This is a genomic window from Caulobacter sp. AP07 (assembly GCF_000281955.1).
Taxonomy (GTDB): domain Bacteria; phylum Pseudomonadota; class Alphaproteobacteria; order Caulobacterales; family Caulobacteraceae; genus Caulobacter.
On the sequence record NZ_AKKF01000239.1, the window covers coordinates 1 to 55,220 of the forward strand.

General features: G+C 68.6%; 50 protein-coding genes, 1 tRNA gene and 1 pseudogene (1 of these 52 running past the window's edge). 24 read left to right on the forward strand and 28 right to left on the reverse strand.

Annotated features, from left to right (window positions below):
- Nucleotides 1-204: 204 nt before the first annotated feature.
- The 3 genes from PMI01_RS21105 to folK form a co-directional block, all read right to left on the reverse strand.
- On the reverse strand, nt 205-804 hold the full coding sequence (locus PMI01_RS21105) for a YdeI/OmpD-associated family protein (RefSeq protein WP_007673934.1): 600 nt from the start codon (nt 802-804) through the stop codon (nt 205-207).
- A gap of 73 nt (nt 805-877) precedes the next feature.
- Nucleotides 878-2,926 (reverse strand): M13 family metallopeptidase, encoded by a 2,049-nt coding sequence (locus PMI01_RS21110; RefSeq protein ID WP_007673936.1) that lies wholly within the window; start codon nt 2,924-2,926, stop codon nt 878-880.
- A 171-nt stretch (nt 2,927-3,097) separates the two neighbouring features.
- Nucleotides 3,098-3,637 (reverse strand): 2-amino-4-hydroxy-6-hydroxymethyldihydropteridine diphosphokinase, encoded by a 540-nt coding sequence (gene folK, locus PMI01_RS21115; RefSeq protein ID WP_051990007.1) that lies wholly within the window; start codon nt 3,635-3,637, stop codon nt 3,098-3,100.
- Nucleotides 3,638-3,651: 14 nt separating this feature from the next.
- On the opposite strand from folK, the gene PMI01_RS21120 reads away from it, so the two are divergent.
- Nucleotides 3,652-4,269, forward strand: coding sequence for a LabA-like NYN domain-containing protein (locus tag PMI01_RS21120; protein ID WP_007673938.1), 618 nt, complete (start codon nt 3,652-3,654; stop codon nt 4,267-4,269).
- Between the two features lies 1 nt (nt 4,270).
- Nucleotides 4,271-4,948, forward strand: coding sequence for a uracil-DNA glycosylase (locus PMI01_RS21125; RefSeq protein WP_007673939.1), 678 nt, complete (start codon nt 4,271-4,273; stop codon nt 4,946-4,948).
- Between the two features lie 32 nt (nt 4,949-4,980).
- Here PMI01_RS21125 and PMI01_RS21130 read toward each other — a convergent pair whose 3' ends face one another.
- Nucleotides 4,981-5,472, reverse strand: coding sequence for a MarR family winged helix-turn-helix transcriptional regulator (locus tag PMI01_RS21130; protein ID WP_007673940.1), 492 nt, complete (start codon nt 5,470-5,472; stop codon nt 4,981-4,983).
- A gap of 59 nt (nt 5,473-5,531) precedes the next feature.
- Here PMI01_RS21130 and PMI01_RS21135 point away from each other — a divergent pair, with 59 nt between their 5' ends.
- Nucleotides 5,532-5,996, forward strand: a complete 465-nt coding sequence (locus PMI01_RS21135) for a hypothetical protein (RefSeq protein ID WP_007673942.1) — start codon at nt 5,532-5,534, stop codon at nt 5,994-5,996.
- An 8-nt stretch (nt 5,997-6,004) separates the two neighbouring features.
- Here PMI01_RS21135 and PMI01_RS21140 read toward each other — a convergent pair whose 3' ends face one another.
- Both PMI01_RS21140 and PMI01_RS21145 read right to left on the reverse strand, forming a co-directional pair.
- On the reverse strand, nt 6,005-6,958 hold the full coding sequence (locus PMI01_RS21140; protein ID WP_007673943.1) for an SMP-30/gluconolactonase/LRE family protein: 954 nt from the start codon (nt 6,956-6,958) through the stop codon (nt 6,005-6,007).
- Nucleotides 6,959-6,972: 14 nt separating this feature from the next.
- Nucleotides 6,973-7,827, reverse strand: coding sequence for an NAD(P)-dependent oxidoreductase (locus tag PMI01_RS21145; RefSeq protein ID WP_007673945.1), 855 nt, complete (start codon nt 7,825-7,827; stop codon nt 6,973-6,975).
- Nucleotides 7,828-7,952: 125 nt separating this feature from the next.
- On the opposite strand from PMI01_RS21145, the gene PMI01_RS21150 reads away from it, so the two are divergent.
- From PMI01_RS21150 to PMI01_RS27970, 3 genes and pseudogenes are all read left to right on the forward strand, one after another.
- Entirely contained in the window at nt 7,953-8,852 is a 900-nt protein-coding gene (locus PMI01_RS21150) for a flagellar motor protein MotB (protein ID WP_007673951.1), read from the forward strand.
- Between the two features lie 138 nt (nt 8,853-8,990).
- Complete coding sequence (locus tag PMI01_RS21155) at nt 8,991-9,845, forward strand: arginyltransferase (RefSeq protein ID WP_007673953.1); 855 nt, start codon at nt 8,991-8,993, stop codon at nt 9,843-9,845.
- Between the two features lie 13 nt (nt 9,846-9,858).
- Nucleotides 9,859-10,016: pseudogene (locus PMI01_RS27970) on the forward strand (hypothetical protein).
- On the opposite strand, the gene PMI01_RS21160 reads toward PMI01_RS27970, so the two are convergent.
- The 4 genes from PMI01_RS21160 to PMI01_RS21175 are packed head-to-tail and all read right to left on the reverse strand — an operon-like array spanning nt 10,000 to nt 14,054.
- Nucleotides 10,000-10,767 carry an SDR family oxidoreductase gene (locus tag PMI01_RS21160; RefSeq protein ID WP_007673957.1) on the reverse strand — a complete coding sequence of 256 codons (768 nt, stop codon included), beginning with the start codon at nt 10,765-10,767 and terminating at the stop codon, nt 10,000-10,002. The pseudogene PMI01_RS27970 and the gene PMI01_RS21160 overlap by 17 nt on opposite strands.
- 27 nt (nt 10,768-10,794) lie before the next feature.
- Nucleotides 10,795-11,730 (reverse strand): NAD(P)H-dependent flavin oxidoreductase, encoded by a 936-nt coding sequence (locus tag PMI01_RS21165; RefSeq protein WP_007673960.1) that lies wholly within the window; start codon nt 11,728-11,730, stop codon nt 10,795-10,797.
- Complete coding sequence (locus PMI01_RS21170; RefSeq protein WP_007673962.1) at nt 11,727-12,689, reverse strand: quinone oxidoreductase family protein; 963 nt, start codon at nt 12,687-12,689, stop codon at nt 11,727-11,729. Before PMI01_RS21170 ends, PMI01_RS21165 begins: the two co-directional genes overlap by 4 nt.
- A 45-nt stretch (nt 12,690-12,734) precedes the next feature.
- On the reverse strand, nt 12,735-14,054 hold the full coding sequence (locus PMI01_RS21175; RefSeq protein ID WP_007673964.1) for a serine hydrolase domain-containing protein: 1,320 nt from the start codon (nt 14,052-14,054) through the stop codon (nt 12,735-12,737).
- A 160-nt stretch (nt 14,055-14,214) separates the two neighbouring features.
- On the opposite strand from PMI01_RS21175, the gene PMI01_RS21180 reads away from it, so the two are divergent.
- Nucleotides 14,215-14,290 (forward strand) — tRNA-Thr (locus tag PMI01_RS21180).
- Between the two features lie 256 nt (nt 14,291-14,546).
- On the opposite strand, the gene PMI01_RS21185 is transcribed toward PMI01_RS21180, so the two are convergent.
- Together PMI01_RS21185 and PMI01_RS21190 are read right to left on the reverse strand one after the other, a co-directional pair.
- A complete protein-coding gene (locus tag PMI01_RS21185) occupies nt 14,547-15,221 on the reverse strand; it encodes an NADPH-dependent F420 reductase (RefSeq protein ID WP_369744208.1) in 675 nt (224 codons plus the stop codon).
- A gap of 108 nt (nt 15,222-15,329) precedes the next feature.
- Nucleotides 15,330-16,064 carry an SDR family NAD(P)-dependent oxidoreductase gene (locus PMI01_RS21190; protein ID WP_007673966.1) on the reverse strand — a complete coding sequence of 245 codons (735 nt, stop codon included), beginning with the start codon at nt 16,062-16,064 and terminating at the stop codon, nt 15,330-15,332.
- A 277-nt stretch (nt 16,065-16,341) separates the two neighbouring features.
- Here PMI01_RS21190 and PMI01_RS21195 point away from each other — a divergent pair, with 277 nt between their 5' ends.
- The 4 genes from PMI01_RS21195 to PMI01_RS21210 all read left to right on the forward strand — a co-directional run bounded on the left by PMI01_RS21195 (nt 16,342) and on the right by PMI01_RS21210 (nt 20,687).
- Entirely contained in the window at nt 16,342-17,238 is an 897-nt protein-coding gene (locus PMI01_RS21195; protein WP_007673969.1) for a LysR family transcriptional regulator, read from the forward strand.
- Nucleotides 17,239-17,412: 174 nt separating this feature from the next.
- Nucleotides 17,413-18,321, forward strand: coding sequence for a LysR family transcriptional regulator (locus tag PMI01_RS21200; RefSeq protein WP_007673976.1), 909 nt, complete (start codon nt 17,413-17,415; stop codon nt 18,319-18,321).
- A gap of 82 nt (nt 18,322-18,403) precedes the next feature.
- Nucleotides 18,404-19,618, forward strand: coding sequence for an MFS transporter (locus tag PMI01_RS21205; RefSeq protein ID WP_007673978.1), 1,215 nt, complete (start codon nt 18,404-18,406; stop codon nt 19,616-19,618).
- Nucleotides 19,608-20,687 (forward strand): alpha/beta hydrolase, encoded by a 1,080-nt coding sequence (locus tag PMI01_RS21210; protein ID WP_007673980.1) that lies wholly within the window; start codon nt 19,608-19,610, stop codon nt 20,685-20,687. The genes PMI01_RS21205 and PMI01_RS21210 overlap by 11 nt, the downstream gene beginning before the upstream one ends.
- Nucleotides 20,688-20,820: 133 nt before the next feature.
- Here PMI01_RS21210 and PMI01_RS21215 read toward each other — a convergent pair whose 3' ends face one another.
- Both PMI01_RS21215 and PMI01_RS21220 read right to left on the reverse strand, forming a co-directional pair.
- The gene (locus PMI01_RS21215) at nt 20,821-21,033 is read right to left on the reverse strand and encodes an antirestriction protein ArdA (protein ID WP_007673983.1); all 213 of its coding nucleotides are present in this window, start codon (nt 21,031-21,033) and stop codon (nt 20,821-20,823) included.
- 491 nt (nt 21,034-21,524) lie between these two features.
- A complete protein-coding gene (locus PMI01_RS21220; protein WP_007673984.1) occupies nt 21,525-22,973 on the reverse strand; it encodes an efflux transporter outer membrane subunit in 1,449 nt (482 codons plus the stop codon).
- A 97-nt stretch (nt 22,974-23,070) separates the two neighbouring features.
- Here PMI01_RS21220 and PMI01_RS21225 point away from each other — a divergent pair, with 97 nt between their 5' ends.
- From PMI01_RS21225 to PMI01_RS21245, 6 genes are all read left to right on the forward strand, one after another.
- Nucleotides 23,071-23,697 carry a TetR/AcrR family transcriptional regulator gene (locus PMI01_RS21225; protein ID WP_007673986.1) on the forward strand — a complete coding sequence of 209 codons (627 nt, stop codon included), beginning with the start codon at nt 23,071-23,073 and terminating at the stop codon, nt 23,695-23,697.
- 87 nt (nt 23,698-23,784) lie between these two features.
- Entirely contained in the window at nt 23,785-24,867 is a 1,083-nt protein-coding gene (locus tag PMI01_RS21230) for an efflux RND transporter periplasmic adaptor subunit (protein ID WP_007673989.1), read from the forward strand.
- Nucleotides 24,864-27,959: an efflux RND transporter permease subunit gene (locus PMI01_RS21235; protein WP_007673993.1), complete on the forward strand. Its 3,096-nt coding sequence runs from the start codon at nt 24,864-24,866 to the stop codon at nt 27,957-27,959. Before PMI01_RS21230 ends, PMI01_RS21235 begins: the two co-directional genes overlap by 4 nt.
- Nucleotides 27,960-28,058: 99 nt before the next feature.
- Nucleotides 28,059-28,679 (forward strand): TetR/AcrR family transcriptional regulator, encoded by a 621-nt coding sequence (locus PMI01_RS21240; RefSeq protein ID WP_007673994.1) that lies wholly within the window; start codon nt 28,059-28,061, stop codon nt 28,677-28,679.
- Nucleotides 28,680-28,922: 243 nt separating this feature from the next.
- The gene (locus tag PMI01_RS27265; RefSeq protein ID WP_145688053.1) at nt 28,923-29,006 is read left to right on the forward strand and encodes a hypothetical protein; all 84 of its coding nucleotides are present in this window, start codon (nt 28,923-28,925) and stop codon (nt 29,004-29,006) included.
- Between the two features lie 95 nt (nt 29,007-29,101).
- On the forward strand, nt 29,102-30,199 hold the full coding sequence (locus tag PMI01_RS21245; RefSeq protein WP_007673996.1) for a 3-deoxy-7-phosphoheptulonate synthase: 1,098 nt from the start codon (nt 29,102-29,104) through the stop codon (nt 30,197-30,199).
- Nucleotides 30,200-30,315: 116 nt separating this feature from the next.
- Here the strand turns inward: PMI01_RS21245 and PMI01_RS21250 are convergent, their stop codons facing one another.
- The gene (locus tag PMI01_RS21250; RefSeq protein WP_007674000.1) at nt 30,316-31,449 is read right to left on the reverse strand and encodes a hypothetical protein; all 1,134 of its coding nucleotides are present in this window, start codon (nt 31,447-31,449) and stop codon (nt 30,316-30,318) included.
- A gap of 114 nt (nt 31,450-31,563) precedes the next feature.
- Entirely contained in the window at nt 31,564-32,451 is an 888-nt protein-coding gene (locus tag PMI01_RS21255) for a LysR family transcriptional regulator (RefSeq protein ID WP_007674004.1), read from the reverse strand.
- 124 nt (nt 32,452-32,575) lie between these two features.
- Between PMI01_RS21255 and PMI01_RS21260 the strand changes: the two genes are divergently transcribed.
- Nucleotides 32,576-33,574 (forward strand): aldo/keto reductase, encoded by a 999-nt coding sequence (locus PMI01_RS21260; RefSeq protein WP_007674006.1) that lies wholly within the window; start codon nt 32,576-32,578, stop codon nt 33,572-33,574.
- A gap of 130 nt (nt 33,575-33,704) precedes the next feature.
- Here PMI01_RS21260 and PMI01_RS21265 read toward each other — a convergent pair whose 3' ends face one another.
- Nucleotides 33,705-34,820, reverse strand: coding sequence for a glycoside hydrolase family 130 protein (locus PMI01_RS21265; protein ID WP_007674012.1), 1,116 nt, complete (start codon nt 34,818-34,820; stop codon nt 33,705-33,707).
- 57 nt (nt 34,821-34,877) lie between these two features.
- Nucleotides 34,878-36,389 (reverse strand): MFS transporter, encoded by a 1,512-nt coding sequence (locus PMI01_RS21270; RefSeq protein WP_007674014.1) that lies wholly within the window; start codon nt 36,387-36,389, stop codon nt 34,878-34,880.
- Between the two features lie 148 nt (nt 36,390-36,537).
- On the opposite strand from PMI01_RS21270, the gene PMI01_RS21275 reads away from it, so the two are divergent.
- From PMI01_RS21275 to PMI01_RS21295, 5 genes are read left to right on the forward strand one after another with little or no spacing between them, the layout of a single operon-like run.
- Nucleotides 36,538-38,796, forward strand: coding sequence for a TonB-dependent receptor (locus PMI01_RS21275; RefSeq protein WP_007674018.1), 2,259 nt, complete (start codon nt 36,538-36,540; stop codon nt 38,794-38,796).
- 39 nt (nt 38,797-38,835) lie between these two features.
- Nucleotides 38,836-39,798 carry an alpha/beta hydrolase fold domain-containing protein gene (locus tag PMI01_RS21280; protein WP_007674019.1) on the forward strand — a complete coding sequence of 321 codons (963 nt, stop codon included), beginning with the start codon at nt 38,836-38,838 and terminating at the stop codon, nt 39,796-39,798.
- 47 nt (nt 39,799-39,845) lie between these two features.
- Nucleotides 39,846-40,481: a TetR/AcrR family transcriptional regulator gene (locus PMI01_RS21285; RefSeq protein ID WP_035037604.1), complete on the forward strand. Its 636-nt coding sequence runs from the start codon at nt 39,846-39,848 to the stop codon at nt 40,479-40,481.
- Between the two features lie 11 nt (nt 40,482-40,492).
- Nucleotides 40,493-41,728, forward strand: coding sequence for a glycoside hydrolase family 1 protein (locus tag PMI01_RS21290; protein WP_007674026.1), 1,236 nt, complete (start codon nt 40,493-40,495; stop codon nt 41,726-41,728).
- A complete protein-coding gene (locus tag PMI01_RS21295) occupies nt 41,728-42,954 on the forward strand; it encodes a serine hydrolase domain-containing protein (RefSeq protein ID WP_007674032.1) in 1,227 nt (408 codons plus the stop codon). The genes PMI01_RS21290 and PMI01_RS21295 overlap by 1 nt, the downstream gene beginning before the upstream one ends.
- A gap of 148 nt (nt 42,955-43,102) precedes the next feature.
- On the opposite strand, the gene PMI01_RS21300 is transcribed toward PMI01_RS21295, so the two are convergent.
- The 4 genes from PMI01_RS21300 to PMI01_RS21315 all read right to left on the reverse strand — a co-directional run bounded on the left by PMI01_RS21300 (nt 43,103) and on the right by PMI01_RS21315 (nt 49,291).
- Nucleotides 43,103-44,563 (reverse strand): serine hydrolase domain-containing protein, encoded by a 1,461-nt coding sequence (locus PMI01_RS21300; RefSeq protein WP_007674037.1) that lies wholly within the window; start codon nt 44,561-44,563, stop codon nt 43,103-43,105.
- 197 nt (nt 44,564-44,760) lie between these two features.
- Nucleotides 44,761-46,881 carry a TonB-dependent receptor gene (locus tag PMI01_RS21305; protein ID WP_007674040.1) on the reverse strand — a complete coding sequence of 707 codons (2,121 nt, stop codon included), beginning with the start codon at nt 46,879-46,881 and terminating at the stop codon, nt 44,761-44,763.
- A gap of 234 nt (nt 46,882-47,115) precedes the next feature.
- Nucleotides 47,116-47,706, reverse strand: a complete 591-nt coding sequence (locus tag PMI01_RS21310; protein WP_007674044.1) for a helix-turn-helix domain-containing protein — start codon at nt 47,704-47,706, stop codon at nt 47,116-47,118.
- Between the two features lie 121 nt (nt 47,707-47,827).
- Complete coding sequence (locus tag PMI01_RS21315; RefSeq protein WP_007674047.1) at nt 47,828-49,291, reverse strand: M81 family metallopeptidase; 1,464 nt, start codon at nt 49,289-49,291, stop codon at nt 47,828-47,830.
- Nucleotides 49,292-49,393: 102 nt separating this feature from the next.
- Between PMI01_RS21315 and PMI01_RS26200 the strand changes: the two genes are divergently transcribed.
- Nucleotides 49,394-50,689, forward strand: coding sequence for an MFS transporter (locus PMI01_RS26200; RefSeq protein ID WP_007674049.1), 1,296 nt, complete (start codon nt 49,394-49,396; stop codon nt 50,687-50,689).
- 1 nt (nt 50,690) lies between these two features.
- On the opposite strand, the gene PMI01_RS21325 is transcribed toward PMI01_RS26200, so the two are convergent.
- The 6 genes from PMI01_RS21325 to PMI01_RS21350 all read right to left on the reverse strand — a co-directional run.
- The gene (locus tag PMI01_RS21325) at nt 50,691-51,668 is read right to left on the reverse strand and encodes an asparaginase (protein WP_035037608.1); all 978 of its coding nucleotides are present in this window, start codon (nt 51,666-51,668) and stop codon (nt 50,691-50,693) included.
- 54 nt (nt 51,669-51,722) lie between these two features.
- A complete protein-coding gene (locus PMI01_RS21330; RefSeq protein ID WP_007674053.1) occupies nt 51,723-52,502 on the reverse strand; it encodes an aspartate/glutamate racemase family protein in 780 nt (259 codons plus the stop codon).
- Nucleotides 52,503-52,738: 236 nt separating this feature from the next.
- Nucleotides 52,739-53,350, reverse strand: coding sequence for a helix-turn-helix transcriptional regulator (locus PMI01_RS21335; protein ID WP_238537097.1), 612 nt, complete (start codon nt 53,348-53,350; stop codon nt 52,739-52,741).
- Nucleotides 53,351-53,669: 319 nt separating this feature from the next.
- Complete coding sequence (locus tag PMI01_RS26205; protein WP_007674066.1) at nt 53,670-54,188, reverse strand: A24 family peptidase; 519 nt, start codon at nt 54,186-54,188, stop codon at nt 53,670-53,672.
- The gene (locus tag PMI01_RS26210; protein ID WP_007674069.1) at nt 54,178-55,101 is read right to left on the reverse strand and encodes a tetratricopeptide repeat protein; all 924 of its coding nucleotides are present in this window, start codon (nt 55,099-55,101) and stop codon (nt 54,178-54,180) included. Before PMI01_RS26210 ends, PMI01_RS26205 begins: the two co-directional genes overlap by 11 nt.
- Nucleotides 55,098-55,220, reverse strand: partial view of a tetratricopeptide repeat protein gene (locus PMI01_RS21350; RefSeq protein ID WP_007674071.1) — the 3' end only. Its footprint extends 453 nt past the window's final position; only the last 123 of its 576 coding nucleotides appear in the window; its start codon lies beyond the right edge, outside the window; its stop codon occupies nt 55,098-55,100. The genes PMI01_RS26210 and PMI01_RS21350 overlap by 4 nt, the downstream gene beginning before the upstream one ends.

Genomic DNA, 55,220 nt, shown 5'->3' on the forward strand with positions numbered 1-55,220 from the left:
GGCCGGGCGGCTTGGGCCGATCAACGAAAGGAATCGAGATTTTCCGGAAGCGGTGAAACCTCTCACCCTCCCACCGCCTGCGGCGGCGGGCCCCTCCCTCTCTCAAAGAGAGAGGGACTTCGCGGGCGCACGTCCCTGATCGCGGACACTTCAAAGGTCCACAAACCACCCATTCGAGACCCTGGCGAAGTTCGCTGACCGCCCCTACCGCTTGCCCTGCGGATAGATCGTCTCGCCGCGCTCCAGCATGGCGACGAAGGTCTCGATCTTCTTCCGGCGCCCGGCCTGCGTCTTCATGTTGTGGGTGCGGAAGGCCAGGGCGAAGCGGTTCTGCGCCGACAGCCGCGCCAGCATCGCCTTGGCCTTCGGGCTGGCGTCGATCGCCGCCTGGAGGTCGTCGGGGACCTTCATGTCCTTGCCGCTGCCGTAGGCGCGGTCCCAGCGCCCATCGGCCTTGGCCGCCTCGACCTCGCGCAGGCCGTGCTCGGTCATCCGGCCCTCGGCGATCAGCCGGGCGACGTTGTCGACATTGATCTGGCTCCAGAGGCTCTTCTTGCCGCGCGGCGTGAAGCGCTGCAGGTAGCTCTTGTCGTCGAAGCTCTTCTTGACGCCATCGATCCATCCCCAGCACAGCACCACCTGCACTGCCTGAGCCCAGGTGATCGAAGGCAGGCCCGAACCGACCTTGTGCATCTTGATCCAGACCTCGCTTGCCTGGTCGTGATGCCGCGCGAGCCAGTCATGGAAGGCGTCGGCGTCCACGAATTCATGGACCCGCGCCGGATCGACCTCGATTGCAGCCATCAACGATCCCGATGCGAGGAGCGGAAAGGAGTTCCGGGCGCGAGGCCCGGGACGACAGGCCAGGCGGCGCGGACTACCAGACCTTCACGCGCTGCTCGGGCGCCAGGTACAGCGGATCGCCCGGCTTGATCTGGAAGGCGGCGTACCAGGCGTCGAGGTTGCGCACGGTCAGGGCCCGGTACTGGGCCGGGGCGTGGCCGTCGGTGACCAGGGCCTGGCGCAGGGCCGCCGGGCGCGCATAGCTCAGCCAGCTCTGGGCGTAGGCCAGGAAGAACCGCTGGTCGCCGGTCAGGCCGTCGATCACCGGGGCCGGCTTGCCGCCCAGCGAGGCGTGGTAGGCGTCCAGCGCCGCCGCCAGGCCGGCGACGTCGGCGATGTTCTCGCTGAGGGTCTGCTTGCCGTTCACGGCCAGGTCGGGGAACGGCTTGTAGCCGTCGAACTGCAACGCCAGGGCCGTGCCCGCCTTCTGGAAGTGCTCGAAGTCGGACGGGGTCCACCAGTTGCGCAGGCGGCCCTGCGAGTCGAACTGCGCGCCCTGGTCGTCGAAGCTGTGGCTGATCTCGTGGCCGATGGTGGCGCCGGTCGCCCCGTAATTGGCGGCGGCGTCATAGCTGGCGTCGAAATTGGGGGCCTGGAGAATGGCGGCCGGGAAGTTCAGGCCGTTCAGCATCGGCAGGTTCACGGCGTTGACGGTCTGGGGCGTCATCACCCACTCGCCGCGGTCGACCGCCTTGCCCAGCTTGGCCAGGGTAGTCTGGTAGTCAAAGACCTCCGAGCGCTGGAAATTGCCCAGGGCGTCGCCGCGCACGACCTTCAGCCCCGAATAGTCGCGCCACTTGTCGGGATAGCCGACGCCGACCTTCAGCACATCGACCTTGCGATGGGCCTCGGCCTTGGTCTCGGGCGCCATCCAGTCCAGGCTGTCGATGCGCTTTTCGAAGGCGACCTTCATGGTGTCGACCATGGCCGCGACCTCGGCCTTCGACTGGGCCGTGAAGTACTTGTCGACATAGAGCTTGCCGACCGCGTCGCCGAGCACGGCGTTGGTCGAATTGACCCCGCGCTTCCAGCGGGCGGCCAGTTGCGGCGTGCCTTGCAGGGCCGTGCCGTAGAAGGCGAACCGCTCGTCGACGAAGGCCTTGGGCAGCAGGTTGCTGTAGTGGTCCAGCAGGTGGAAGGTCAGGTAGTCCTTCCAGGTGTCGAGGCTCTCGTCGGCGGCGACCTGGCCCAGCCCCGTGACCATGGTCGGGTGCCAGACGATGAAGCGCGGCTGGTCGGACAGGCCGGCGGCGGCGAAGAAGGCCTTCCAGTCCAGCCCTGGAGCTTTGGCGACGAAGTCGGCCGGGGTCCAGCTGTTGTTGGCCTTCTGGACGTCGGCGCTGTCGGCGCGGCTGCCCGAGGCCTGGGCGAGCCTGGTCTCCAGGGCCATGATCCGCGCGGCCTTGGCCTCGGCGTCGGCGAACCCGCCCAGGGTCAGGATCCTGGCGATGTGGGCCTGGTACTTGGTCCGGGCCTCCTGCATCGAGGCGCTGTCGCCCACGTAATACTGGCGGTCCGGCATGCCCAGCCCGCCCTGCAGCAGGAACGGCGCGTACTTGGTCGTGTCGTCGAAGGCCGGCGAGGCCCACAGGCCCAGGACGTTGTCGGTGTAGAAGTCGGTGGAATTGAGGGCGTCGACGTCGGCCCGCAGGTTGCCGCCCAGCACGCCGGCCAGGGCCCTCTTGTCCTTGATCGCGGCGATGCGGGCCAGGCCGGCCTTCAGCGGCGCGATCCCCTTGGCCTCGATGCCCGCCTCGTCCATGTAGCTGGCGTAGTAGTCGCCGACCTTCTGGCCGTCGCCCGCGCCGCCGGCTTTCGCGGCGGTCTGGATCAGGTCGACCGTCCGCTTGGCGGCCTCCTCGACCATCACGGCGCTCTTGCCGTAGCTGTTGCGGTCGGCCGGGATCGGATGAGCCTTGACCCATTCGCCGTTGGCGTAGGTCCAGAAGTCGGCGCCCGGGGCGACGGTCTTGTCGAAGCTGGTCTGGTCGACGCCGCTCCTGTCTCCGGCCAAGGCCAGAGGAGCGGCGGAAAGCAGGGCGCAGACGGCGGCGCAGGCGAGCAGCGAACGTGTGAAGGACATGAGAGAAATTCCCCAAGGCGCGCGCGCCGGGCGGCGCGACGACGCTCAACGCGAAGTTTGGGGCGGACTATTGGGCCGGGGCCGGCGGGCCGCGAATTAAAGTTTGGCAATGTTGGGGAACGACCGGGGACACACACTCACCCTTGAGCGTCGTGCGATCCTGCCGTCGTGCTAGCGGTGAGTGTGTGTCCCCAACCCCGGCGCGGCGTCCGTCCCGACCGTCGCTTCCGCCGCCAGGTCGCCAGCCGTCCGTCCGCTGACCGGATGCCGCCAGCCCGGCGCGATCTCCGCCAGCGGCCCCATCACGAACAATCGCTCGTGGGCCCGGGGATGGGGCACGACCAAACCCGCCTCCGTGACCGTGCGGCCGTGGGCGACGAGGTCGAGGTCGAGGGTGCGGGGCGCGTTGGGCTGGCCGCGCCGGCGGTCGAACCGGGCCTCGATGCGGTGCAGCGCCACCAGCACCGCGTCCGCCGGCAGCGCCGTCTCGACCAGGGCGACGCCGTTGAGATAGGCTGGCGCGGTCGGATCCGGCCAGGCGGCCGAGGTCCACCACGAGGAGCACGCCGCCACCTTCAGCCCCTCGAACGCCAGGGCCTCGACCGCGGCGCCCAACAGAGCCTCGCGACTCGGATAAGCTCCCGCCAGGCTGCAGCCCAGCGCCACCACCGTCACGTCATCCAGCCATTTTTGATCGAACTGATTTTTCAAGGAATTCTGACCCAGTGACCTTCTACCCGACCGAGCGCCTCGCGCTGTTCATCGACGGGGCCAACTTCTTCTCCGCCGCCAAGGCCCTGAACCTCGACATCGACTACCGCAAGCTGCTGGACGAGTTCCGCAAGCGCGGCGTGCTGGTGCGGGCCTATTACTACACCGCCATCGCCGAGAACGAGGAGTATTCCCCGATCCGGCCGCTGGTCGACTGGCTGGACTACAACGGCTTCACCCTGGTGACCAAGCCGGCCCGCGAATTCACCGACAGCCAGGGCCGCAAGCGCTGGCGCGGCGACATGGACGTCGAGATCGCCGTCGACATGCTGGAGATGGCCGCCACGGTCGATCACCTGGTGCTGTTCTCCGGCGACGGCGACTTCCGCGCCCTGGTCGAGGCCGTGCAGCGCAAGGGCCGCCGCGTCACCGTGGTCTCCACGATGAAGAGCCAGCCGCCGATGACCAGCGACGACCTGCGCCGCCAGGCCGACAACTTCGTCGACCTGGCCGACCTGGGGAACATCATCGGCCGCCCGCAGCGCGGCAATCCCCTGCCCCGCTTCGTCACCGAGCCGGCGCGATCGCCGGAACGCGACATGCCAGACCACGACCGGGACGACGAGGACTAGGATGGCCCAGCACTCCAACATCGTCGGCGAGGTCGTGCCCTCGCGCGCCGAGCCGCCCCGCGACTGTCCGCTGTGCCCGCGGCTGGTGGCCTATCGCCGCGAGAACCAGGACCTCTATCCCGACTGGTTCAACGGCCCCGCCCCGTCGTTCGGCGACAGGGACGCCCGGCTGCTGGTCGTCGGCCTGGCCCCCGGCCGCAAGGGCGCCAACCGCACCGGCCGGCCGTTCACCGGCGACTATGCCGGGACCCTGCTCTACGACACCCTGATCAAGTACGGCTTCGCCACCGGCCGGTTCGAGGCCCGGCCCGACGACAGCCTGAAGCTGATCGGCAGCGCGGTGACCAACGCCGTGCGCTGCGCCCCGCCCGGCAACAAGCCCGAGACCAGCGAAGAGAACAACTGCCGCCCGTTCCTGACCGCGCGGCTGGAGATGTTCCCCAAGCTGAAGGCCATCGTCACCCTGGGCGACGTCTCGCGCCGCAACCTGCTCAAGGCCCTGGGCCTGAAGGCCTCGGCGGGGATTCCCGGCCACGGCTCGGAGTTCCAGGCCGGGCCGTACCGGGTGTTCAACAGCTATCACTGCTCGCGGCTCAACACGAACACCGGGCGGCTGACGACGCCGATGTTCGAGGACCTGTTCGGCCGGGTGAAGGCGTATCTTGATGGGGTGGAGTAGCGGGCCCGGAAGGACGCGGACCGCTCGAGCGCCTATCCCTCCCGCGCCTTCAGCCCCGCGATGAAGACCTGGGCCATCTCGACGTTCCTGTCCATGAACCCGACGATCAGCGCCAGCTCGGCGTCGGAATAGCCCGCATAGAGCTGCTCGCTAGCCGCCTGCAGAGGGTCGTAGAGGGCCATCAGCCAGGCCATGTTTTCCGGAATCGCCCGCACGACCACCCTGCGGCGATCGTTGGGATCGCTTTCGCGCGCCACATAGCCGGCCCGCTCCAGGCGGTCGATCAGGCCGGTGACCGCGCCGCTGGTCAACCCGGTGGCCCGCGTCAGGTCGCCCGCCGTGCGCGGTCCGTGCAGCAGGATCAAGTCCAGGCATTCGAGGTCTGTCGTGCTGACGCCCATGATGTCGGCCACGGCCTGGCTGATCAGCACGCCCTGGGCGCTGGCCTCCCGCACCGCCGTGTTCAGCCGCGCCAGCAAGGTTTCCCGCGACGCGTCCTGCGGCGGCGTTGACGCCTTCGTCATATTATCTTACTCACTAAGATAGTTATTCACTAAACTAACATCTTGAGGGGACGTGGCCAATGCCCGCCGTCATCGCACCATTCGCCGCCTTCGCCGCCCTGATCCTCGCCGCCGCCAGCCTGGGCGGCGGCTTCTACGAGACCGTCCTGATCGACCGCGTCTGGCCCGGCAACCCCGCCCTGATCCAGCCCAGCCGCGGCGGCATCGACCGCAAGCGCTTCTGGATGCCCGCCCATTTCGCCTTCGAGGTCGCCCTGATCTGCGCCCTGTGGGCGGCGTGGCGGCACGCGGCGGCGCGGGATTGGCTGCTGATCGCCCTGGGCTGCCACCTGGCGATGCGGGTCTGGTCCTTCGCCTATTTCATTCCCCGGGCCACGGCCTTCGAGAAGGCCGGCGACCTCGACGCCGCGACCTGGGCCCGCGCCATCACCTGGACCCGGGCCAGCGTCTGGCGCACGCCGCTCGACCTGGGCGCCGTCGTCGCCCTGTGCCTGGCGGTCAGCGCCCTGGCGCGCCCGGCCTAGGCCAGCGCCTATCGGATCAGCCCCGTCGTCTTCAGCCGCACCCGCGCCAGGGTGTGGTTCGAGGCCAGGAACAGCGTGCTCCCGTCCTCGCCGAAGGCGCAGTTGGCGATCGCCGTGCCGGTCTCGATGACGCCGATCATCTCGCCCTCCGGCGTGATCACCAACACCCCGCCCGGACCGGTGGCGTAGAGCCGGCCTTCGCTGTCCAGGCACATGCCGTCGGGCAGGCCCAGGCCGCCGGCCGCGCGCAGGGGCGTGGCGTCGAAGAACACCGCCTTGGCGGCAGGCCGGCCGTCGGCGTCCAGGTCATAGACCATCAGCCTGGGCCCCTCGGGGTCGGAGATCGACACGTAGAGCCGGCGCTCGTCCGGCGACAGGGCGATCCCGTTGGGAAAGCTCAGGCCGTCGTCCAGCCGTTCGACCGCGCCGTCCGGCAGGCGCCGATAGACGCCGTTGAAGCTCAGCTCGCGCAGCGGCGAGGCGTTGCGTCCCTTCAGGCCGTAGGTCGGGTCGGTGAAATAGATCGCGCCCGATCTCGCCACCGCCAGGTCGTTGGGGCTGTTGAAGCGCCGGCCCTGATAGCGGTCGAGCAGGATCGTCTTGGCGCGGGTCGCCAGGTCGACCCTGGCCAGGGCCCGGTTGCCGTGGTCGCAGACCAGCAGGTCGCCGGCCGCGTCCAGCGCCATGCCGTTCGAGCCCGGCTCGGCGAAGGCGTCGGTGGGCGGGCCGGCGTAGCCCGACGGGTTCATGAACTCGCTGACCCCGTCCGCCTCGCTCCAGCGATACATGACGTTGCCGGGCACGTCGGAGAACAGCAGGTAGCCGCCGTCGCGGACCCACACCGGCCCTTCGGCCCAGATGAAGCCCTCGGCCAGTTGCTGGATCGCGGCGTCGGGCGCGACCACGGCGTCGAGGGCCGGCGACAGGCGATGGATCCGGCCGACCGTGGGGTAGGACGTCATGGCTGCCTCTCGCCCTACTTCTCTAGCCGCGCCACCAGGCTGGAGGTGTCCCACCGCTGGCCGCCCATCGCCTGGACCTCCTGGTAGAAGCCGTCGATCAGCGCCGTGGCCTCCAGCCGGGCGCCGTTGGCGGCCGCCTCGTCCAGGGCGATGCCGAGGTCCTTGCGCATCCAGTCGACCGCGAAGCCGAAATCGAACCGGCCCTCCGACATGGTCTTCCAGCGGTTCTCCATCTGCCAGGACTGGGCCGCGCCCTTGGAGATCGCCGCCAGCACGTCGTCGGTCGGCAGGCCGGCGCGCTTGGCGAAGTGCAGGGCCTCGGCGACGCCCTGCACGACCCCGGCGATGGCGATCTGGTTGCACATCTTGGTCAGCTGGCCCGCGCCCGACGGTCCCATGTGGCGGATGGCCTTGGCGTAGGCGTCCAGCACCGGCTCGACCCGGGCGTAGGCCGCTTCGTCGCCGCCAGCCATGATCGTCAGCTGGCCGTTCTCGGCCCCGGCCTGGCCGCCCGACACCGGGGCGTCGACGAACCACCGGCCGGTGGCGTGGGCGGCGGCGTCCATCTCGCGGGCCACGGTGGCCGAGGTGGTGGTGTGGTCGACGACGACCCCGCCCTCCGCCATGGCCGGCAGCGCCTGCGCCACGACGTCGCGGACATCGTCGTCATTGCCGACGCACAGCACCACCAGTTCCGCGCCCGCCACCGCCTCGGCGATGGTCGGCCTGGCGGCGCCGCCGTGCTTTTCGACCCAGCGCGCGGCCTTTTCCGGACTGCGGTTGAAGACCGTGACGTCGTGGCCGGCGGCCTTCAGGTGGCCCGCCATCGGAAAGCCCATCACGCCCAGGCCGATAAACGCCGTCTTCATGGTCGAACTCCTTACGTGGCCTGCGCCCTTCCCCGCGACATCGCCGTTCGCGGCCGCGATCGCAACGGCATTTTAACGTCCAGGCCCCAGGTTCCGGAGAACAGGGTTAAGCAGGCTTAAGCACAATGGCCGTCAGCGGCGAACAGCCGATCGTCATCAAGAAGGTCAAGAAGGTCGTCGGCGGGGGTCACCACGGCGGCGCCTGGAAGGTGGCCTATGCCGACTTCGTGACCGCGATGATGGCCTTCTTCCTGCTGATGTGGCTGCTGAACGTCACCAGCCCCGAGCAGAAACAGGGCATCGCCGACTATTTCGCCCCGGCCTCGATCTCCACCAGCACCAGCGGCTCGGGCGGCATTCTCGGCGGCACGGCGTTGGGCGATGACGGCGCCAAGGCCGACGGCAAGATGTCGGTCATCCAGCAGATGGCCCCCGAAGCCCCGACCGAAACCAGCAAGGACGGCCAGAGCTCGACCACCGCCAGTCTCGACTCGGCCAGCGAGCAGGCCCTGCGCGACGCGTTGGCCAAGAAGGAGCAGGACAGCTTCGCCTCGGCCGCCCAGTCGCTGCGCCAGTCGCTGCAGGAAATGCCGGAGCTGGCCGAGCTGTCCAAGCAGATCATGATCGACCAGACCCCCGAGGGCCTGCGCATCCAGCTGATCGACCAGGACGGCCGCTCGATGTTCAAGGAGAACTCGCGCGAGCCGAACGACCGGGCCCGCATCCTGCTGCGCGCCATCTCCAAGATCATCAACCAGCTGCCCAACCGCATCACCATCTCGGGCCACACCAGCGCCAGCGCCGCCGGCAAGCGGGCCGACTCGGACTGGGCCCTGTCGGCCGGGCGCGCCGACGCCTCGCGCCAGATCCTGCGCGGGGCCGGCGTCGACGAGGACCGCATCTACCAGGTGTCGGGCAAGGCCAATTCCGAGCCGCTGTACGCGGACGACCCCACCCTGGCCGGCAACCGGCGCATCTCGATCGTGCTGCTGCGCGAAAAACCGGTGCTGCCCGACGGCCTCTGATGGCGGCCTTTGACCGGGGCCTGTGACGCGATGCCGCTGCCTTCGCTCCCATGGCTTGCACAAGCGGCGCGGATGCCCCCTAATCGGCTATCGGCCGGGATCCGCCGGCCGGACCACTAGAGGGAACAGGCGCTTTCCGTGACGCAGCATTTTCCGACGCGACAGCTGCGGTTCTTCCTGACGGCGCCCACGCCTTGCCCCTACCTGCCCGGCCGCGAGGAGCGGAAGGTCTTCGCCCACCTGCCGCTGTCCGACGGCCCCACGGTCAATGACAGCCTGACCCAGGTCGGCTTCCGCCGCTCGCAGAACATCGCCTACCGCCCGGCCTGCGAGACCTGCCGCGCCTGCCAGTCGGCCCGCGCCCCGGCCGGCGACTACGTGTTTTCGCGTTCCGAGCGCCGGGCCCTGGTCCGCAACACCGACCTGGAGCGCCACCTCGTCGAGGCCGAGGCCACGCTGGAGCAGTTCGAACTGCTGCGCCGCTACCTGCTGACCCGCCACGCCGACGGCGGCATGGCCGAGATGACCTGGCCCGACTACGTGGCCATGGTCGAGGACACGGCGGTCCGCACCCATCTGATCGAGTACCGCCTGCGCTCGCAGGACCGCGGCCCCGGCGACCTGATCGCCTGCGTGCTGGTCGACGTCCTCGCCGACGGCCTGTCGCTGGTCTACAGCTTCTATGACCCCACCCTGGTCAAGCGCAGCCTGGGCTCGTTCATCATCCTGGATCACATCCTCCAGGCCCAGATCAACAACCTGCCCTATGTCTATCTGGGCTACTGGGTGCCGGGCAGCGAGAAGATGGCCTACAAGGCCCGCTTCTCGCCGCTGGAAATCCTCAAGCCGGGCGGCTGGGCCCTGATGTCGGCCCGCGAACGCGGCGCCCGCCCGCCCAAGCCGGTCGGCTGCGCCAGCCCGGGCGACGGCGTCGAACTCAGCGACGCCCAGCCGGCCGAACTGGCGGGCTTCCCGTCACCGGGCAAGCCCTGAATTCCTTCTCCCCTTGCGGGAGAAGGTGTCGGCGCAGCCGACGGATGAGGGGTCGCGCCGCCCTGTCCGCCGCTGGCGGCTGAACCGACTTTCAACCCCTCATCCGACCGCCTTCGGCAGCCACCTTCTCCCGCAAGGGGAGAAGGAAGGGAGATCACCGCGCGAAGCTGACCCCGCCGTCCACCGTCACGGCCGAACCCGTCACATAGTCGCCGGCCCGCGAGGCCAGGAAGATCGCCGTTCCGGCCATGTCCTCGGTCGTGCCGATGCGGCCGGCCGGAATGCGCTGCGACACCGCCTCGGCGTGGTCGCGGGCCACCTTGTTCATGTCCGAGGCGAAGGCGCCGGGGGCGATGCAGCTGACGGCGATGTTGTCGCCCGCCAGGCGCAGGGCCATGCGCTTGGTCATGTGCAGCAGCCCGGCCTTGCTGGCGCCGTAGGGGTAGGTCTCTTCGCCGGCCACCGACTGGCCGTCGATCGAGGCGATGTTGATGACCTTGGCGACGTGGTCCTTGCCGGCGGCGCGCAGGTGACCGATCAGCGCCTGGGTCAGGAAGAACGGGGTCTTCATGTTGAGGTCGACGACCTTGTCCCAGCCGCTCTCGGGGAACTCGTCGAAGGGCGCGCCCCAGGCGGCGCCGGCGTTGTTGACCAGGATGTCCAGCTTGTCCTCGCGCTCGGCGATCCGCGCCACCAGGCCGTTGATGCCCTCCAGGGTCGAGACGTCGGCCGGCAGCGAGACGCACTCGCCAAGCGCCGACAGCTCCTCGGCGGCGGCGTCGCAGGCGGCGGCCTTGCGGGCCGACACATAGACCCGGCGGGCGCCGTAGGCGAGAAAGCCCTCGGCGATCATCTTGCCGATGCCGCGCGAGCCGCCGGTGACCAGGGCCACGCGGCCCTTCAGGGAAAACAGGTTCTGCATCATGGTCTCGTCTTTCAGGAGTGACGTTCAAAAGTGTCTGGCAGCGCTGAGCGCGCCGAGCCGTTGGGTGATGGCGAAGAACTCGGCGACGGTCTCGTCGATGATCTGGGCGGCGGGCTTGACCGCGTCGATCAGGCCGACGGTCTGGCCCGCCAGGGCCGGAGCCGCCTCCATGTCGCCGCCGAAATAGACGCCGAGGATGCCCTTGAGGGCGTCGGGCGGCATCAGGCCGGCCTCATGGATTTCCCGCGTGCGCTCGGACTTCAGGGCGCGGATGCAGGGGCTGGCCTTCTTGTTGAGGATCCAGGTGCCGGTTTCCTTGGAGCCGGTGATGGCGGCCTTGTAGTTGTCGTGCACCGGGCTCTCGGCGGCGCTGACGAAGCGGGTGCCCATCTGCACCGCCTCGGCCCCCAGGGCGAAGGCGGCGGCCATGCCGCGACCGTCGCAGATGCCGCCGGCGGCGATCAGCGGCACGTCGACCCGGGCCCGGATCGCCTGCAGCAGGACCAGCGTCGAGACCTCCTCGGGGTTCTTGAAGCCCCCGCCCTCGGCCCCCTCGACCACCAGACCGTCGATCCCGGCCTCGGCGCACTTGACCGCCGCGTCGACGGTCGGCACGGCGTGGTAGACGACGATCCCGGCGTCCTTCAGCGGCCCGATGAACTTGGCCGGACTGCCGGCCGAGGTGGTGACGAACTTCACGCCGCTCTCGCAGACGAAGCGAAGCATGGCGTCGTCCTTGAGGAACAGGATCGGCAGGTTGACCCCGAACGGCAGGCCGCTGTCGGCCATCTTGCGGATCTCGGCCTTGCAGTTCTCGGTCTCGCCGGACGAGGTTTCGATGACGCCCAGGCCCCCGGCCCGCGACACGGCGCTGGCCAGGGGATAGCGGGCGATCCAGCCCATCGGGGCCTGGACGATGGGGTACTTGGCGCCCGTATGGGCCAGGACGCGGTTACTCATGGGATCAGCAGCACCCGGCCGACGGCCTGGCGGCTCTCGATATAGGCGTGGGCGGCGGCGGCTTCCGACAGCGGGAAGGTCCGGTCGATCACCACCTTCAGTTCGCCGCGCGCCGCCTCGTCGATCAGTTGCTGGATCATGTCGTGGACGCGATCGGTCATGATCTCGGCCCCCAGGAACACGCCCGACAGCGAGCGGTTGCCGCCCATCAGCGACGACACGTCCACCTTGGTCGGCTCGCGCCCGGCCATGCCGACCAGCGAGATGCGGCCGCGATAACCCAGGGCCAGGATGCTGCCCTGCAGGGTCTGGCCGCCGACCGGGTCGACCACCAGGTCGACGCCCTTGCCGCCCGTCAGCTTCATGACCTGCGCCACCACGTCGTCGCGGCCATAGTTAATGCCGTGGTCGAGGCCGAAGGCCTTCAGCTTCTCCAGCCGCTCGTCGCTGGAGGCGGTGGCCAGCACCGTCGCCCCGGCCCGCTTGGCCAGCTGGATGGCGGCGATGCCGACGGCCCCGGCCCCGGCCTGGACCAGCACGGTCTCGCCGGCTTTCAGATGGCCGGTCCCGAACAGGCACTCGTGCGCCGTGCCGAACGGCACCGGGATGGCCGAGGCTTGCCGGATGTCGAAGCCGTCGGGGATCGGCCAGGCATTGCGGGCGGGCACGCTGCGCAGCTCGGCGTGCGAGCCGAAGGCGTTCACGGTGACGACCTTCTGGCCGACCTTGAGGTGGGTGACCTCGGCCCCGACCTCGACGATCTCGCCGGCCGCCTGGTAGCCGACGATGTGCGGGCTGCCGGCCATCTGGCCGCCCCCGCGGTTGAGGGTGTCGCCGCCCTCGATGCTGACCGCCTCGACGCGGATCACCACGCCGCCGGCGTGGCATTCCGGATCGGCGACGTCCTCGTAGCGGAACACGTCCGGCGAACCGGTTTCATAATAGACGGCGGCCTTCATGGGACGCTCCCTAAGCTTCTGTTTTCGTTGGCCCAAACGGGCGGTTTACTTGGTTGGATCGACCAGGGCCTGGTAGACCAGGGTGGCGGCGTCCAGGTCGATGCGGGCCAGGGCCGGGTCGGCTTCCTTGCCCAGGATGTGGATCATTCCCAGCATGAACAGGTCGTTCTTGGGGTCGATCCAGAACCAGGTGCCGGCCGCCCCGCCCCAGCTATAGGTCCCCTCGCCCTGCAACGTTCCCGCCCGGACCGGGTCGGTGACCACCGCGACGTCGAGGCCGAAGCCCAGGCCGCGGGCCGGCGAGAACATCGCCCCCGGCGCGCCCATGACGGGGTCGGACAGGTGATTGCCGGCCATCAGCGCGATCGTGCCCGGAGCCAGGATCCGCGCGCCGTCCAGTTCGCCGCCGTTCAGCAGCATCTGGGCGAAGCGGGCGTAGTCGGCGGTGGTCGAGACCAGCCCGCCGCCGCCCGAGGCCACCGGCGGCGGCTTGCTGACGTCCAGCACCATGAAGTTGTCGGCCACGACCAGCTTCTTGGCCTTGGGATCGATCGCGTAGAGCGCGGCCAGGCGGTCGGTCTTCTCGGGCGGCAGCCAGAAGCCGGTGTCGGTCATCTTCAGCGGGCCGAAGATCCGGCTCTGCATGAAGTCCGCCAGGCTCTGGCCCGACAGCTTCTCGACGATGTAGCCCTGCACGTCGACCGAGGCGCTGTAGCGCCATTCCGTGCCCGGCTGGCTGGCCAGGGGCAGCTTGGACAGGGTGTCGATGAAGGCCCGCGGGGTCTTGGAGCTCAGCAGGCCGCTGTCGCGATAGGCCTTCTCGACCGGCTGGTCGGTGCGCAGACCATAGGCGAAGCCGCCGGTGTGGCTCATGATCTCGCGCATGGTCGGCGGCCGCGAGGCGGGTTCGGTGACGAAGGTCCCGTCGGGGTTCTGGCCCTTGTAGACCCGCAGGTCGGCGAACTCGGGCACGAACTTGGTGACCGGATCGTCGAGGCGCCACTTGCCCTCCTCGAACAGGATCATCATCGCCACGCCGGTCACCGGCTTGGTCTGGGAATAGATGCGGAAGACCGTGTCCTTGGTCATCGGCGCGCCGTCGATCGCCTTCCTGCCGAAGGTCTCGAAGCTGACGACCTTGCCGTGGCGGGCGATCAGGGTGGTGGCGCCCGGCAGGTGGCCCTGGTCGACCAGGCCCTGCATGTAGGCGTCCAGGCGCTTGAGGCGTTCGGGCGAGAAGCCGGCGGCCTGCGGTTCGGCGGGCGCCAGGATCGCGACCGGCGCGGCCTCGGAGGCGCTCCAGGCGGGACCGCCCGCCAGGGTCAGGACGGCCATCGCCGCCGCCATCGTCAGCCGTACCCGCATCCCCCGCTCCCGAACAGTTGTTTGAGAGCACCTTAACTTGGTTTGGCCAAGCGGCAATGACGATAGGAAATCCTTCTCCTCGGGGGGAGGACTTGGACGCGCCCTTGCCCGCCGCCCGTCCTTGCGGTTAAGGAGAAGCCCCGCTCGGCGCAGCGGATTGGCCGGTTTAGCTCAGCTGGTAGAGCAGCGGTTTTGTAAACCGAAGGTCACGGGTTCGATTCCTGTAACCGGCACCACCACAACATATTGATATATATGGGAATTTTACCAGATTCCCAACGCCGCCGAATACCTCGAAAATGGGAACAAAAAAGGCCCTTCGGGACTATTCCGGGACAAAAGTCCCGGAATAGTCCCGAAGGAGTGTTCCACTTTTGTACGCATCATTGCCCCGTGCTGAGCTCGGCCTGCCAAGACACCGAGTCCCGGCTGGCAACCACTCGCTGAAGATTCCGACTACCAATGGTGCATGACCGATCCGTCAGCGATCCGTTACGGCTCCTTCTTGAACAGGTCCTGGAAAATGAGCTGACCCCAAGCGCGGCCGCGGGCGTGCACCAGCGCGCCGCCCTCGTTGAGCTTTCCCAGCTTGACGGGTGCGAAACCGAGTTGTTTGGCCAAGGCCGCCACGGAAGCGGTCGCGTCCTCGTCGTCGCTCGACAGAAAGACGACCCGGTGACCGCCCTCGACGACCGGATCGGTCGCCAGGGTGGCCGCGATCAGGTGATTGAACCCTTTCACGACCTTGGCGCCGGTGAATGACTTCGCGACGACGGCGGAGGACGGAAGACTCTCCAGCTCCTCAGGGACCGGAAACAGGTTCATCGCGTCGATGACCGTCTTGCCCTTCCAGCTCGGCAGGGCCTTCGCAACCTCGCGATGTTCCCCGAACGGGACCGCCAAGATGATTGTGTCGGCCTCGAGCGCATCCCGCAACGACTTGGCGACGACCGTGGGTCCGATCGCCCGAGCCCGCGGCGTCAACGTCTCGGGCGGCCGGCGGCTCGCGACGGTCACGTTGATGTTCTTGCGGGCGAAGGCGTGGGCGAGGGCCTGGCCTATCTTACCGAATCCTACAATCGCGTAGGTCATAGTGCTTCTCCGATGCGTGTTGATTGCTTCCCCGGCCCTCGACCGCGCTGGGGATCCGTTTCGCCGCGTGGCGATCTTCGCGTGAACGCCTGGTCGTGAACGACGTCCGCGCGGCCGGACTGACCGTTCGGCGCGGACGTCGTTCCGCCATGGACAGGCTGCTTCCCGCGATCTGGCGCGATTTCAGATGGCCGAGAAGCCGCCGTCGACCGACAGCTCCACCCCATTCACGAAGCTGGAATCATCCGAAGCGAGAAACAGCGCGACCGCCGCGATCTCCTCGGGACGCCCCATCTTTCCCCGGGGGATCAGGGATTCGAACATCCGCTTGGCTTCCTCGGTGAGGACCTGGTCCTGCATCGGCGTGGCGATCGGCCCCGGGCTCAGCACGTTCACCCGGATACTCCGGCCCTTCAGTTCGTTGAGCCAAGTGCGGGCGAAGGAGCGCAAAGCCGCCTTGCTCGCCGCATACACGCCGTAGCCCGGAAAGCCTTTCACCGAAGCGACCGACCCGGTCATGAAGATCGATCCGCCATCGCTGAACAGCGGCAACGCCTTCTGAACCGTGAACAGCGTGCCGCGCGTATTCAGGCCGAAGGCCACGTCGAAGTGCTGCTCGGTGATCTCACCCAGGGGGACGGCTTCGCCCATGCCCGCGCTGGCGTACAAGACGTCGATCCTGCCCTTCTCCCGCTTGACCGTGTCGAACAGGCGGTCGAGGTCGTCGAGATTGGACGCGTCGCCGCGCACGCCGGTCACGTTCCGGCCGATCAGCTTGATGGCCTCGTCCAGCGTCTCCTGCCTCCGGCCCGTGATGAAGACATAGGCGCCTTCCTCGACGAACCGCTTGGCGCTCGCCAGCGCCATGCCGCTCGATCCGCCCGTGATGACTGCGACCTTACCGTCTAACTTTCCCATGACTTCTTCTTTCAGGCTTCGTCTTTGGTTGTTCGGGGGAGGCCCCCGAGACCTGCAAGATGGGTCCGCCGGAGTCGGGCGTTCAGTGCGGAGACGCGCACATCGGTGGTGCGAAATCGATCCGGCCGGACAGCTGACGCCTGCCGCGACGATCGTTGTCCGCTCGTCGGAATCGGGCTGTGCTTGTCGGCATGGGCCATGAGGGCCGCCCGTACGGCGGCTCGATGTGTTAGATACGGGCTTTGGAAAAGCGCACCCCGCGGTGCCGGATCGCACCATGATCGACTGGGATGACGTTCGCTATTTTCTTGCCGTCGCGCGCGGAGGCTCGGTGCGGGCCGCCGCCGGGCGCCTTGGGGTGAACCACGCGACCGTGCTGCGACGCATCGCTCAGCTCGAAGAACGCCTCGGGGCGCAGATGTTCGAAAAGCTGCCTTCGGGCTACCGCCTGACGGCTGCGGGCGAGGAGGTCCTCGAGTTCGCGAGCCAGATGGAAGCGTCGTCGCACCAGCTGGAGACGCGCGTCTTCGGGCGAGACCAGAGCGTGCGCGGGCTTCTGCGGGTGACGCTGGCGCCGACCCTGGCGACACATCTGCTCATGCCCGACCTCGCCGATTTCGCGCGTCTGCATCCGGACATCGAGATGGAAATCCTGTCGTCCGGCGCGCTGGCGAACCTGACCAACCGAGAGGCCGACGTCGCGATCCGCGTCGTCTACGATCGCAAGACCCTGCCGCTCAATCTCCACGGCCTGAAGGGCCCGGACCTGTTCGGCGGCGCCTACATGTCCCGCGATCGACTGGCCGCGTGGCGTGCGGGCGCGCCGGATCCCATCCGCTGGGTCGTCATAAGCGAGCATGGCGTCCCGGACTGGGCCAGCGAGGGCGAGGTTCGCGCCACGGGCGTTCCGTTCAGGACCACCGACGGTCAGGCGCAGATCGTCGCGGTAAGGCAGGGCCTCGGCATCGCGACGCTGAATTGCTTCGTCGGAGACGCCGACCCGTTGCTGGTGAGAGTTCCGGGCGCCGAACTGCACATGCACGGCACGCTCTGGCTCCTCACGCAGGGCGAGACGCGCAACACGAAACGCGTGCGGCTCTTCACCGAGTTCATATCCCGCAGGCTCGCCGCGTATGCGCCGCTTCTCGCGGGACTATCCGTATCGCACGACTGACGCGCGGCAGGTCTCATAAGAGTCCGACAAAGGAGCGCCGACAGCCGCAGTCGGACAGGAAGCGGACTTCGACACGAGCACGGCAGACTATCGCCCTTGTTTGCGGTTGAGGCGTGCGATGAGCCTGATTCAATGGAGTTGCCAACTTCAGCCTCGTGAGCGCAGGCTTGGTCCATGACCTTGAGCCGCGGCGACCTCGCCGATTTCAGCTACTTCCTGGCCCTGGCCAAGCACCGCAATTTCCGCCGGGCGGGGCTGGAGCTTGGGGTGAGCGCCTCGGCGCTGAGCCATTCCCTGAAGGGGCTTGAGGCGCGGCTCGGCGTGCGACTGCTGAACCGCACCAACCGCAGCGTCACCCTGACAGCCGCCGGCGAAGAGCTGCAGGCCGCCATCCTGGCGCCGTTCGACGCCATCGACGCGGCGGCCGAGGGGCTCAATCGCTATCGCGACGACCCCGCCGGCCGCATCCGCCTCAATGTCATGGAACACGCCGCCACGCTGCTGCTGTCCCCGGTGCTGCCCGCCTTCACCGAACGCTACCCGGACATCGAGATCGAGGTGGTGATTACGGAGAAGCTCGTCGACATTGTCGCCACCGCCGCCGACGCCGGGATCCGCTACGGCGGCACGGCGCCCCAGGATATGATCGCCCAGCGCTTGTCCGGCAATATCCGTTGGGTCGTGGTCGCCTCGCCCGCCTATCTGAGACGCCACGGCGAGCCGCGGCATCCGCGCGATCTGGCCGCCCATAGATGCCTGCGGTTCCGGCTCGGCGACGACAGCGTCTACAGTTGGGAGTTCGAACATGGCGAGGAAGAGATCGCCGTCGTTGCGCCCGGATCGATCATGATCGACAGCACGGCTTTCGCGCTGAACTTGGCGACGCAGGGCGCGGGCCTCGCCTATGTGCCAGAGCCTTGCGTGCGCGACGCGGTCTTGCGCGGCGACCTGCGCACGGTGCTCGACGACTGGTCGCCGATGGGGCCGGGCTTTCACATCTACTATCCAGGCCGGCGACAGTTGCCCACCGGACTGCGGCTGTTGATCGAGCACATCCGCGAACAGCGTCCGCTGGGTCTCTAGGGGCTTACGATGAGCTGGCCTCAACGCCGCGATTAGGCCGCGGCGGATCGACCCTTCGGGCGGAAGACCTATTTTCCGCACCATGACAACGCACGCCACCGCAGCCCCGCTGCCCGACGACGACGCCGAAGCCCGTGGCGGCTGGAGCGCGGTCTTGGCCCTGACGCTTTGTGTCGCGACCCTGATCGCGTCGGAATTCATGCCGGTCAGCCTGCTGACGCCCATCGCCGCCGACCTGCGCCTCAGCGAGGGCATGGCCGGGCAAGCGATCTCGATCTCCGGCCTGTTCGCGGTGATCACCAGCCTGGCCATCGGTCGGGTCGCCGGTATCGACCGTCGCGCCTTGCTACTGGGTTTGACCGCGTTGATGGGCGCATCCGGCTTGCTGGTGGCGCTGGCGCCCAATGCCCTGCTGTTCATGACCGGTCGCGCGCTGATCGGCGTGGTCATCGGCGGCTTCTGGTCGCTGTCGGCGGCGACCGTCATGCGGCTGGTTCCCGGCAAAGATGTCCCGCGCGCCTTGGCGGTGCTGAACGGCGGCAACGCCCTGGCGACCATGATCGCGGCGCCGCTGGGCGGCTATCTTGGCCAATTCATCGGCTGGCGCGGAGCCTTCTTCCTGGTCGTGCCGCTGGCCTTGGCGACCTTCGCCTGGCAGTGGCTGTCCGTGCCGACGATGCGCGCCAAGCCTGGCGCGTCCGCCAGCCTGCTCGGCGTGCTGAAACAGCCGCGCGCCAAGGCCGGCTTGCTTGGCCTGGCCCTGCTGTTCGCCGGTCAGTTCGCGCTCTTCACCTACCTGCGGCCGTTCCTCGAGCAGGTTGCGCATTTGAACGCATCGGCCTTGTCGCTGGTCCTGTTGTTGATGGGCGCCGCCGGTCTGGCCGGCACGGCCCTGATCGGCCGTGCGATCGGCAAAAGCCTCCGCCGGGTCCTGATCGCCGCCCCGCTGCTGATGGCGGCCACGGCCCTGGCCCTCCTTGTCGCCGGCGCCTCGGCCCCCGCCATCGCGATCCTGCTGATGGCCTGGGGTCTGGTCGGCACGGCCCTGCCGGTCGCCTGGTGGACCTGGCTGGCCCGCACGTTGCCCGAAGACACCGACGCCGGCGGCGGATTGATGGTGGCGGTGATCCAGCTGGCCATCACCTTGGGCGCGGCCGGCGGCGGTCTGCTGTTCGACGCCGGCGGCTACCGCGCCACGTTCGTGGCCAGCGCCGCCTTGCTGGTCGCCGCCGCCATCGCCGGGGCCTTCAGCGTGGCCAAGTCACCCGAGATTCAAGGAAACGCCCATGCGACCTGACGAAGCGAAATTCGATCGCCGCACCCTGCTGCAACTCACCGGAGCCAGCCTCGCCACCCTCGGCGCGGCTTCCCTGTCCCCTATTGGGAAAGCCCAGTCCATGCCCAACCACACCGACAATTTCTACAGGAGCGACCGCGTGACCGTGCGCAAGGTCACCTTCAAGACCCAGTACCAGACGACGGTCGCGGGCAATCTCTTCTTGCCCAAGGACCTCGATCGGAGCGCCAAGATCGCCGCGATCGTGGTCGGACACCCGATGGGGGCGGTGAAGGAGCAGAGCGCGAACCTCTACGCCACCAAGATGGCCGAACAGGGCTTCGCCGCGATGGCCATCGACCTGCCGTTCTGGGGCGAGAGCGAGGGTCTGCCGCGCAACGCGGTCTCGTCAGACGCCTATGCGGAGGCCTTCAGCGCCGCCGTCGACTTCCTGGGCACGCGTCCGTTTGTCGATCGCGAGCGCATCGGCGCGATCGGGGTCTGCGGCAGCGGCAGCTTCGTGATCAGCGCGGCGAAGATCGATCCCCGGATGAAGGCCATCGCGACGGTCAGCATGTACGACATGGGCGCGGCCAGCCGCGATGCGCTGAACCATTCGCTGTCGGTCGCGCGGCGCAAGGCGATCATCGCGGTCGCCGCCCAGCAGCGCTACATCGAGTTCGAAGGCGGAAAGACCGAATATACTGGCGGCACGACCCACCAGCTGACGACCGACACCGATCCTATCCAGCGCGAGTTCTACGATTTCTACCGTACGCCGCGCGGCGAGTTCACGCCGATCGGTGGCTCGCGCGAGACCACGACCCACCCGACGCTGACCAGCGTCGTCAAGTTCATGAACTTCTATCCGTTCAACGACATCGAGACGATCTCGCCGCGTCCGATGCTGTTCATCAGTGGCGACCAGGCCCACTCCAGGGAGTTCAGCCAGGAGGCCTACCGGCGCGCCGCCGAGCCGAAGGAACTGATCTGGGTTCCGGGCGCGGGCCACGTCGATCTGTACGACCGCGTGGACCTCATCCCGTTCGCCAAGCTGACCGATTTCTTCCGGCGGCATCTCGCCGCGTAGAGCGGCCAGCCTTGGGCGCGATCGTTGCGGCATGACCAACTCGAACGCCTACGCCCTGTCGGATGGTCCAGGGCTTGATCGCCGCCGCCATCAAGCCAAGCGATATGCCGTAGACTAACCATTCCCGCACTCGTCAGCGCGTCCAAAAGACATGGACTTCGTCGTGCGCGGTCTCGATCGCGAAGACCTCTCCGTTCAGTTGGGCGTCACGGGCCATGGCCTCGTAGTTGATGTAGTCGCGCAAGGGTCTGGGGATCTGCGCGGTTTCCTCGGTCAGTTCCCGGAAGCAGGCGGCCAGACAGGCCACATCGATGCGGGGCTCAGGGACTTCAGAGGCGCTGGCCATGGTGTTCGCCGTTGGGACATGGGTTCGACACGAACCCTTGCCCGTCGGCGAGACCCCGGGGGTGCAAGCGGAGGCGCCGGCTTCGTGGGGACCCGGCTGCAGGACGTTCGGCCCCGAGCACCCTGACCTTCCCACCACGACCGAAGCTGGGCGGAAGCCGGTCCGAAGCGCGCCGGGGGCAGAGCCCCAAGCCCGCGGCCGCGGCAGCGGGCGACCAGGAAGAACCGCGCCCACAAGGCCGCCCTCAATTACGCCCGCCGCCCGGTCGTCGAGCGCGAGCGCCACCCAACGACGCCTGACATCTTCTCTCACCTGTCGCAGCACCCCAGCTCGCCGTGCTGCGGTCTTCTTTCCAGGGTCGATGCTGCGCCAGAAGCGGCCTCAATGATCGCTCCGGAATGCGGACCTTGGCGTCAGCTAAATCGTAACCGCTTCAACTCTTGTCACGGAGCGATCGCACGTCTGCCGGTCTGCTTTCCGGTCTGGTGCGATCAGCTCCCCGTGGTCTGACTCCAGCCTCCGCCCAGGGCCCGGAACGACCGCACCGCCGCGCGGGCCGCCTCGGTGTCGGCCTGGGCGCGGGCGTCGCGGGCCGCCAGCAAGCGGGCGTCGGCGTCCAGCACCTCGATCAGGCTGACCGCTCCGGCCTTGTAAGCCAACTCGGACGCCGTGCGGGCCTTGGACAACGACTGCTCGCCGCCGACCAGAATCCGCGCCTCGTCCTCTCGCTTCACCAGGCTGGAGAACGAGTCCTCGACATCGGCCGTGGCCCGTAGCACCGACTGCTGATAGGCGGCTAGGACCTCGGCGTTGCGGCCCTTGGCGGCCTTGATCTCGGCATTGACCCGACCGAAGTCGAACAGACGCCAGCGAAGCCCCAGAACGCCCTGGGCCTGGTTGGCCGGGCTTGTGAACAGCGAACCGCTCGCGGTCGAGGCCGTGCCGACCAGGCCGGTCAGCGAGAACTTGGGATAGTATTCCGAGACCGCCGCGCCGATCGCGGCGTTCGACGCCTTCAGTCGCCATTCAGCGACCGCCAGGTCGGGGCGGCGGCGGATCAGGTCGGCCGGACCGACCGCCTCGGCGATGGCCGGGGCGCGCGGCACCGGCGTGGCGGCGGCCAGCTGCGCGCGCGTGGCGCCGGGCTGGGCGCCCAACAGAACGTCGAGGGCGTTCATCGCCGCCTCCATGCCTTCCTGCAGGACGGGGATCTGAGCGCGGGTCTGGGCTAGAGCGCCTTCAACCTGATGCAGTTGAAGCTCCGAGGCGACCTGGCGGCTCTGTTGCAGACGGACGGTCTCGACCAACCGGGCCTGGGTGTCGACCTGGCCCTGGGCGATGGCCAGCCGTGCTTGCAGGCCGCGGATCACCAGATAGGTGTCGGCCGTCTGGGCCGCGACGGACAGGCGTGCGGCGGCGACGCCGACCCTGGCCGCCTGATAGTCCGCGGCGGCCGCCTCGCGGTCGCGCCGCAGGCCGCCGAACACGTCGATCTCCCAACCGGCGGTCGCATCGGCCTCGTAGAGTGATCCGTCGCGGTCGAAGCCCGGCGCGCTAGCCGCCAGGCGGCCGGCGGGCGTCTGGGTCGAGGCATGGGCGCTGGTCGCACTGGCCTGCACGCCGCCCGACGGCAGCAGGGCGGCGGTGGCCGCCGTCAGTCCCGCCCGCGCCTGCGTCACCCGAGCCGCGGCCTGGGCCAAGTCGAGGTTCTGGGCCAGGCCGCGATCGACCAGGGCGTCGAGGACGGGATCGTTGAAGCCCTTCCACCAGGCCGCCTGATCGATGGATGCTGGGGCCGCCGCGCGCTGGGCGACCGCGCCCGCGCCGATGAAGGCGCCGGAGACCGGCGACGCCGGGGCGACATAGTTGGGGCCCACGGCGCAGCCGCTGATCGTGACGCCGGCCAGGGCCAGCAGAGCCAAGCTCGATACCGATCGCATCGCGATCTCCTCATGAAGCCCATTCCCGAACACAGTGACCATATGCTAATTCAGTCACTCGTTGTCAATCAGGACCCTCGATGCTACCTAATTGAGCATGATCACCGACACCACGCCCCCAGACGCCCCCGCCGGCCGCCGCGGGCCGGCCGACCACGCCATTCGCCAGCAGATCATCGACGCGGCCGACGCCCACTTCGCGCGCTTCGGCTACGGCAAGACGACCGTGGCGGATCTCGCCAAGGCGATCGGCTTCTCGAAGGCCTACATCTACAAGTTCTTCGATTCCAAGCAGGCGATCGGCGAGGCGATCTGCGCCCAGTGCCTGGACAAGGTCATGACCGCCGCCCTGGCCAGCGTGGCCGAGGCGCGGACCCCGACCGAGAAGTTGCGCAAACTTTTCAGCACCATAACCGCGAAGAGCACCGAACTTCTGTTTCAGGAAAAGCTGCTCTACGACCTGGCCGCCAACTCGGCGACCGAGAAGTGGCCGTCGGCGCTCGGTTATCTGGAGCGGATGGAGGCGACGCTGCGCGACATCATCCTGCAGGGCCGCGAGGTCGGCGAGTTCGAGCGCAAGACCCCGATCGACGAGACCTGCTCGGCGATCATGCTGGCCATGCAGCCGTTCATGCATCCACTGCTGCTGGAGTTCAATCTGGACGGCCTGCCCGAGACCCAGACCCAGGTCATCAACCTGATCCTGCGTAGCCTCGCACCGTAGTCGTTGCTAAAATTCGATAGTGACTAATTGACAAATTAGTCACTGGACACGATGTGGAGGTCTCCGCTCAAGGCAGGACCCTTCGCCATGTCGCATCGCTTGCTCCTCGCCGCCCTCGTCGGCGGCCTGACCGCACCGCTCGCCGCGTGCGACGGCCATGACGCCGCCGCCGATCCCCGAACCCAGCCGCCGGTCGTGCGGGTCGCCACCGCGCCCGCCGCGATCGACGGCGAGCGCCAGTTCACCGGTGTCGTCTCCGCCCGCATCGAGAGCCAGTTGGGCTTCCGCGTCCCCGGCAAGATCGTCGAGCGCCTGGTCGACACCGGCCAGACGGTGCGCCGGGGCCAGCCCCTGATGCGCATCGACGCCGCCGACTACGCCCTGGCCCAGGCCGCCCAGGAGCAGACCGTGGCCGCCGCCAAAGCCCGGGCCGTCCAGGCCGAGGCCGACGAGGCGCGCTATCGCGACCTGGTCGGGGCCGGCGCGGTGTCGGGCTCGACCTACGACCAGATCAAGGCCGCCGCCCTCGCCGCCCGCGCCCAACTGCAAGCGGCCGAGGCCCAGGCCCGGGTGTCGCGCAACGCCGCCGGCTACGCCGTGCTGGTCGCCGACGCCGATGGCGTGGTGGTCGAGACCCTGGGCGAGCCTGGACAGGTGGTCGCCGCCGGCCAGACCGTGGTTCGCCTGGCCCATGCTGGCCCGCGCGAGGCGACGATCGCCCTGCCCGAGACCCTGCGCCCCGCCGTCGGCTCGTCCGCGACCGCCTCGGTGTTCGGCGACGCCGCCCCCGCCCCCGCCCGACTGCGCCAGCTCTCCGACGCCGCCGATCCTCGGACCCGCACCTTCGAGGCCCGCTATGTCCTGGACGGAGCCCTGGCCGCCGCGCCGCTGGGCGCGACGGTGACCATTTCTCTGCCCGGCGCCGCCAAGACCGGCGGCCGCGCCGTCCCCCTGGGCGCCCTCTATGACTCGGGCAAGGGTCCGGGGGTCTGGATCGTCGACGCCAAGACCTCGACGGTTACTTGGCGCGCTGTCCAGCTCGCCGCCGTCGGCGAGGAGACCGCCACGGTCACAGCGGGCCTGGCCGCCGGCGAACGCTTCGTGGCTCTGGGCTCGCACATGCTGCACCAGGGCGAGCGCGTCACCCTGCAAGGCGGAGCGGCGCAATGAACTTCAACCTCTCCGCCCTGGCGGTGCGCGAACGCGCCGTTACGCTGTTCCTGATCATCGCCGTCGTGCTGGCCGGGACGTTCGCCTTCTTCAGGCTGGGCCGCGCCGAGGACCCCAGCTTCACCATCAAGGTGATGACCGTGGTCACCGCCTGGCCAGGCGCCACCGCCCAGGAGATGCAGGACCAGGTGGCCGAGCCGCTGGAGAAGCGGCTGCAGGAACTGAAGTGGTACGACCGCGCCGAGACCTTCACCCGTCCGGGCCTGGCCTTCACCACACTGACCCTTAAGGATCCGATCCCCCCCAAGGAGGTGCAGGAACAGTTCTACCAGGCCCGCAAGAAGCTGGGCGACGAGACCGCCAACCTGCCGCGTGGCGTGCTGGGCCCGTTCATCAACGACGAATACGGCGACGTCACCTTCGCGCTCTACGCCCTGAAGGCCAAGGGCGAGCCGCACCGCCAGCTGGTGCGCCAGGCCGAGACTCTGCGCCAGCGCCTGCTGCACGTTCCGGGCGTCAAGAAGGTCAACATCATCGGCGAGAGGCCCGAGCGCATCTTCGTCGACTTCTCGCAGGCGCGCCTGTCGAACCTGGGCGTCAGCCCGCGCGAGATCTTCGCGGCCCTGAACGAGCGCAACCTCGTCACTCCGGCCGGCTCGATCGAGACCAATGGACCGCAGATCCAGATGCGCCTGGACGGCGCGCTGGACGACCTCCAGACGATCAAGGACACGCCGATCGTGGTCGGCGGCAAGACCCTCAAGCTGTCCGACCTGGCCGAGGTGAAGCGCGGCTACGAGGACCCCGCGACCTTCTTCATCCGTAACGGCGGCGAGCCGGCCCTGGAGCTCGGGGTCGTGATGAAGGAGCGCTACAATGGCCTGCGGCTGGGCAAGGACCTCGAGAAGGAAGCCAAGGCCATCACCGGCGAACTTCCGCTGGGCCTCTCCTTCACCAAGGTCACCGACCAGGCGGTGAACATCACCGAAGCCTATGACGAGTTCATGCTGAAGTTCTTCGTGGCGCTGGTGGTGGTGATCGCCGTCAGTCTGGTCAGCCTCGGCTTCCGCGTCGGGGTGGTCGTGGCCCTGGCCGTGCCGCTGACCCTGGCGGCGGTGTTCGTGATCATGCTGGCCACCGGCCGCGACTTCGACCGCATCACCCTGGGCGCGCTGATCCTGTCGCTGGGCCTGCTGGTCGACGACGCCATCATCATCATCGAGACCATCGTGGTGAAGATGGAGGAAGGCCGCGACCGCATCTTCGCCTCGACCTATGCCTGGGGCCACACGGCCGCGCCGATGCTGGCCGGCACCCTGGTGACGATCATCGGCCTGATGCCGGTGGGCTTCGCCAAGTCCAGCGCGGGCGAGTACGCCGGCAACATCTTCTGGGTCGTGGCCTTCGCCCTGATCACCTCGTGGTTCGTGGCGGTGATCTTCACGCCCTATCTGGGCGTGGTGCTGCTGCCGAAGATCAAGCCCGTCGAGGGCGGTCACGCGGCCATCTACGACACCCCGCGCTATCGCCAGTTCCGGGGCCTGATCGGCTGGACGGTCACCAACCGGCTGAAGGTGGTGCTGGGCGTCGCGGCGGCGCTGGTCGTGTCGTTCGTGATGATGGGCCTGGTCAAGCAGCAGTTCTTCCCGATCTCCGACCGCCCCGAAGTGCTGATCGAGGTGCAGACGCCCGAGGGCTCCAGCATCGAGACCACCAGCCAGGCGACGGCCCAGGTCGAGGCGTGGCTGAGCAAGCAGCCGGAGGCCAAGATCGTCACCAGCTATATCGGCCAGGGCGCGCCGCGCTTCTTCCTGGCCATGTCGCCCGAGCTGCCCGATCCGTCCTTCGCCAAGATCGTGGTGCTGACCTCGGACGAGAAGGCGCGCGACGCCCTCGAGACCCGGGTTCGCCAGTTCGCCCAGCAAGGCTCGGTGGCCGGCGCGCGCATCCGCGCCACCCAGATCGTGTTCGGCCCGCCTTCGCCCTGGCCCGTGGCCTTCCGCGTCATGGGGCCCGACCCGGCCAAGGTGCGCGAGATCGCCGAACAGGTTCGCGGCGTCATGCAGGCCAACCATGCCCTGCGGCAGGTCAATACCGACTGGGGCGAGCGGGTCCCGAGCGTCCACTTCGTGCTCGACCAGAACCGCCTGCGCGCCATGGGCCTGTCCAGCCGCGACGCGTCCGAGCAGCTACAGTTCCTGCTGACCGGCGCGCCCGTCACCCAGGTCCGCGAGGACATCCGCACCGTCGAGGTGATCGCCCGCACCAGCGGCGCCGACCGCCTGGATCCGGCCAAGCTGGGCGCCTTCACCCTGCTGGGCTCGGAAGGCCAGCGCGTGCCGCTCGACCAGATCGGCAAGGCCGAGATCCGCATGGAGGATCCGATCCTGCGCCGCCGCGACCGCCTGCCCACCATCACCGTGCGCGCCGACGTCGGCGCGGAGTTCCAGCCCCCGGCCGCCTCGACCGAGGTGATCAAGGCGCTGGAACCGGTCAAGGCCAAGCTGCCGGCCGGCTACCGGATCGAGGCCGGCGCCGACATCGAGGAAGCGGCCAAGGCCAATGCGGCCCTGGCGGCGGTCTTCCCGCTGATGTTCATCCTGATGATGATCGTGATCATCTTCCAGGTCCGTTCGCTGTCGGCGATGTGGATGGTGCTGCTGACCGCGCCACTGGCCCTTGTCGGGGTGGTCCCCACCCTGCTGATCTTCCACCAGCCGTTCGGCTTCAACGCCATCCTGGGCCTGATCGGCCTGGCGGGGATCATCATGCGCAACGGCCTGATCCTGATCGGCCAGATCCACACCAACGAGAAGGACGGCCTGGACCCCTACCATGCGGTCGTCGAGGCGACGGTTCAGCGCGCCAGGCCGGTGATCCTCACCGCCCTGGCGGCGGTGCTGGCCTTCGTGCCACTGACCTTCTCGGTGTTCTGGTCGTCGCTGGCCTACACCCTGATCGGCGGGACGATCGGCGGGACCGTGCTGACCCTGGTGTTCCTGCCGGCGCTCTATGCGCTGTGGTTCAAGATCCGCGAGGGATCGCGCACCGATCCTTCGATGGCTCCGGTCCTGGACGTGTCTCTCGCCTAGGGCCGCCGCTCCCGGCGCGACTTACCCCGCCGGGAGCCCGATCGCGGCGGCTGCCCCCTTCCCCCAGCCGCCGCGATCCTCTTCACGAGCGATGATCCGATGACCCAATCCTTGCCGTCAGGTCCTCCACGGCCGCGCCGCCCGACCCGGGCGGCGGCGCGCTGGGACAGCACCCACGCCGGCCTGATCGAGGCGGCGATCGATCTCTTCCGCCGCTTCGGCGCGCACGCGACCTCGATCGGTGACGTCGTCGCGGCGGCCAACCTCACCAAACCCACGCTCTATCGGCATTTTCCCAGCAAGGAGGCGCTGGTCATCGCGTGCCTCCGCGAAGACGGACGCCAAGCCAGGCTCGCGCTGGTCGAAGCCCTCGAGGCTACGCCCAGCGAACCCCGCCAGCGCATCCGCGCGATCGGCGACCACTTCGCCGCCCAATTCGCCACTGCGCCAAGCCGGGGCCTCTTCGCCCTCAACCTGGCGGTAGAGTATTCCCAGCCTGAGACGCCCGTGCATGGGGCGATCCACACTGAGATCGAACGACTGCAACACCAGCTTGCTCTGCTGATCGCACCGGAGGCGTCCGGCGGCATGCCCGTCGTCGCGCACAGGCTCGCCTTGGTGATCTTCGGCGCGAGCGCCACCTGTCAAGCACTGGGCGCGCTGGCCAGCGAGCAGCTTGTAGAGAGTGTCGAAGACATCGTCGCGCAGTTTCGGGAATAGGAGACTGCAGCCGAACCAAGCGCGACAAGTTCGAGGCTGCGCCAATAGCTGGCGTTGGCCCGCGGCCGAAAGGCGGACGTTCACGAGCCCCGCTCGATCGAGCCCACGAACGCCAAGCCACAGGGATCAAATAGCCCTCTTCTCCGCCCTGCTCGCCCCAAGGATCTGGGTGGCGCCGCCCGATTCTGTCATCCGAACGGCCTGGGCGTGACAGACGGCAAACTTGGCTCTAGGGTGGCGTCCATGATCCTCGCCGCCAGCCAACAGCTGTTTTGGTATTTTAGCTATCCGACGCCTCTGGCGCCGGGAGGGGATCGTTCGGCCTGAATTCAGCGCCGTCGAATGTCTTCACCAGCCGCCAGGGGTTCCCCGGGCGGCTTTTTTCATGGCCGCCGGACCTCAAGATTTCCCGGAGTTACGCCATGCCATCCTCGACCGCCGCCCATCTCGTCTCGATCCCCGTCCCCACCGACGACCTGCGCATCTCGCGCCTGCAGACCCTCAGCCCTCCCGCCCAGGTGATCGGCGAGGCGCCGGCCACCTCGTCGATCGCCGAAATCGTCGGCGACGCCCGCCACGCCGTGCACGAAATCCTGAATGGCCGCGACGACCGCCTGGTGGTGGTCATCGGACCGTGCTCCATCCACGACCCCAAGGCCGCCCTTGAGTATGCCCGTCGACTGGCCGTCGAGCGCGAGCGCCATGCGGGTGAGTTGGAAATCGTGATGCGGGTCTATTTCGAGAAGCCGCGCACCACGGTCGGCTGGAAGGGGCTGATCAACGACCCGGACCTGGACGGCGGCTTCCGGATCAATGAAGGCCTGAGGCTGGCGCGGCGCGTGTTGCTGGACGTCAGCGCCCAGGGCCTGCCGACCGCCTGCGAATTCCTCGACGTCACCACCCCGCAATACATCGCCGACCTGGTGGCCTGGGGCGCGATCGGGGCGCGCACCACCGAAAGCCAGATCCACCGCGAAATGGCGTCGGGCCTGTCATGCCCGGTCGGCTTCAAGAACGGCACCAACGGCGACGTCAAGGTCGCGATCGACGCGGTGCTGGCCGCCGCCCAGCCGCATCATTTCCTGGCCGTGACCAAGGAGGGCCGCGCCGCCATCGCCACCACCACCGGCAACGCCGACTCCCATGTCGTGCTGCGCGGGGGCAAGACGCCCAACTACGACGCCGCCAGCGTCGCGGCGGTGGCTCAGGCCCTGACCTCGGCCGGCCTGCCGCCGCGGATCATGGTCGACGCCAGCCACGCCAACAGCGGCAAGAACCACGAGAACCAGCCCGCCGTCGTGGCCGATCTCTGCGCCCAGGTGGCGACCGGGCGCTCGCCGGTCATGGGCGTGATGATCGAGAGCAACCTCGTCGCCGGTCGCCAGGACATCGTGCCGGGCCAGCCCCTGACCTATGGCCAGTCGGTCACCGACGCCTGTGTCGACTGGGAGACCTCGGTGCGCCTGCTCGACGACCTGGCGGCGGCGGTGCGCGCCGGACGCCAGGCCATGGAGCACTAGACGCCATGCAACGGCAGGACGCCCGCGGCGTCCTGCCGGTCGCGCCACAAGCTGACCTTGGGCCAGCCCCAAAACGCGACGCTCACCATGCCGTGGCCGACGCCAGGGCAACAGCGCTATCGAGACCGCGCCGCCCGGTCATCCATCCATTGAAGGATGATGTCCGCGATCTGAATGTTGTTCTTGTCTTGCATCAGCATGTGACTGTTGCCCCGAATGCCCCGCTCGGCGGTCGCGACGATGTCCGCCTGCCCGCCGGCCGCCTTGATACGCGCGGCGTAGGCGCGGCAGCCGTCCAGACGGTTCTGCCAGGTAAGGCTGCTCAAGCCTGTCTGAGCCGACAGGTTGTCGCCGAACACGACCAAGGTCGGGATCTTCGCCAACTTGGCGATCTGCTCATCGGTGTAGCTGGCCCGGCACGCTCCAGGTTCGACGGCGACAATCCCGGCGACGCCCCGCGGATCGATCAGCGACGCATCCATGGGAAAGGGCCCCGACTGCGAGTGGCTGATCAGGACCGCGCCATCCAGGTCGATCGCCAGGTCGGACAGGGCCTTGAGCGTGGGATTGGGCGACGGCGTCTGCGAGGTCAGGTCGGGAATGGCCTGCTTGGAAAGCTCGCTGACAGCCTCGACGGGAAACTGGGCCCCGGGAAACGCTTCGCCGAACCTTGGCCCGAAGCGGAAATTGGTCCAGACCCCGACGCGGTCGCCGAAGCGAAAGGCCCCGGGGCCCATAGGGGCCGGCGCTCCAGGACCGGTCGGAGCGACAGGCGTGGACGGCGCGCTGCTGGCGCCGGACAACCTGTTGTTGATGGCCGCCTGATTGAACCCCGAGCGCGCCCGGCCGACCTGATCCACGACGTAGGTCGGATGGCCCTTGCGGACGAAATATTCGTACCAGCCCATACGACCGTCGGGCGTCGTGTCGTAGCTCTTGCCGCTGAGGCCCGCGCCATGGATCATCACCACCGGCGCCTTGGTCTTGCCGGTCGGGACCATGTACTCGACGTACATCTGGTCGACGGTGACGCTGTCGTCGGGTCCCAGCAGGATCTCCCCCGCCTTCTGCTCGACCGATCGCCCACCGACGAAGAAGCTTCCCCTGGCCTTCAGGACGAGAGGCTTGGCCGGGGTCTGGATGGACTTAAGGGTCTGCGCCGATGTCGGGCCGGCAAAGGCCAGGCCGCCAAGGATCAAGCAGAGCGCCATGGCGCTGGCGCGGGACGACAAGCTGGCGATCAGGCCCATGATGGATTTCCCTTCGGTATCGAAGGAAGACTATCGCGGCGCCAAATCCTCGATTAGCGGCTGGAAAGGACTTGGTCTCTTTAGCTGGCCTAACAAATGGCCACGGCGCCGCGATCAGCGCTCCTTGAACCGCAGCGCGTCGATCAGCATCGAGAATGCGGGCGAGGCGTGCCGCCGGCTCGGGTAGTAGAGATGGTAACCGGAAAACGGCGGGCACCAGTCTTCCAGCACCCGCTCGCCGGACGCGATGCAGGGCGTAGCGACGTCCTCGGGCATATAGGCCAGGCCCAGGCCTTGAAGGGCCGAGTCCAGCCGCTGCCGGATGGTGTTGAAGACGAGTTGGCCATCGACCCGCACCTTCACCTCGCGGCCATCCTTCTCGAACTCCCACGGAAACAGGCCGCCGTAGGTCGGCAGCCGCATGTTGATGCAGTTGTGGTCGGTGAGATCCTGCGGGTTCAGCGGCTTCTCGCGCTTTGCGAAATAGGCTGGCGAGCCGACCACGGCCATGCGCATGTCGGGACCGATACGTAGCGCGATCATGTCCTTGGCCACCTGCTCGCCCAGGCGCACGCCCGCGTCGAAGCCCTCGGACACGATGTCGACCAGGCCGTAGTCGACGGTGATCTCCACCCGGATGTCGGGATAGTCCGGCAACAGTCTGGCCAGGCCCGGCTGCAGGACCGAGCGGGCGGCATGCTCGCCGGCCGTGATGCGGATCGTGCCGGCCGGCCGCTCGCGCATCTCGGCGAGCGCGACGAGCGCCTGCTCGATTTCCTCGAAGCGCGGCGCCACGGTCTGCAACAGGCGTTCGCCCGCCTCGGTCGGGGCGACACTGCGGGTGGTGCGCGTCAGCAGGCGAACGCCCAGTCGCCCCTCCAGACCCTTGATTGTCTGGCTCAGCGCCGAGGGCGATACGCCGAGCTTGGCGCCGGCGCGCGTGAAGCTGCGCTCCCTGGCCACGGCGGCGAAGGCGGCAAGTTCGTCGAAGCCCTGAGCCATTTGTTAGCCCCACTAAAAGCGGCATCGCGATTATGGGGTCTAATCGCTGGAACGGGCCAGGCCTATCTTGCCGATCATGCGAAGGCGCCGGGGCTCCGCGTTCGCGAACGTCAGGAGCATGGACATGCAGAAGCGCAAACTCGGCCAGGCCGGCCCGGAAGTCTCCGCCCTCGGCTACGGCTGCATGGGCCTGAGCGCCGCCTACGGTCCGGCAACGCCCCACGAGGAGGCGGTAGGGGTCATTCGCGCGGCCTTCGACGGCGGCGTGACTCTGTTCGACACGGCCGAGGCCTATGGGCCCTTCGCCAACGAGACGCTGCTGGGCGAGGCCGTGGCGCCATTCCGCGACCAGGTGGTCATCGCCACCAAGTTCGGCTTCGACATCGATCTGGAGACGGGCGCCCGGACCGGGGGCCTCAACAGCCGGCCCGACCACATCAAAGCCGTCGCCGAGGCCCAGCTCAAGCGCCTGCGCACCGACCGCATCGACCTGCTCTACCAGCACCGGGTCGATCCCGCCGTGCCGATGGAGGATGTCGCCGGCGCGGTGAAGGACCTGATCGCGGCGGGCAAGGTGGGGTGCTTCGGGCTTTCGGAACCCAGCCTGGAATCGCTGCGACGGGCCCATGCCGTGCAGCCGGTCGCGGCGCTACAGAACGAGTATTCGTTGTGGACACGCGATGTGGAGCACAACGGCGTCCTGGCGGCCTGCGAGGAACTGGGCGTCGGCTTCGTGCCGTTCAGCCCGCTGGGCGCGGGCTTCCTGACCGGCAAGATCGACGAGACCACCAAGCTCGACCCGACCGATTTCCGGTCGATCTCGCCGCGCTTCGCCGCTGAAGCCCGCGCCGCCAACATGGCGCTGGTCGACCTGCTCAAGGCCATCGCCCAGCGCAAGCAGGCCACGCCCGCCCAGGTCGCCCTGGCCTGGCTGCTGGCCCAGAAGCCGTGGATCGTGCCGATCCCCGGCACCACCAAGCCCTCCCGCCTCGCCGAGAACCTGGGCGCGGCCAGCGTCGAGCTGACGGCCGACGACCTGGTGGCGATCGAAGAGGCCGCCGCGAAGATCCCGATCCAGGGCGCGAGGCTTCCCGAAGCCGTCCTGGCCCAGACCGGCCGCTAGATCGCCCCCGCGGCAGGAGACCTCCATGGCCGACAAGACCCGCTCCAACTGACGCAGCCATCCGCTCGGCCCGTTGCAGATCGCGCCTTGCGAACGCCCCTCTCCGGTCGGGGCAACGCCAAGGGGACCGTCAGTCCAAGGGCGCCGTCGTCACGCCCAAGCGCGAGTCCGCCAGGCCAAGATAGAGCCGCCACTGACCCTGGAACGCCACCAACCCCTGAGCGAAGAACACGTTGCCCACCTGCCCCTGCGCCTCGCCTTGGGTGATGCGCAGGAACGGCTCCGTACCGCGGGCGACCAGCGCGGTGGGATCTTTCGCGTCAAACAGCATCTGGCAGGGCTGATAGGCGAAGGGCGCGACGCCAGGGTCGCCGTCGACGACGTGATTGGCGCCGTTGTAGATCAGCACGATCCCCTGCTCGGTGAGGATCGGCGGAGGGCCCGGCTCCACGAGCAGGGAGTCGAAGCGGCGCCTTCGGGGTCCGGCCAGGGTGCGAAGACCGCGCGGGCCCGAAACCCTGTCCAGCGCCCAATGGCCCATCGGCCCCACCTGGTCGGGATCCCAGGTCAGATACTTGTCCGGCGCGCTGTCGGCTTCGACCGGCGTCCAGACGATGAGGTCCTCGGAGGTCGCCGCATGAAGCGTCCCCTCGCCCCAGTACATCCAGTAGCGCCCATCGATCCTGGCCGCGACCAGCCGCCCGTCCGCCAGGGTCGTGACGATCGCGCCCGCCTTGGTGGCCAGCCGCGCATAGGGGGATCCGGCGAAGGCCGGGCCGTGTTTGGTCCAGGTGCGAAGATCGGTCGAGGTGGCCACGAACAGGACCCCGACCTTGCCGTCGAACGCGGTGTAGGTGCAGACGAACAGGCCGTCGGGAGACATGACGACGCGAGGATCCTCCAGCCCGCCCGGCCATTCCCAGGCCTGCCAGCGGTCCTCCCCCGGCGCCAGCACAGGTTCGGGTTCCAGCGCGAAGTTCACGCCGTCGGCGCTGGTCGCCAGGCCGATGCGCGAGACGCCGGCGTAGCGGCCGACCTTGTCCTCGGCCCGCACCAGCAGGCAGACGCGCCCCTCGTGCGCCACCGCCCCGGCGTTGAAGACATCCTTGGCGGCCCAGGCGACCGGGGCCCGCGAGACCGGGCAGGTGAAGGTGACGTCGGCCCTGGCCTCCAGGATACGACGGGGCGTGGTGAACGGACCCAGGGTCCAGTCGGCGGCGGCGCCGGAACGATCGATCGTGGTCATGTCTTCAAACCTCCGCTTGGGCCGCCATGCCGCACCCGACGACTCCGATCCCGGTGCTCATGACGCCATCTCCGCCGCGAGCCGGTCGGGAACGCTGCGTCGTTCCCGAAGAGCTCTGAGGATCCTGGCGTGGCTGACCAAGTCCAGGCGGTAGAACAGGCAGTTCACCGCCGCGGCGAGGGCCAGAAGGCCGGCCCCCGGCCCATAGAGGATCCCGATCCAGGCGAGCGTTCCTGGAGGCAGGGCCTGGATCGCGGTTCCGGCCGTGGCGCTCTTGAAGCCGATCAGTTGCAGCCCCAGGCCCGCGACAAACGCCCCAAGACCCGCGGCGGCCTTGCTGGCGAACGCCCAGCCGGCGAAGTAGAGGCCTTCGCGGCGGGCTCCGAAGAGGTATTCGTGCTCGTCGGCGGCGTCGGCCATCATCGAGGCGAAGGCGATCCCCGCGGCGGCCATCAGGGCGCCGCCCGCGAAGACGGCGCTGGCGAGCACCACGACCAGCTGATCGCCCTCGAACGGCAGCAGTCCCAGCAGACGCAAGGTCGCCGGCCCCGCGAACGCCGCGCCCAGGCCGACAATGCCGACCAGCAGGACCATCCGCTTTTCGAGCCACTTGAGCAGCGGACCGGCCAGGGGCGCGCCCAGCAACAGGCCGACGAAAAGCGCCAGGGTGACGACCTGGGTCTGCTTGGGCGCCAGGCGCCAGAAATAGGTGTTGGCGTGAAGGCCAAGCGTGCTGTGAACGCTGAGGGCGCTGAACAGGAGGATGCCGCCCACGAACAGGACACGGAACGACTGGTTGCCGAAGATCTCGCCCAGAGCCCGCAGGAAACGAAGGTGCGCGGCGCCCGTCTCGACCGGCGCGACGTGCTGGCGGTCCCGCGTCAGGAACAATGCGCGAATGGCCAGCGCCGCCCCCAGCAGGGCGATCGCGCCGATGCTGAGCGCGAAGGGCGTGTAGGCCGCCCGCCTGGTCAGGCCCTCGGGGCCGCCGAAGAAGACGCCAAAGCCCAACAGGATCGCCACCAAGGCCCCGATCATCGCCGCCCCCCAGCGCCAGGCCGCGATCGAGGAGCGCTCGGCATAGTCTTCGCTCAACTCGGCGCCGACGGCGTTGTAGGGCAGCAGGAACAGCGAGATCGACACGCGAAGGCCGATCGACAGCACGGTGATCCACGCCACCAGGGCCAGTCCGCCCAGCGCCGTCGGCAGGGAGAAGATCAGGACCACGAAGAGCGCGGTGAGCGGCGCGCCCCAGATCATGAACGGCGCCCGGCGCCCCCACTTCGAGCGAAGGCCATCCGACATCGAGCCGATCAGCGGATCGACGACCGCATCGACCACCAGCCCCACCGCCACGGCCGCTCCGGCCAGGGCGGGCGGGGCTCCACAGACCGCCGTCATGTAGAAGAACAGGAAGATGTTGACCGCCTGGGTCGCCACGCCGTCCAGCAGGGCTCCGGCCGCATAGGCCAGCTTCAGGCCCAGGGTCAGGGGTGGCCTGTCCGTGACGCGTTTCCCTGGATCGGACGGGGGATCACTGGGCCGTGTTTCAGGCTCGCCGCGGCGCATTCGCCCCTCCCATTGGGCTTGTTGTTACGACCCGAGGTTAGCAGCGTCGGCGCGAATAACAACAAAAAGGATGTACGTTCTGTAATTGGTGAGCTATGCCTTCCGGCCATGGCGGCAAAAGACCGCTTCAAATTGGGAGGGAAAAACCATGAGTGGAAAAGCGTTCCTGATCACGCTGGCAAGCGGCGCGAGCCTCGCCACCCTGGCCGCCCCGGCCCTGGCGCAGGTCACCCCACCGGCGCCCGTCGCCCAGGTCGACGAGATCGTCGTCACCGCCAACAAGCGCGAAGAGCGACTGCAGGACGTGCCGATCTCGGTCTCGGTCGTCTCCGGCGACCAGTTGACCAAGCAGAACATCAACGAAGTCACCGACCTCACCCGTTCGGTGCCCTCGCTCAACTCGGCCGGCCCGTTCGGCGCGCTGAGCATCCGGGGCGTGGGCTCGATCTCCTTCGCCCGCTCGGCCGAAGGTTCGGTCGGGATCGTGGTCGACGGCGTGGCCCTGGCCAACACCTCCACCAACCCGCCGCAGTTGTTCGACGTGGCCCGGGTCGAGGTGCTGGAGGGGCCCCAAGGCACGCTCTTTGGCCGCAACACCTCGGCCGGTGTGGTCAACATCACCACCGTCGCGCCCGATCCGACCGGCTTTGCCGCCATCGCCCACGCCGACGTCGGCGAGCGGCGCAACGTTGTCGGCCGGGGCGTCGTCAACATTCCCCTGGCCGGCAACGCGGCCCTGCGCGTCGCCGGCTCCGTGAGCCAGGCCCCCAGGACCCAGCAAAATCTCCATGACGGCAGCTGGTACGAGAACCAGGGGCAAAGCCTGCGCGGCCGCCTGCTCTGGGAGCCGTCGCGGACAGTCAGCGTCAACCTGATCGCCGACTACACCCAGTTCGACAAGAAGGGCGGCGTTCCCTGGAGCGTCTACATGTCGACGCCCGGCAGCCTGCTGAGCCAGCGCCTGGCCGCCTGCGGCGTCACCGTCGGGCCCAAGAACCAGGACGGCTGCATCGACGGCGGCCAGGACCAGACGAGCAGGACCTATGGCTTCTCCGGCCAGGCCGACGCCAGGCTCGGCGACCTGACCCTGACCTCGATCAGCGCCTATCGCGAGTTCAAGTCCTCGTTCCGCGCCTCGGACGTCGACAGCGTTCCGGTCAACCGCCTGAACGTCAACGAGTCGCCGACCAACATCAAAAACTTCAGCCAGGAACTGCGCCTCACCTCCCCGATGGGCGGCCGCGTCGACTACGTCCTGGGGCTCTACTATTTCAACAGCGACCTGGACGGGACCAACACCCAGCGCGGCCAGATCCTGGCCGACCTCGGCGTACCGTTCTTTGTCGGCCAGGTTCAGACCACCACGTCCTCGACCAAGAGCTACGCGGCCTTCGGCAACGCCACGATCCACGTCCAGCCTTCGTTCCGACTGCTGGTCGGCGCGCGCTATGGCCGTGAGGACGTCAGCGCCTTGACCACCGGCAAGCTGGCTGCCGGCGCGGTGGCGCCGATCCTCAGCATCGCCACCATCCGCGGCGACGTGAAGGACGACTACTTCTCCTACCGCCTGGGCGCCCAGTACGACCTGAGCAGCGACGTCATGCTCTATGGAACCTACACCAAGGGCTACAAGGGCCCGTCGGTGAACGACCAGACCGGCGTCGGCCTGGCCCCGGTGATCGTCCGCCCCGAAATCCCCCACGCCAGCGAAATCGGCCTCAAGACCAATCTTCTGGACGGTCGCCTGACCGCCAGCCTGGCCGGCTTCCACAACAAGATCACCAACTTCCAGGCCCAGTTCTTCGACCCGACCGCCAGTGCGTTCATCTTCGGCAACGCGTCCAAGCTGGTCACCAAGGGGGTCTCGGCCAATCTGATCGGCCGCCCGACCCGGAAGCTGATCCTCAACGCCGGCGTGGTCTATAACGACGCCAGGTACGGCGCCGGCTACCGCGTCTCCTGCGCCCAGGGCCAGACGGCCGCCCAGGGCTGCATGACCCTGTCGCCGACGGTCTCCGTCGACGACGCCGGCGGCAACCGCCTGGTCGGCGCGCCCAAGTGGAAGCTGACCGGGTTTGGCGAATACAGCCACGATTTCAGCGGCGAGCTGGAAGGGTTCGTCCAGGCCGACGTCACCTACACCTCGCGCATCAATTTCGACGCCGCCTACAGCCCGCAGAACAGCAACGCCGCGGCGACCATCGTCGGCGGCCGCATCGGGGTGCGCACCCAGGACCAGCGCCTGGGGATCTCGATCTTCGCGCGCAATCTGCTGGACACCTACAGACCCGTCGTGCGTTTCGCCACGCCGACGGCCCGCCAGCAGCGCGACCCGCTGTCGTTCTCGCAAATCAGCGGCCCCGAGTCGCGCCGCACGATCGGCGTCTCACTCGACGCCAAGTTCTAGGAGAGCCGGGCCGCGACCCCGCGTCGCGGCCCTTCGATCATGAACCAGCAAGCCCCCGATCCTCGACTGTTCATTCCCGCCTCGGTGTCGGCGGAAGCCGCCGCGATCCTGGCCGTCATCGGCGGGGTGATCGCCAGCCTGCCGCCGCGCGAGCCGCCGCGGACGCTGGAGGACTTCGACGCGGCCAAGGCGCGGGGCGAGGCCTTCGCCGCCCAGATGACGGCCGCCCCCCTCGCCGCCCTCGCGCCCGAGCTGGAACCCTGGACCGCCGGCGACGCGCCGGTGCTGAGCGTCCGCCCGCGATCGGCTCGCGAGGGCGCCGCGCCCCTGATCTATGTCCATGGCGGCGGCTTCGCCGGTGGCTCGGCGCACGCCAATCTGCTGACCGCCGCCCTGGCCGCCGAGACCAGCGGACGGGTCGTCCATTCGGTCGACTACACCCTGGCGCCCCGCGCCCAATGGCGACAGGTGATCGGCGAGGTGGTCGCCGTCTGCGAGGCCGTCGCTCGGGACACGCCGGCTTTTGGCCTGTTCGGCGACTCCGCCGGCGGCTGCATCGCCGCGGCCGCCACCCTGGCGCTGCGCGATGCGGGCGCGGCGACGCCTTCGGCCCTGGTCCTGATCTCGCCGGTGACCGACCTGGCCGGCGGCGGCGACACCAACCGCACGCTCGCGCCGTACGACTATCTGGACGCCGACGTCCTTGCCCCGGCGCTCCGGGCCTATGCCGATCCGGCCGATTGGCACGAGCCTCTCGTTTCGCCCATCCGGGGTGATTTCAAGCCCGGCTATCCGCCGACGCTGCTGCAGGTCGGCACCCGCGAGATCCTGCTCAGCGACAGCGTCCGGCTGCACCGCGCCCTGCGCGCGGCGGGCCAAAGCTCGCGTCTCGAGATCTACGAAGGCATGCCGCATGTCTTCCAGCCGACCCTGGCCCAAACGCCCGAAGGCGTCGCCGCCTGGGCTGAGATCGCCGACTTCTGGCTGGAGCACCTGGCATGACCGCGCCGACGCTGGCCTCAAGCACGGGTCAAGTTAGGGTGGAGGCCATGGACACTCCCGCTCAATCCCCCCGCCTTCGCCGCCCCCAGGCCGAACGCAGCGCCGACACCCGCGCCAAGCTCATCCAGGCGGCCATCACCTGCCTCTATCGGACGGGCTACAGCGCCACGACCGTCTCCAGCGTCGCCGACGAGGCCGGGGTCAGTCGGGGGGCCATGACCCACCAGTTCCCCGCCAAGACCGACCTGATGCTGGCGGTCGTCCAATCGGTCTTCGAAAGCGACTCGGCCGCCTACAACGCCACCATCCTGGAGATGGAGCCGGCGCGGTGGCTCGTGGCCCTGCCGCAGACCATGTGGAGCGTCATCAGCCGCCCCTCCGGCATCGCGGTGATGGAGATCATGCTGGCCTCGCGGTCCGAGCCGGATCTCGCCGAAAAGCTGCGCGCCCAGCAAAAGCGCATCGACGAACGCGCCCACGAATGGAGCGCCGAACGCGTCCGCGCCGCGGGCCTGGAGCCCGCGCCCGAAGCCGAGGCCATTCACGAGCTCTACGTCGCCGCCGTTCGCGGCCTCGCCCTCGAGGCGGTGTTCATGAACAACGCCGACGGCGTGCAGCGCTCGCTGCGCGTCCTGAGCGACATGATGCGCCGCTTCTATCCCGACATCGAAGACAAGCTTTAGGAGCCTGCCCGTTGACGTCCTCGTATCCTCGCCCCGTTCCCGAAGGCTTTCTCTGGGGAACCGCGATCTCCGCGCATCAGAGCGAGGGCGCCAACGTCAATTCCGACGTCTGGCTGTGTGAGAACGTCACGCCGACCATCTTCGCCGAACCGTCCTTCGACGCCTGCGACAGCTATCACCGCTATGGCGAGGACATCGCCATCGCCGCCGACCTGGGGTTCAACTGCCACCGGATCGGCATCGAGTGGGCCCGGATCGAACCGGAGCCCGGCCAGTTCTCGATCGCCGCCCTCGACCACTATCGCCGCGTCCTGGAGGCCTGCCATGCGCGCGGCCTCAAGCCGATGGTCACCTATAACCACTTCACGGTCCCAAGCTGGTTCGCCGCGCGCGGCGGCTTCGAGGTCGCCGACGGGGCGGACCTCTTCGCGCGTTTCGCCGGCCGGGCCACCGAGCATCTCGGCGACCTGATCAGCTATGCGTCGACCTTCAACGAGGCCAACATCCAGCGCCTGATCGGCCTGTTGCGGCGTGGCGGCGACAGGCAGAAGGGCATCGAGGCGATGATCGCCGCCTGCGCCAAGGCCTGCGGCTCGGAGCGTTTCTCGTCCCTGTTGTTCGCGCCGGTCGAGGCCTGCGAGCCCGTGCTGCTGGACGCCCACGCCAAGGCCGTCCAGGCCATGAAGGCCGGGCCTGGCGACTTCCCGGTCGGGCTGACCCTGACCATGCAGGACGTGCAGGGCGTCGGCGAAGGCCACCAGGCCGAGACCTTGATCGACATGCTGTACGGCCCCTGGCTGGAGGTCGCGCGCGCCGCCGACTTCGTCGGCGTCCAGACCTACACCCGGGTGCTGGTCGGTCCGCAAGGACAGCTGCCGCCGCCCAGGGACACGGAGATGACCGGGGCCGGCTATGAGTTCTATCCTCAGGCGCTCGGCGGCACGATCCGCCTGGCCCACGAGCGCATCGGTCGGCCCATCTACGTCACCGAGAGCGGCGTCGCCACGCACGACGACGCGCGGCGGATCGCCTATCTCGACGGCGCCCTGGCGCAGGTCCGCCAGTGCCTGGACGACGGCATCGACGTGAAGAGCTTCATCTGCTGGTCGCTGCTGGACAACTTCGAATGGACGCGGGGCTATGAGGAGCGGTTCGGCCTGGTGCACGTCGACTACGAGACCTTCGCCCGCACGCCCAAGCCCAGCGCCCGTCACCTGGGCGCGATCGCCCGCGCGGGGCTGATCTGATGGCGCCGGTCGTCACGGCCGCGCCCGAGGAGGTCGGGCTGTCCGCCGACGGTCTGGCCAAGGTCGACGCCGCGGTCCAGGCCCAGATCGACGCGGGTACGATCGCCGGAGCGGTCACGCTCGTCGCGCGCCACGGCCGAGTGTGCCACGTCCACGCCATGGGCCTGCAGAACATCGAAGCCGGCCAGGCCAGCCGGATCGACGGCCTCTACCGCATCTTCTCGATGACCAAGCCGGTGACGGCGGTGGCGATGATGATCCTGTGGGACGAGGGCCTGTGGCGTCCGGAGGACCCGATCGACAAGCACCTGCCCGAGTTCGCCGGGGCGCGGGTGTTGGCCGGACTGGAGGCGGACGGATCGACGCGCCTGGAGCCGGCCGCCCATCCGCCGACCCTGCTGAAACTGCTGACCCACACGGCGGGTCTCAGCTATGGCACTGCCCTCTCCGACCCGAACGATCCGATCGACAAGGCCTATCGCGCCGCCCAGGTGTGGCAGGCGGGTGATCTTGCGCAGATGATGGCGCGGCTGGGGCCGTTGCCCCTGGCCTACCAGCCCGGAACCTCCTGGCGCTACAGCATCGGCATGGACGTCCAGGGCGCCCTGATCGAGCGCCTGACCGGCCAGTCCCTGCCGCAGTTCATGCAGGATCGGATCTTCGCGCCCCTGGGCATGACCGACACCGCCTTCCATACGCCGCCCGAGAAGGCCGACCGGCTGGCCGCCCTCTATCTGAAGGCCGGCGACGCGCCCCTGACCGCCATCGCCAATCCGCTGCGGCCGGACTGCGACGCCCCGCCCAGGCTGGCGATGGGTGGCGGCGGCCTGGTCTCGACGATCGGCGACTATGCCCGCTTCGCCCAGATGCTGCTCGGCAAGGGCGAACTGGACGGCCGGCGGATCATTTCCCCGCAAGCCGCGACGCTGATGATGTCCAACCATCTCCCCGACGCCCTGATGGAGAAGGGCTTCGTGGCCGGTCACCAGCGCATCCGGCCGGGCTTCGGCTTCGGGTTCAACGGCGTGGTCTTCACCGATCCGCAAGCCGCGGGCGTTCCGGTCGGCCAGGGCACGTACCAATGGGACGGCGCGGCCGGTACGTTCTTCTGGGTCGATCCGGCCAACGATCTGCTGCTGGTGACCATGACCCAGCACCTGTCCTACGCCGCGCCCCCGCTCCAGGCCCAAACCCAGGTGTTGATGGCCGAAGCGATCATGTCTTGAGACGTCGATTGAAACGCCCTCACGGCATGGTCATCGGCGGCCACGAGACCTCGAAGACACCCGCCAGGCGCGCGCCATCGCCCGGATCGACGTGGCTTGGGCGCGGCGACGCTGCATGACAAGGTCCCTGGACCAGGGTGTCGGGGATTCATTTTTCCGATAGCCGCCGACGCGCCACGCCACGCACCATGACGCTGGCCACCGCGCCGTCCGCGCCACGTTCGAACACGACCGGCGTTCCGCCCTGGTTCTCCACGAAACGGTCCGGCCCCTGCGGCACGAGTTCGGCGATCTCGCCGACAAACGACAGCACCCGCAGCGTGTCGCCCCGGGACGACCGCGTCAGCCTGATCTCGTCATAGCTGGAGGCATAGACGCCCTCGTAGCCGGCCATCACCGCCGCCGGCAGCTCGACCGGCGAGACCCGCGTCGGCTCGAAGCCCGGCCAGCCGTAGGCCTCGGCGATCGCCTGCACCAGCTCGCCGACCAGGACTCCGCCCTTGTCGGCGTTGGTCATCACCACCACCCCCTGACGACGCTCCGGAAACCCGATCAGCATGCCACGGAACCCGTCGTTGGAACCGCCGTGGAAGAAGCGCAGGTCCCTCCCCTCGCCCGCGACGCCCACACCCAGGCCCCAACCGCCGAGCCCCGGGGTGAGCATGGCCCGGGCGGTCTCCGGGCGCAGCACCGCGCCCGGCTCCCCGCGATAGGCGCCCTCCAGGGCGATGAGCCACAGGGCCAGATCCGAAGGCGTGGTCCAGAGGCCGGCGGCGGCCAATTCCGGATAGGTATGGAATCGCCCGGGGGTCATCTGGCCTTCGCCGCGGTATCCGCTGGCCGCCGCATCGCCGAGCCTCGACGGGAGCGGTTGCCGATAGCCGCTCGCCTTCATGCCCAGCCGGCCGAGGATTCTGCGGTCCATCAGCACGGCGAAGTCCTCGCCGGAAGCATCGCTCATCAGTTGCTGGAGCACCGTATAGCCGCCGCCGGAGTAGCGGTAAGCAAGCCCCGGCGGCTGATCGACGACGACCGGAACGGTCCTGGCCGGAGCCGCGCCATCGAGGATCTGCGAAACCGTCGGGATCGCCTCGCCGGGCCCGTAACCGGGAAAGCCGCCGACCGTCAGCCCGGCCGTGTGGCCAAGCAACTGGCGGAGCGTCACGGGCGCGGCCATGGTCAAGGCGTTCTCGGGTATCTTCCAGCCCTTGAGGCGGGCGTTCACCGGCCTGTCCAAGGTCAGTACGCCGTCATCGACCATGGCCAGCGCCGCGGTGGCGGCGACCGGCTTGCTCATCGAGGCGGCCTGGAAGAGCGTATGGACGTCGGCGCGCCTGCCGCTCGAAAGGTCCGCCACACCCCAGGTGCGCGTCCAGGCGATGCGGCCCTGATCGACGAAGGCGATGCTGACCGCCGGCACGGAGAGCGCCTTCATCTGGTCGATGAGGCGCGCCGGCGGATAGTCGCGCCCGACCACCTGCACCTTCGGCCGCAGGCCCGCTTCGATGCGTGCGACCTGCTGGTCGTCCCGAGCGCCGGCCGCGGCGGCGCCGAAGCCGAGCCCGGAGATCAGCAGGCCGGTCAGCAGCCGGCGCGTCGCAGCGAACATGTCGCCTCCCGATCAGGTTCTGAAGTGAGACGTCACGCGCCAGGGACGGGGTTCGACCCGCCCCTGGCGCGGTCCCGGCGCGCGGACCGCGGGGAGGCTGGAGCACCCGGCCTGATTGCATCAGGCCAGGTGCTCCAGTTCTCCATTTCAACGCATTTTCTTCACGCGAACCGGCATCCACTTCGCTCGAAAATGCTCTAGTAGCGCGCCTTGAACTGGAAGCCCCAGTAGCCGCCGGGGGACTGGACGAAGTTGTGCACCAGGCCCGCCGAGAGCTGGCCGTTCACCAGATAGTAGCGCTGGTTGAAGACGTTCTTCCCGAACACCGCGACCTCGTACTTGCCGCTTGGGTCGGTGACCGCCGCGCGCAGGTTCACCAGCGAGGCGTCGCCCGTGTAGAACTGCGGCGCGTTGGATGGCTGGCTGTAGGCCTTGTCGATCCACTGGTGCTCGGCCCGCAGCGCGACCGCATGGTCCTTCACGTCGAACTCGTAGTCGATGGAATGGAAGGAGGTGAACGCGTTGGCGCCGGCCAGCCGGTTGCCGCGATAGTTCACGCCGGCGACGATGTAGTCGCCGTATTCCGGCTTCTGGTAGGAAAGGGCGCTGGTCAAGGTCAGGCCCCGGACCGGCTTGAAGGTGATGTCGCTCTCGATCCCCCGGCTCTTCACCTTGCCCGACAGCAGCACCAGCGCGTTGTTGATCGTCGAGCGGGTCAGCAGGTTCTTGTAGTCGTAGGCGTAGGCGGCGAGGTTCACCCGCAGCTTTCGGTCGAACCATTCCGACTTGAGGCCGCCCTCGTAGCTCCAGACCTCTTCGGGCGCATAGGCCGGATCGGCCGGCCGGCCGGCGTCGAACCCGCCCGACTTGTAGCCGTTGGTCACGCTGAAATAGGCCAGCACGTCCGGCGTGAAACGGTAGTCGATGGCCACGCGCGGGGTCAGCTTGCTGAAGGTCTTGCCGCGATAGACGGTCCCGACGGTCGGCTGATAGACGCCCTTGCCGAGGATCGCGGTGAACGGGCTGGTGAGCGCGTTGGTGTTCACCTGCTGGTCGACCGAGTCGTAGGTGTAACGCAGCCCCGCCGTGACCTTCAGGCGTTCGGTCAGCGCGTAGTTCGCCTCGCCGAAGACCGCGGCGCTCTCGGTGACCTGGCGCTGGCTACGGGTCTGCGAGGCGCTGAGCGTGGGCGGCGCGCTGATGCCGAACAGGTTGAGCAGGCCGGCCTCGGCCGTGATCGTCATGTCTTCCTTGGCCCGCTCGCGATAGTAGCTCGCGCCCGCCAGCCAGCTCAGCGGCCCGCCGCCGTTGGAGACCGCGCGGAACTCCTGGGAATACTGCTGGAAGCCCTGCGGGTTCTGCTCGCGCAGCAGGCTGAGGCTGGTGCGGTCGGTGTCGGCGGTGACGAACCACTGGTCGTAGCGATAGCCGGTGATCGAGCTGAGGGTGGCCGCCTCCAGCGCCCAGTCGGCGCGCAGGCTCACCCCACGCGTCGCGACCTTGCGCAGGGTGTCGGCGTTCTGGGAGATCGGATCGTGGAAGCCCGGCGTGGTGTTGCCCTTCAGGGGCAAGCTGTTCTTCTGCTGCAGGCTGTCGCCGCGCAGGTTGCCGAGGTCGGCGCTGAGCAGGAAGGTCAGGTCGTCGCTGGCCAGGACCTTCACCTGTCCGCGAACCGCCACGGTCTTCTCCGCGCCGACATGGGTGCGCTTGTAGCTGTTCCAGTAGCGGGCGTCGGAGTCGTCATATTGCGCCGCGACGCGGGTCATCACCCGATCGGAGATCGGCAGGTTGACCACCCCGGTGATCTGCTTCTCGACCGGGCCCAGCTGCCCTTCGGCATAGGCCTCGAACTCGCCGACCGGCTTGCGGCTGACCACGGCGATCGCGCCGCCGATGGTGTTGCGGCCAAAGAGCGTCCCCTGCGGTCCCTTGGCCACTTCGACCCGTTCGATGTCCAGCAGGGCCAGATTGTTGAGGCCGGGCCGGCCCATATAGATGTCGTCGATGAACACCGGGACCGCGGTCGAACCCTCCAGTGTCGTCCCGCCCGAGCCGATCCCGCGGACCTTGAACGCGCCGAACCGCATGCCCGGACCCGAGCCGGTCGTCAGGCCGGGCACATAGGTCCCCAGATCCTGAAGGTCCTTCATCGCGGCCTTCTCGACGATGGCGGGCGTCACCACCCCGATGGCGATCGGCACATCCTGCAGGCGCTGCTCGCGGCGCTGGGCGGTGACGACGATCTCGTCGACGCTGGCCGCCGCCCCGGTCGCGTTCTGGGCCAGAGCGGCGGGCGCGGCGGCCAGGAGCGCCGACACGCTGGCGGCGGCGAACGCAGTCCACGTTGATGAATTCCGTACGCCACGGCCGATCCCCCTGTTTTTTGATCGCGGGTTTGTCCCGCCTGGAGGATGGGTAGGCGATGGAAAATTCTCTTGCAAGAAAATTTTTCAACATAGGCGCGCTTGCAAGGTCAGCGTGCGGATGGAACGCCTTCCACCCTGGCGAATGGCGGCTGACCGGATCAGGCGGAGAGACGCGGCGCGGCCGGCTCAGGCGTTCAGGTTGACCGAGACGATCCAGGCGTCGCCGTCGCCGACATTGAGGTAGGCGTGGCCCATTCGGCTGTCGATATAGACGCCGTCGCCGACATTCAGCCTGCGCGGCTCATAGAACTCGGTATGGACCTCGACGACCCCCTGGACGACCAGGATGAACTCCTCGGCGTCGTGCCGCAGAAGATCGCCGAATTCCTCCAGCGACCGCGCCTTGCACTGGCAATGGATCGGCACCATCGCCTTGGCCCGCAGGTCATTGCACAGATATTTGTAATTGTAGTTCTGGGTCTCGACCAGGAGGCCCGATCCCTTGGGCGCCCAGCTGATCCGGGCCGACGGCTGGTTCCTCAGCGCCTCTTCCGGGGTTTCGGGAGACAGGAACTCCGAGAAGCTGACCTCGAACGCCTCGGCGATCTGCTGGATCCGGTCATAGTTGAGCGTCAACGCGCCGTGCTCGACCTTGGAGAGGGTCGACAGCGGAATGTCGGACTTCTCGCTCAGGACCGCCAGGCTCCATTTGCGCGACTTGCGAAGCGCCTTGATGCGGGGCCCCAGGGGACCGCTTCGCTTGCGACCGACTTCCATGACTATCCCTCGGATGCTCCGGGCGGCGCCGAAGCGTAGAATTCTCTCGTGGATAGCCCCCGCCGGTCGCGGCGTCAAAGTTCGACCACGCCGTTTCTGATCGGAGAGAATGCGATCGGCGCTAGATCGACGCCGGCTCCCGGACCCGAGGCCAGTAGTCGGCGCTTCGCTTCTGAAATGGAATGGCGGCCATGTCGCCCATGATCGCCCCCGGCCCGGCGATGTGAAGGATCTCGGCCGAGATGGGCGCGAAGGCTGCGTAGAAGTGGTTGTAGGACTTGACCACCGCGATCCGCAGGGCGCCGATATCGAGGCCCAGTTCGGTGAACACCATCGGGCTGAACCCCTGCATCCGCCGCGCGCACAGGACCACGTGGATGTCGGCGCCCACGATCTCGATCCAGGCCGCCGCCCCCAGGCTGACGATCTCCGCCGAGTAGGACGGGGTGCGCAGGTCCTGGCTCAGGCCGCGAACCTTGATCCGCAGATCGAGGGGCTGGCCCGACGCCGAGCAGGCCTTGCCGCCGACCCGCAGATCCAGTTCACCCCCGACGCCCGCCTCGTGGCAAAACCCGACCGCGACGGGATCCCAGAGCGGACCGAGGCACGCGCCGCCCATGCCGCGCTCCAGCAACCGGGCGAGCACATAGGTGGAATCCCCCGGCGCGCCCCCGCCCGTGTTGTCGGCGGTGTCGGCTAGGACCACCAGGCCGGGCGGCGCCGAAGCGACGCGATCGAGCGCCTCGTCGATCCCAAGCCCCCTGAAGGCGACGCGATCGCGCAGCGCCCAGAAATCGGCGCCCAGCCGCCGCGCATGGGCCGCCGCGGCCGGCGCATCGCCGTCGGTGTAGACCAGAACCTTGGCGCTGTTGTCGGGCACGTCGCCCCACGGAAAGCCATGGGCCAGCGAAACCGACAGCACGTTCGGCTGGCGCTCCAGCCCGCTCATGCCGTCGACAAAGGCCCGCATGCTCGGCGTCTGGGTGAAGTACAGCCCCACCATGCCGCAGTCGTGCAGGCCAAGGACCGGCCGCACCTCGCCCGCGGCGGTGTCGACGACCAGGCGATAGAGCTCGCGCGCCCGATCGAGCCCGTCGGTATGGGGATACTCCTTGAAGGCGATCAGCAGGTCGGCGCCCCGCGCCATCGCCGGGCTGACGTGGCAATGCAGATCCAGTTCCGCGCCGATCGCCACCGATGGGCCCACGATATCGCGCAGCCGGCCGATCAGATCGCCTTCGCAATCGTCATAGCCGTCGGCGACCATGGCTCCGTGGAGCAACAGCAGAACGGCGTCGAAAGGCCCCTGCTCGGCCGCGTCGCGCAGAATCTCGTCACGCAGCGCCTCGTAGACGGCGCGGACCGTCGGCCCGGCGGGCTGGGCGAAGGTGGCGACGCTGTGGACGACCTCGTGGCCCTCGGCCCGGGCCAGTTCCTCCCACAGCAGCATCGGCGCGGTGACCACGCCGGGCGTCAGTCCCTCGCGACCACGCTGGATCCCGAACTCCTCGAACGCCGCCCACCCGGTGGGCATCGGCGAGAAGGTGTTCGTCTCGGTCATCAGGGCCGCGGTCAGGATGCGCATGTCGGAACTCTTGGTCGAACAATTTCTCTGAAACGGTGTATTTCTCTTATCGGAGAAGTTCAAGCGTGATACCGCGGAGCAAGGTCCGATCGCGGAGTTCGCATGCCCAAAGACGCCTCCCCAGGCTACCCCACCCCGGCCAAGGCCTGGACCGCCCTGGCCGTCCTGGTCGGCGGCGTGCTGCTGGCCTTCGTGGATCGCCAGATCCTGTCGCTGCTGGTCGATCCGATCCGCGCCGACCTTCAGCTGACGGACACCCAGATCGGATTGTTGCAGGGCCCGGCCTTCGCCCTCTTCTACGCGGCCGCCGCCCTGCCGCTCGGCGCGATGGTGGATCGTCACAGCCGCCGCAACATCCTGGTCGGCGGCGTGCTGCTCTGGACCCTGGCGACCGCCCTGTGCGGCCTGGCGGTCGATTTCCCCACGCTGTTCGCTTGCCGGGTCGGCGTCGCCGTCGGCGAGGCCTGCCTCATCCCGGGCGTGCTGTCGTACCTGGGCGATGTGTTCTCGCCCCGACGCAAGCCCTATGCCTTCGCCGTCTACATGGTGGTGGTGCTGGTCGGCTCGAGCCTGTCGATCGCCGCCAGCGGCACGCTGATCAGCGCCGTCGAGTCGACCGGCTTCCATCTCGGCCCGGTGACGGAGTCCTGGCGCATCGCCTTCCTGCTGGTGGCCGCGCCCGGCCCGCTGGTCGCCCTGGCCTTCGCCGCGCTCGGCGAGCCCGCCCGCCAGGACCGCAGCCCCCAGGGCGACGTTCAGGACGGCCTGCCGCGCCAGCGCCTGATCACCCTGGCCTGGCTGGTTCCCGGGCTGGCCCTGGCGAGCGTGGCGTTTCAGATGACCCTGGCCTGGCTGCCCACCGTCCTGGTCCGCGAGCATGGCTGGTCCGGCGGCGAGGCGGGACGGGTGCTGGGGCTCAGCATCGCCGCCGTCAGCCTGGTCGTCGGCCTGGCGGCGGCGGTCGCGCCCGGGCTGGTGAAGCACCGCCATGGCTCGCTGCTCGCCTGGGCCGCCCTGACCATGCTGGCCGGCGCCCCGTTCGCGCTTCTGACCACCTCGCCCGCCCCGTTCTCGGCGGTGTTCGCCGCCACGGCCGCGGCGGGCTCGGGCCTGCTCGCCTACAGCCTCGCGCCCGTGCTGACCCAGGCCCTGGCCCCCAACCGCTACTGGGGGCGGACGGCGGCGGCCTTCAAGCTTGTCGAGTCCGTCGTCGTCGCGATCGGCGCGGTGGCCATCGGAGCCGGCTCGGACGCCATGGGCGCGGGCGGCCTGGCCAGGATGCTGGCCGGCATCGTCGGCGTGTCCCTGTCCCTGGGCGCCCTCTGCCTGCTTGTCGCCCGCGGCCGCCTGCGGCGGTCCTCCGCGGCGCCGTCCGAGCCGGCGCTCGAAACGCCCTAGCTCAAACGCCGCGGAAGTGATCGAAGAAGGCGGCGACGGCGCGGCGGTCGGCCCCGCTCGAAACGAGCAAGGCGATGGCGATGCGCGCCTTCAAGGCGTCGAGCGTCCCCGCCGGGATCAGGCCGCGCGCGATGAGGTCCATCTCTCCGCCGACGTATCCGTAGGTCCGGTTCAGGGTCTCGCCGCCTTGCGTTCGCGCGGCGAAGACCACGGGCTTGCTCGTGGCCACCGCCTCCAGCGCCTCGACGAGGTCGGCCGGGACATGTCCCCCGCCCGGCAGGCTGAGCACCAGGGCGTCGACCTCGTCGGAAGCGTAGCGGGCCAGAGCGCCGGCCTCGAAGCCTGAATAGACATGGACGATCGGGACATGGCTTCCCGCCCCGCCCCATCGCAACTCCGGCGACCGCCGCGCGGGCCGCAGCAGCAGGTGGACGCGATCCTCGACCACCGAGCCCAGCGGACCGAAGGGTTGCGAGGTGAAGGCGTTGAGGCTGCTGGTATGGGCCTTGCGCACCAGCATCGCCGCGTGGATCTCGTCGGCCAGCACGGCGAGCACGCCCAGGCCCCGGGCGCTGGGGCTGGCCGCGACGCGGCATGCGGCCCGCAGGTTGGCCGCGCCGTCCGCCCCCTCGGCGCCGAAGGTTCGCATGGCGCCCGTCAGGACGATCGGCGTATCGGTGCGCAGCAGCAGATCCAGGCAGCAGGCGGTCTCCTCCAGCGTGTCCGTCCCGTGCGCGATGATCACCCCGTCCACGTCGCGGGACTTGGCCAGGGCCGTCTGCGCCAGCAGCGCCATGTCGGCCAGGCTCATGTTCGGGCTCGGCTTGGCGAAGACCTCGGTCACCTCGACGTCGATGGCGCCCCCGATGCGGGCGCCGAGCGCCTGACCGGATATCGATACGTCCGCGCCCCGCCCCTGATTGGTCATGGCGATCGTGCCGCCGGTCGTCAGCAGCGCGATCTTTCTGGGGGCGGTCATAGGCATACGCAACAGATCCATGGGCGAAGGAAGCCGGCGGGAGGTCGACTGGGGTCAGGCGGCCTGGCCGCGGGCGATGGCGTCGATGGTCCGCAGGCAGGCGCGGGCCAGGGCGTCGGTCGTATCGATGCTCACCGCGCGCAGGGCGGGCGGGAAGTCGGGCGCCAACAGCGGCAGTTCGGTGCAGCCGAGGACGACCGCATCGCAGCCCGCGTCCAAAAGTTCGCGCACCTGGCCGATCACCGCCGGCAGCGCGCGGTCGAGCCGGCCGGCCTTGATGTCCTCGATGGCCCGCATCACCGCGGCCTGGTCGCGAGCCGTGCGCGTGGCGATCCCATGGGCGTCCAGCCGCCGCTGGTAGATTCGCGCCTGCACCGTGCCGGTGGTGGCCAGCAGCCCGACGCTCCCGGGCAGCCGTCGCGCCTTCAGCTCGCTGGCGACGGCGTCGACGATGTGGACCAGGGTCAGGTCGGTGGAGGCCTGGAGCTCGTCGAACCAGTGGTGGGCGGTGTTGCAGGGGATCGCCGCGCAGCTCGCCCCCGCCCGGGCCAACATCGCCAACCCTTCGCGCATGGCGGGCAGCGGGCTCTCGCCATGACCGAGGATCGCGGCGGTGCGGTCCGGAACCTGCGACGCCGAGAAGGTCAGGACCGGCCAATGGTCCTGGTCGACGTCAGCCGGGGTGTTCGCCTGCAGCTTGCCCAGGAAGTCCAAGGTCGCGGCCGGTCCCATCCCGCCGAGCACGCCAATCAGGGTGCCGGCCGGTCGCCCGCCTTCGCCGCGCGCCGACCGACGCAACCCCGCGCGCGCGCCATGAACTTGGTGTGCCGGCATGCGGGGGCCATCTCCGAAAACTCTCTCCTGAGAATAATTCTCTAAACAGAAAAATGTCAACGATGTTCGGCGCCGACCCGGGCCCGACACCTCGCGCGGCGCGGGGTTCGCCAAGTCTGCGTCGGCCGTCAGGCGCCATTTCGATTGCAACGGAGCCAGTCGCCCCGCGAGCCCCGCTTCACGGAGCCTGAACTTCTGAAACTTGCGATCCGCTATCGCCAGTATGCGCCCCAGCGCTACTCCAGGATGTCGGCCGACGAGATCACCGAGACCAGCTCGGCCTGGCGATGCACGCCGACCTTGATCATGGCCGAGGCCATCTGAACGCGCAGGGTGTTGATGCTGACATGGCGCTCGACGGCGATCTCGACCGGCTCGCGCCCCTGGACGACCCTGGAAACGATCTCGGCCTCCGCCGGCGAAAAGTTGAACATCATCCGCGCCCGCTCGGCCAGGCGCGGCGAAGCCCGGCCGACTTCGCGCACGGTGATCAGGGCGCAGCGAAAACTGCCCTCGCCGGTCGAGAACGGCTCGATCAGCAGCACCAGCGGCTTGGCGCTGCGCGACCGGTGAATCAGCATCGCTCCGGCGTGTCCCTGGCGAACCGCCGCGGCGATACGGCTATGCAGGGCTTCGGCCTCGAAATCGCTTTCGGTGGTCAACAGTCCGCCGTTCTCGGCCAGGCCGTCGCCTCGCGTCACGTAGCCCCAGGCCAGATCGTTGGCGGCATAGGCGCAACCTTCGCTGTCGGTGACGATGACGCCGAAGTTCACCAGGTTGAGGATGGCGTTGGCGACATGCGCCTCGAAGACGCCGCGCTCGACAGCCGTATCCACGACTTCAATCATCTTTCTCAGCCCCATCCGCGCACCCTCGCTACGTCTTCTCCTGCTTGCCTGACCGTCGCGAAGCGTTTGTGGGAAAGGTGAGCACGAAACGTAAAATTGTTTCAGAGTATTCACTCAACCACAAAGAATAGACACTTCATAGGCGAACAGAACAAAGCCTCCTTTCACCATTTGATGCTAACCATGAGCTAAAATCGCACCCCAAATTGGGTAGCTAAAAATGCTATTATTGAGACTCTGGGACAATAAATTCCATCCATAAGACGAAATTTCGCCTAGTAAGATATATATACGTAAAAACAGCAAAATTCGCCGATCTTCATTTGAGCAGTTCGATATGCACCAAGTGACGGGTGACCGTCAGCAGACCGGAGTTCCAGCCGGCGTACAGCGCGCCTACCGCGATCGCCACGCCGTAGGGCAGGCCCGCCCGAGGCCGGGGCCACCCCGAGGCGACCAGCAACCCCTCGTAGGGCCGAACGGCCAGGGCCGTGACCGCCAGCACCCCGCCCGTCAGCGCGGTGGCCACCAACAGCAGCAGCAGGTTGTCCATCCCGGCGAACAGCGCCGCCGCGGCCAACAGCTTGACGTCGCCGGCGCCCATCACCCGGCCGACGAACATCGGAAAGCCGACGACCAGGGCCAAGGCGAAGGCGGCCAGGCAGGATAGCCAGCCGGGGGCCAGCCAGCCCTGCGTCAGCCCGACCAGGAACACGCCCACCAGCCCGACGACCGTCCAGTTGGGAATCCGCCGCGCCCAGATGTCGTAGCCGGCCGCCAGCAGCAGGAGACCGGCATAGGCGATCGACCAGGTCAGCCGGACATAGTCAATTTCCATCGCCGACCCCGCGCCCGGCCTGGGCCTTGAGGCTGATCGCCAGCTTGCGGTTCTCGCTGGCCAGCGGGTAGTAGGCGCCGCGCGCCTGGCCGGCCTCGTCCAGCAATGTCATCGCCTTCTCGTAGTCGCCGCGCAGCAGCGCCGCGAAGCCGGCGTTGTTGAGCAGGGCGGCGGAATCGTCCTTGCCCGCCCCGCGCGCCGAGGCGCGGCCGTAGTCGCCCTGCAGGGCCAGGACCAGCCTCAGATTGCCGCGCGCGGCGGTCAGGTCGGGCCGCTTCTCCAGCGCCGCCACGAAATCGGTCGAGGCCTCGCCCAGGCGTCCCTGCAACATGCGCGAATAGCCCCGGTTGTTCAGCGCCAAGGCGTCGCGGCCCGAGGCGTCCAGCGCCCGAGCGTAGGCCGCCTCGGCGTTGACCCAGTCGTGGCGGCGGTCGTATTCGCGGCCCAGGCCGTTCCAGGCCCGCCAGAGGTTCGGATCCCGGGTCGTCGCCGCCGACAGGGCGGTGACGGCCGCGGCCGCCTGTCCTTGGGCGGAAAGGGCCAGCCCCTCACCCTGGAGCGTCCTGGCGGCGAACGCCCCGTCGGCCGGAACCTGGCGAAAGGCGGCCAGGGCCGCGTCGTAGTCGCCGCGAGCCAGGCGGGTCTCGCCCATCAGCACCAGGAAACGGGGATCCTCGGCGCCGCCCATGAGGGCGTTGTTGAGCAGGCCGGTCGCGTCCACCGTCCGCCCTTCGGCCAGGGCCGCCTCGACGGCGGCCACGACCGCGTCCCGCGCGGCGGGGGCCTGTCCGGCGGAGGCCGCCGGCGTCGGCGTCGCCGACTTCGACCACGGCCATGCCCCCGCCGCCCAGCAGGGCGACCCGACGATGATCGCGACGCCGCAGACGGCGCCGAGCAGGAAAGCGCGCTTCATGCCTTGGTCCTCGGAAGGGTGGGAGATGTCACGGCCGCCGAGTCGGGCGACGCGGCGGGGTTCGACGCCCCGGCCGGTACGGGCGCCGGACCGGCGGCCGGCGCGAGCGGCGGCGTGGC

What these genes read in the sequence shown, in the direction of transcription:
- PMI01_RS21160 (WP_007673957.1), bottom strand. Translation starts at nt 10,767, where the DNA reads ATGCAGAACCTGTTTTCCCTGAAGGGCCGCGTGGCCCTGGTCACCGGC.
- PMI01_RS21240 (WP_007673994.1), top strand. Translation starts at nt 28,059, where the DNA reads ATGACCCAATCCTTGCCGTCAGGTCCTCCACGGCCGCGCCGCCCGACC.
- PMI01_RS21175 (WP_007673964.1), bottom strand. Translation starts at nt 14,054, where the DNA reads ATGCGGGTACGGCTGACGATGGCGGCGGCGATGGCCGTCCTGACCCTG.
- PMI01_RS21200 (WP_007673976.1), top strand. Translation starts at nt 17,413, where the DNA reads ATGACCTTGAGCCGCGGCGACCTCGCCGATTTCAGCTACTTCCTGGCC.
- PMI01_RS21220 (WP_007673984.1), bottom strand. Translation starts at nt 22,973, where the DNA reads ATGCGATCGGTATCGAGCTTGGCTCTGCTGGCCCTGGCCGGCGTCACG.
- PMI01_RS21280 (WP_007674019.1), top strand. Translation starts at nt 38,836, where the DNA reads ATGAACCAGCAAGCCCCCGATCCTCGACTGTTCATTCCCGCCTCGGTG.
- PMI01_RS21315 (WP_007674047.1), bottom strand. Translation starts at nt 49,291, where the DNA reads ATGCGCATCCTGACCGCGGCCCTGATGACCGAGACGAACACCTTCTCG.
- PMI01_RS21325 (WP_035037608.1), bottom strand. Translation starts at nt 51,668, where the DNA reads ATGACCGCCCCCAGAAAGATCGCGCTGCTGACGACCGGCGGCACGATC.
- PMI01_RS21260 (WP_007674006.1), top strand. Translation starts at nt 32,576, where the DNA reads ATGCAGAAGCGCAAACTCGGCCAGGCCGGCCCGGAAGTCTCCGCCCTC.
- PMI01_RS21135 (WP_007673942.1), top strand. Translation starts at nt 5,532, where the DNA reads ATGCCCGCCGTCATCGCACCATTCGCCGCCTTCGCCGCCCTGATCCTC.
- PMI01_RS21140 (WP_007673943.1), bottom strand. Translation starts at nt 6,958, where the DNA reads ATGACGTCCTACCCCACGGTCGGCCGGATCCATCGCCTGTCGCCGGCC.
- PMI01_RS21310 (WP_007674044.1), bottom strand. Translation starts at nt 47,706, where the DNA reads ATGGAAGTCGGTCGCAAGCGAAGCGGTCCCCTGGGGCCCCGCATCAAG.
- PMI01_RS21190 (WP_007673966.1), bottom strand. Translation starts at nt 16,064, where the DNA reads ATGGGAAAGTTAGACGGTAAGGTCGCAGTCATCACGGGCGGATCGAGC.
- PMI01_RS21170 (WP_007673962.1), bottom strand. Translation starts at nt 12,689, where the DNA reads ATGAAGGCCGCCGTCTATTATGAAACCGGTTCGCCGGACGTGTTCCGC.
- PMI01_RS26210 (WP_007674069.1), bottom strand. Translation starts at nt 55,101, where the DNA reads ATGAAGCGCGCTTTCCTGCTCGGCGCCGTCTGCGGCGTCGCGATCATC.
- PMI01_RS21335 (WP_238537097.1), bottom strand. Translation starts at nt 53,350, where the DNA reads ATGATTGAAGTCGTGGATACGGCTGTCGAGCGCGGCGTCTTCGAGGCG.
- PMI01_RS21235 (WP_007673993.1), top strand. Translation starts at nt 24,864, where the DNA reads ATGAACTTCAACCTCTCCGCCCTGGCGGTGCGCGAACGCGCCGTTACG.
- PMI01_RS21210 (WP_007673980.1), top strand. Translation starts at nt 19,608, where the DNA reads ATGCGACCTGACGAAGCGAAATTCGATCGCCGCACCCTGCTGCAACTC.
- PMI01_RS21150 (WP_007673951.1), top strand. Translation starts at nt 7,953, where the DNA reads ATGGCCGTCAGCGGCGAACAGCCGATCGTCATCAAGAAGGTCAAGAAG.
- PMI01_RS21285 (WP_035037604.1), top strand. Translation starts at nt 39,846, where the DNA reads ATGGACACTCCCGCTCAATCCCCCCGCCTTCGCCGCCCCCAGGCCGAA.
- PMI01_RS26205 (WP_007674066.1), bottom strand. Translation starts at nt 54,188, where the DNA reads ATGGAAATTGACTATGTCCGGCTGACCTGGTCGATCGCCTATGCCGGT.
- PMI01_RS21125 (WP_007673939.1), top strand. Translation starts at nt 4,271, where the DNA reads ATGGCCCAGCACTCCAACATCGTCGGCGAGGTCGTGCCCTCGCGCGCC.
- PMI01_RS21270 (WP_007674014.1), bottom strand. Translation starts at nt 36,389, where the DNA reads ATGCGCCGCGGCGAGCCTGAAACACGGCCCAGTGATCCCCCGTCCGAT.
- PMI01_RS21295 (WP_007674032.1), top strand. Translation starts at nt 41,728, where the DNA reads ATGGCGCCGGTCGTCACGGCCGCGCCCGAGGAGGTCGGGCTGTCCGCC.
- PMI01_RS21230 (WP_007673989.1), top strand. Translation starts at nt 23,785, where the DNA reads ATGTCGCATCGCTTGCTCCTCGCCGCCCTCGTCGGCGGCCTGACCGCA.
- PMI01_RS27265 (WP_145688053.1), top strand. Translation starts at nt 28,923, where the DNA reads ATGATCCTCGCCGCCAGCCAACAGCTGTTTTGGTATTTTAGCTATCCG.
- PMI01_RS21195 (WP_007673969.1), top strand. Translation starts at nt 16,342, where the DNA reads ATGATCGACTGGGATGACGTTCGCTATTTTCTTGCCGTCGCGCGCGGA.
- PMI01_RS21300 (WP_007674037.1), bottom strand. Translation starts at nt 44,563, where the DNA reads ATGTTCGCTGCGACGCGCCGGCTGCTGACCGGCCTGCTGATCTCCGGG.
- PMI01_RS21105 (WP_007673934.1), bottom strand. Translation starts at nt 804, where the DNA reads ATGGCTGCAATCGAGGTCGATCCGGCGCGGGTCCATGAATTCGTGGAC.
- PMI01_RS21275 (WP_007674018.1), top strand. Translation starts at nt 36,538, where the DNA reads ATGAGTGGAAAAGCGTTCCTGATCACGCTGGCAAGCGGCGCGAGCCTC.
- PMI01_RS21225 (WP_007673986.1), top strand. Translation starts at nt 23,071, where the DNA reads ATGATCACCGACACCACGCCCCCAGACGCCCCCGCCGGCCGCCGCGGG.
- PMI01_RS21265 (WP_007674012.1), bottom strand. Translation starts at nt 34,820, where the DNA reads ATGACCACGATCGATCGTTCCGGCGCCGCCGCCGACTGGACCCTGGGT.
- PMI01_RS21245 (WP_007673996.1), top strand. Translation starts at nt 29,102, where the DNA reads ATGCCATCCTCGACCGCCGCCCATCTCGTCTCGATCCCCGTCCCCACC.
- PMI01_RS21215 (WP_007673983.1), bottom strand. Translation starts at nt 21,033, where the DNA reads ATGGCCAGCGCCTCTGAAGTCCCTGAGCCCCGCATCGATGTGGCCTGT.
- PMI01_RS21145 (WP_007673945.1), bottom strand. Translation starts at nt 7,827, where the DNA reads ATGAAGACGGCGTTTATCGGCCTGGGCGTGATGGGCTTTCCGATGGCG.
- PMI01_RS21110 (WP_007673936.1), bottom strand. Translation starts at nt 2,926, where the DNA reads ATGTCCTTCACACGTTCGCTGCTCGCCTGCGCCGCCGTCTGCGCCCTG.
- PMI01_RS26200 (WP_007674049.1), top strand. Translation starts at nt 49,394, where the DNA reads ATGCCCAAAGACGCCTCCCCAGGCTACCCCACCCCGGCCAAGGCCTGG.
- PMI01_RS21165 (WP_007673960.1), bottom strand. Translation starts at nt 11,730, where the DNA reads ATGAGTAACCGCGTCCTGGCCCATACGGGCGCCAAGTACCCCATCGTC.
- PMI01_RS21205 (WP_007673978.1), top strand. Translation starts at nt 18,404, where the DNA reads ATGACAACGCACGCCACCGCAGCCCCGCTGCCCGACGACGACGCCGAA.
- PMI01_RS21130 (WP_007673940.1), bottom strand. Translation starts at nt 5,472, where the DNA reads ATGACGAAGGCGTCAACGCCGCCGCAGGACGCGTCGCGGGAAACCTTG.
- PMI01_RS21330 (WP_007674053.1), bottom strand. Translation starts at nt 52,502, where the DNA reads ATGCCGGCACACCAAGTTCATGGCGCGCGCGCGGGGTTGCGTCGGTCG.
- PMI01_RS21255 (WP_007674004.1), bottom strand. Translation starts at nt 32,451, where the DNA reads ATGGCTCAGGGCTTCGACGAACTTGCCGCCTTCGCCGCCGTGGCCAGG.
- PMI01_RS21250 (WP_007674000.1), bottom strand. Translation starts at nt 31,449, where the DNA reads ATGGGCCTGATCGCCAGCTTGTCGTCCCGCGCCAGCGCCATGGCGCTC.